Raw genomic sequence first — 57,174 nt, forward strand, 5'->3', positions numbered from 1 at the left:
CAGACCTGCGGAGGATGGCGGCAAATGAGCCTTCACGAAGGCCAGCGCCTCCTCCACCCGCTCTGTCGCCGGCAAGGCGGTGCTGGCCGGGCGCGCGATCATAACCACCGGCAAGCCAAGACGCCGGGCGGCTTCCACCTTGCCATAGGTGGAAGCCCCGCCCGAATGCTTGGTGACGAGCACCTCCACCTTCTCGCGCAGCATCAGCGCAACTTCGGCTTCGGCATCGAAAGGGCCGCGGGCATTGAGTTCGGTCAGGTGCGGCACGCGCAACACTTCACCCACCGGCTCGATGGTGCGCGCCAGATAATGATGTTGCGGGGCGCGGGCGAAGGCATGAAGACCCTGCCGACCAATGGTGAGAAACACCCGGCGCGGCGCAGGTCCCAATACCTCTACGGCCTCACCCAGCCCCGGCACGTCCAGCCAGATATCGCCAGCCTGCCGCGCCCAGCCGGCCCGGTGCAAGGTGAGAGCGGGAAGGCCCGTCTGCGCCACCGCCTGTGCGGCATTGGCCGAGATGCGGGCGGCGAAGGGATGGGTCGCATCCACCAGAGCGGTGATGGCGTTTTCACGGATGAAGGCGGCCAGCCCTTCCGCCCCGCCAAAGCCACCCACGCGCACCGGCAAGGGCAGCGCCAGCGGTACCGCCGTGCGCCCGGCCAGAGAGATAAGACAATCGGTAAGCCCGGCTGCGGCGCAGGCCCGCGCCAGCGCGGCAGCCTCGCTGGTTCCACCCAGAATGAGCACTGTCATGAGCGGGTTTTCTCCCATGCAGGATGAGATGTCGAGCGCTTCTTGCGAAGCATTGCCCATGCCTTGGCTCACCCTTGTCGGCATTGGCGAGAATGGGCGCGACGGGCTTTGCCCCGCCGCCCTTCAGGCGCTGGAAGAGGCATCACTGGTAGTAGGCGGATCACGTCATCTGGCGTTGGCGGCCCCCTTTTCCGGCAAAGCTCTGGCATGGCCAAGCCCGATGCATGAGGCTTTTCCCGATATTCTCGCCCGGCGTAGGCAGAAAGTGTGCGTGCTGGCCAGCGGAGATCCGTTCCATCACGGGGTTGGCAGCCTGCTGGCGCGTCTGGTGCCGGCAGATGAAATGCGCACCCTGCCCGCCCCCTCCGCCTTCTCGCTGGCCGCGGCGCGCATGGGCTGGGCCGTGCAGGATTGCACCACGATCAGCCTGCATGGACGCATGCTGGAGCGCATCATTCCACAGCTTGCCCCACGCCGTCGGCTTCTCGTCCTGACATGGGATGAGACCACCCCGGCAAAGCTCGCCGACCTGTTGTGCGCGCGAGGCTTCGGCCCCTCCACCCTCACGGTCCTGGAAGCCCTGGGCGGCCCACGAGAGCAGATACGCGCGGCGCAGGCGGAAGGATTTGCCCTCTCTGGCATCGACCCGCTCAACATCATCGCGCTGGAGGTCGTCGCCGGGCCGAATGCCCGCCCCCTGCCGCTCACCCCCGGCATGGTGGATGACAGCTTCGTGCATGACGGCCAGATCACCAAGGCCGAGATCCGCGCCCTCACACTGGCTGCCCTTGCCCCTCTCCCCGGTGAAACGCTGTGGGATATTGGCGCCGGTTCCGGCTCCATCTCCATCGAATGGTGCCTGCGCCATCCCTCCAACCGCGCCCTTGCGGTAGAGGCTCACCCCGAGCGAGCCGGAGGCATTGCCCGAAACCGCCTAAACTTTGGCGCGGAAGGGCTGAAGCTGGTGGTGGGCAAGGCCCCTGCCGCACTGGAGGGGCTACCTGCGCCAGATGCCATTTTCATTGGCGGCGGGCTCACCGTGCCCGGCCTGTTCGAGGCGGCATGGTCCGCCTTGCCGGAAGGCGGACGGCTGGTGGCCAATGCCGTGACGCTGGAAAGCGAGGCCCGTCTGGCGGCCCTTCATGGCCAGCATGGCGGGCAGATGCGGCGCATTTCCATTGATCGCCTTTCCCCCGTGGGCCGCCTTCATGGCTGGAGGCCGGCTATGCCGGTAACGCAATGGCGCGTGGTGAAACCCGCCCGCTCCATCGGCATTTCTCGCAAGTACAGCCTCGCAAATACCGCCCCCATTATGGCCGGCTTCGGCATGACTGAGCATGTGAGCGCGGAGATTTTGCTGGATGTGTTCGCTGCAACCGTGAAGTTGGCCGGGATCGAGCCCAGTGCTGTCACGGGCCTTGCCACCCTCGCCCGCCATGCGGAACTGCCCGCCTGCAAACAAGCCGCTGCATGCCTTGGCCTGCCCATCCACCCCGTGGATCTGGAAGATCTGCCCGTCGTGGATGCACGCGTCATCACGCGTTCGGAACGGATCATCCGCCGGTTCGGCACCGGCTCGGTGGCGGAGGCCGCCGCCCTGCTGGTGGCGGGGGAACAGGCCCGCATCATCGTGCCCCGCCAGCGGGCAAAGACCGAACGCTGCTCCGCCACATGTGCCCTCGCGGCCGTACCCACACAGGAAGAGCCCCTGCCATGAGCATACATTTCATCGGAGCCGGGCCGGGCGCGGCGGATCTCATCACCGTGCGCGGGCGTGACCTTATCGGGCGGTGTGGCATGTGCCTGTTCGCCGGCTCCGTCGTGTCGCCGGACATGCTGCGCTGGTGCCCGGATGGCGCGGAGATCATCGACACCGCCCCGCTCGATCTGGAGGCCATCATCGCCTATATGCAGCGCGCTCATGCCGCCGGCATCGAGGTGGCGCGGCTCCATTCCGGCGACATCTCCATCTGGAGCGCGGCCGGCGAGCAGATGCGGCGGCTGGATGCCCTCGCCATCCCCTACACCATCACGCCGGGTGTGCCAGCCTTTGCCGGGGCCGCGGCTGCGCTTGGGCAGGAACTGACCGTGCCGGAGCAGGCCCAGTCCCTCATTCTCACCCGCACATCCGGCCGGGCCACGCCCATGCCCGCGCGTGAAACGCTGGAGACCTTCGGGGCCAGCGGAGCCACGCTGGCCATTCACCTGTCCATTCATGTGCTGGACAAGGTGGTGGCGGATCTTGCCCCGCTTTACGGAGCCGAATGCCCTGCCGCCGTGGTGTTTCGCGCCACATGGCCGGAAGAAAGGATCATCCGCGCCCCGCTTTCGGAACTGGTGGCGGCGGTGGCGGCGCAAGGCGGGGTGGAACGCTCCGCCCTCATCTTTGTCAGCCCGGCGCTGGCACAGGGCATCTCCCGTGAGAGCGCACTCTATTCCACCGATTATGACCGCCGCTTCCGCCCCCGACATGGTGCGGAACGGCAGGATCTTGAACACCACACGCCCCCGCATGCGGGAAAGCCGACATGAAACACAGCCCTTCAGATACCACCCCCGCCCCGGCCAGCACCCAGCCTGTACGCATCACCCCCGCCTTCAACCCCGGAGAAGTCTGGCTGGCCGGTGCCGGGCCGGGTGACCCCGGCCTGCTGACCCTGCACACGCTCAACGCCATGCAGCAGGCGGATGTCATCGTGCATGATGCGTTGGTGGATGCCCGTATTCTCGCTCTGGCGGGGCGGAATGCCGTGCTGGAATTTGCCGGCAAGCGGGGCGGCAAGCCTTCCGCCACACAGGCCGATATCACCGACCGGCTCATCACCCTGGCCCGGCTGGGGCGCAAGGTGCTGCGACTGAAGGGCGGCGACCCCTTCATTTTCGGACGGGGCTGCGAGGAGGCCGAGGCGCTGGCCCAGGCCGGCATCTTCTTCCGCATCATTCCCGGTGTCTCCAGCGGGCTGGCGGGGCTGGCCGTGCATGGCGTGCCGGCCACCAGCCGGGATTCCAACCATGCCGTCATTCTGGCCACGGGCCATGCGGCAGAAGGCCAGCAACTGGATTTCCGGGCGCTGGCGCAGGCGGGCGCGCCGCTGGTGCTCTATATGGCGGTATCCCGTATGCCCGCCATTGCGCAGGAACTGATGGCCGGCGGGCTGGCGGCGCAGACCCCGGCCCTTGCCCTTCATGCTGTCACCACCGGGCGGGATGAAGTGACGGAAACCACGCTGGGCCAACTGCCACATCTGGCGCAGCAGGGCCTGATCCGCTCCCCCAGCATCGTGGCAATTGGGGCCATTGCCGGGCTGCGCACCCGCCTCGCCGCCCATATTCTGACAGATCACCGGATATCTGCCCGCCCCACATCCGGTGAAGCCTCCACTGAAGGTGCAGCATGAACCCCGCTCCTCCGGCTCTTCCCCCCGGCCTGCTCATCGCCGCGCCCCGCTCAGGCTCTGGCAAGAGCACCGTCACCCTCGGCCTGCAACGCGCGCTGACACAGCGCGGGCTGAAGGTGCAGGCTGTCAAATGCGGGCCGGATTATATTGACACCGCCTTTCACGCTGCGGCCACCGGCCGGCCCTCCATCAATCTGGACAGCTTCGCCATGCCCTCCGCCATGATGGCGGCACTGGTGGCCGGAGCGGCGAAGGGTGCGGATCTCATCATCGCCGAGGGTTCCATGGGCCTGTTTGATGGTGTGCGGGCAGACCATGGGCACACCGGCGCGTCTGCCGATATTGCGGCCGGTTTCGGCTGGCCCGTGGTGCTGGTTCTGGATGTGGCGGGCCATGCCCAATCCGCCGCCGCCGTAGCGCTGGGCTGCGCGCGCTATGATACGCGCATCACCGTGGCAGGAGTTATCCTGAACAATGTCGCCAGCGACCGGCACCAGCGGCTGGTGGAAGATGGCATGCGCACCATCGGCCTGCCGGTTCTGGGGGTCATCCGGCGCAATAGGGACCTGCTGTTGCCGGAGCGCCATCTCGGTCTCGTGCAGGCCAATGAGACCGACAATCTGGAAGCCCGGCTCGATCATCTGGCCGATGCCTGTGCGGCGGGGCTTGATCTGGATGCGCTGCGGGCGATGGCGCAGAGCTGTTCCCAGCCACCCAGCACCCACGCAGCTCCCAGCCCGCTTCGGCCGCCGGGCCAGCGCATCGCCGTGGCGCAGGATCGCGCCTTCTCCTTCCTCTACGCGCATATCGTGGAAGGCTGGAGGCAGCAGGGGGCCTCGCTTTTCCCCTTCTCGCCCCTCGCCAATGAAGCCCCCCATGAGAATTGCGACAGTTGCTGGCTGCCCGGCGGATACCCTGAACTGCATGCCGGGCAACTGGCGGCCTCAACGCATTTTCTGAACGGGTTGCGCCACTTTGCCAAAACCCGCCCTGTGCATGGGGAGTGCGGCGGATACATGGTTCTGGGCCGCGCCATAGAGGATGCGGAAGGCGTGATTCACCCCATGGCCGGCCTTCTGCCCGTGGCCACCAGCTATGCGAAACGCAAGCTGCATCTGGGCTATCGGGTGGCCCGCCTGACGCAGAACAGCGCCCTGGGTGAAGCCGGAATGCGCCTTGTGGGGCATGAATTCCACTATGCCAGCATCACCGAAGCAGATACCGCCCCAGAAACCGCCTTCGCACAGGTGAGTGATGCGGAAGGGCGTGATCTGGGCATGGCCGGGCACCGTGTGGGGGCTGTCTCCGGCAGCTTCTTCCATGTCATCAGCGCGGGATAGAACGCGCATCAACAGGGGGAAGCTGCCGATCATCGCCTTTCAGCTTTCAGGCAGCTTTCCGCCCCCCCACCCATGCCCTCATTTATGCCGATGCCTCCACCAGCCGCCCCTCCTTCAGAGCGAGAGAACGGGTGGCCATACGGGCGCGGAAGGCGGGATCATGCGACACCACCACCATGGCCAGCGGCAATGACAGCAAAATCTCGGTGAGGCGCGCCTCGTTTTCCTCATCCAGCGCATTGGTGGGCTCATCCAGCAGCAGTACATCGGGCTTCATGGCCAGCACCGTCGCCAGAGTCACCAACCGCTTTTCACCGCCGGACAGCTTGTGCGTGATGCGACTGGCCAGATGGGTGAGCGCCAGCCCCTCCAGCACCTCCTCCACGACCGCCTCGGCCTCCTGCCGGCTCTTGCCGAGATTGAGCGGGCCGAAGGCGATATCCTCCCGCACGGTGGGGCAGAAGAGCTGGTCATCCGGTTCCTGAAACACCAGCCCGGCGCGGCAGCGCACCGCGTGGAAATCATCCTCCGTCCGCCGTTCCGCGCCAAAGGCCCATACCGAGCCGGAGAACGGATGCAGCAGCCCCACCATGATGCGCAGCAAGGTGCTCTTGCCCGAGCCATTCGGCCCCTTCACGCACAGGCGTTCACCGGCCCCAAGCTCCAGCCCTGCGCCATCCAGAATGGTGCGCCCGCCGGGATAGCCGAAACAGATCTTCTCAAGACGCAACAGGGCTGTCATGCCAGACCTTTCAGGGAGAGAAGGCAAAGGCCCGCAAGGCCGCATGCAAACACGAAAGCAAAGGCGGCATCCTGCCTGGTCCAAGCCAGATCATCCAGCAGCGGAATCTGGCCCCGAAAGCCGCGGCAGCGCATGGCGTCCAGAATCCGTTCGGAACGCTCAATGGCACGCACCAGCATCATGCCCATGAGATAACCAAGGCTGCGATAGCTGTGCCAGTTGGAACGGGGGCGAAAGCCGCGCGCCTTCATGGCCTGCCGCAGGCGCTCATATTCCTCGCGCAGCACATCCACATAGCGCACGGTGAACAGCAGCAGATGCACCAGACCAGCCGGCACATGCAGGCGATGCAGAGCATGCCCCAGACGCACCGGCTCCATGGAGCCGACCAGCGACAGCAGCATCAGCACCACCGCATTGGCCTTCAGTGCAATATCCACCGCCCGCAGCAGGCCCTCCCGGCTGGCCGGATAGCCGAACAGCGAGAACATCTCCTCTCCCGGCACGGTGAAGGGCAACAGCAACAGCATGAACAGCACAAAGCCATCCATGGCGACCATGCGTTTCAGCGTGCGCGCCATGGGCAGGCGCGCCAGCAGCATCACCAGCCCGGCCGCCAGCACCGCAAGTGACAGGGCGACAAGATCATGCAACGCCACCACCACCAGAGCAAAAGCGGTGGCCGCCAGAATGCGGCTACGCGGGTCCAGCCTCTCCAGAAGAGAAACGGGGGCACGGCCGGCCATGCTGTTGGCCAGAACCGGCGCGCTTTGCCCGCTGGCTTGCAGATGCGCCATCGCCCTAGCCTCTGGCCAGCTTGCGCCGTGCCGCCAGATAGAAGCCAAGGCCGAACAGCCCCAGAATATAACCTATGCCCCCCAGAACATTCTGAAGGTTGGTTTTTTCCTGATAGGCGGCGATCTCGCGACGCAGCGGCACGATCTGCTTTTGCACCACGGTGGCGATCAGCTTTTCCTGAGCGGCCATGGTGAGCGCAGTGGGCGTTTCTTCCAGAGATGCGGCAGCGCCGGCCTGTACAGCGGGCGCAGCAGCGGGGGCTGCGCCAGAGATAGCGGGCAGTTCATCCGCCTCCATGCGCACCTCGGCCACATGCCCGCCGCCCAGATTGGCGCGGAAGATATGCGCTACGGCGCGGGTGGGGCGGAAGGTGAAGAGGCCATCCTCATCCGTCTTCACCTCACCCAGCCTGTTGCCTTGCGGATCGAAGATCTCTACCGGCACATCCTGCGCCATATCGCCATTGGAAAAGCCGATATCGCCGGAGATCACATCTCCCTCCGCGTAGACGGAGGCGATCACCTTATGGGCGAAAGCCGGGGTGGACAGCGCCAGAAGTAGCGCCACAATGCCAGAAAACAGATGCGTTTTCATCAGGATGCACTCCCCTGCGGCGCCTGCATCACGCCGAACAGCTCCGGCTTGACCTGCCGGGCAAGATAGACCGCCGCCCCGGTAATCAGCGCTTCCACCACCATCACCGGAATATGGGCGATGAAGACGAACTGCGCCGCCGGCAAGAACTCCTCGCCGCTCATGGCCAGAGACAGCGCAACGAAACAGGTGGTGAAGACAATGGCGAGCCCGCCGCCCAGCGCGCCCCACAGGGCAGATACCATGGGCGAGGCCGAAGCCACGCCGCGCCGGCACAGATAGAAGACCAGCACGGCCGGCAGGGCGATATTCACCGCATTCACCCCCAGCACAGTGATGCCGCCAAAGCCGAAGAACACCGCCTGCAACAGCAGGCCCACAAACAGCGCAGGAAACGCCGCCCAGCCCAGCACCAGCCCGGCCAGCCCATTCATGATGAGATGCACGCTGGACGGACCAATGGGGACATGAACGAGCGAGGCCACAAAGAAGGTGGCGCTGAGCACCCCCGCCGCCGGAATCTTCTCCATGGTGAGGGATCTCAGCCCCAGCGCCAGCCCACCAACCGCCACCACCGCCCCGGTCACCAGAACCGGCGTGGACAGGGCACCATCAACAATATGCATGTGCAGCCCTCCTCGAACCTTCAGAACATCCATCGCTTTGCCCGCACGGGCATGGTGCGTGGACCATGGGCCGGCCGCACCGGAAGGGCGTGGCCGGCCAGGTTCGGCCTCAGGGCTGGGGAATCTCGTCAGCGCGGACCCAGATCACCGCATCCTGGGAGAGTTCCTTGCCGTCATGGGTCTTTTTGGGGCCCGAGCCGAGCGCCGCGAAGCCCCAGTAACCGGCCTTGGGCACACCGAAGGTAAATTCGCCATTGGCATTGGTGATAGCCACCACAGCGCCACCCGGCATGGGCGCAGCCTTGGGCTCGGCCGCCTTCTTTTCACCCGGCACAGGCTCAGCGGCCATATATTCCACTTCCACCTCAACACCCGGCACGGGCTTGCCTTCAGACAGCACGCGGCCGGTAAAGGTGGAGCCGGCAATGATGTTCGTCGGCCGGTTGAGCGGCACGATCTCGGTCACCAGCCCCTGCGGCTCGGACCAGTCCGTGGGCAGCTGACGCAGATTCACGTAGCTCTTCGCGATCTGCTGGATGTAGATGTCTTCGCTGCCTTCCAGATAGGGCTCGGGCACGGCCACCAGCACATAATCGCCGGGGCGCTTCACCGGCAGCACGCCTTCCCAGGCCTGCGCCTCGCTCTCGCCCGCCCGGAAGCTGAACGCCTTGAGGGACGGCTTCAGGTCAATCTTCTTGCCGCGATGCACCGCATAAAACTCCTGCGGCTCACCCATCGCCATGACAGGCCCCAGTTCGAAGGGATGCCAGAAAATGAGCTGTACCGGCACATTGCCGGGCTTTTCCAGATTGGCATCGGTAACATAGACAAGCTGGAAATGAGCCGAAGCCATATGGGGCGCGCACACCAGAGCCGCACCCAGCGCAAAAACAGATGCGCCAGCCTTCATCATCTTGCGAAACAACACGTTCCCGTCTCCCCAATACCGGACAGCACCGCGCCTGAGGCGATGTGGCGGCACATGCGGAACGAGGGGCAAAAGCATGGGCGTGGAGCACGGGGCAGCCGGAGGCTGCACGGAGCCCAACCGCCAAACGCACACCCCGGCGTCCAATTGCGGAAAGAACGCCGCTGAGGCGACGTTCCGTGTCCAAGGCAGGTCTCCTGGCTCACGGGTCTTCGCATGGGCCTCGCCTTCCCGGGATAGTCCCAGTGGCATGGTGAGGCCGGGCTCGCCGTTCACAGTTGCGGGGGCAGCCACGGGTTTGAAGGGGCTTTGCCCCCACGCACCGTGTTCCCTCTTCGTCCCGGGCGTCACCACCCGGAAACCTTCGACACAGGCAAGAGGGGCTAAAGCGCCCCTCAAGTCAATTGCTAATATGGCAGGGCTGCACCATTCAGCGCAGCCTCGCCCCCTCCCTGCGGATCAATCCCAGGCTAATGCGCCGCCATTTTGATATTCGATGACGCGGGTCTCGAAGAAGTTCTTTTCCTTCTTCAGATCCATGGTCTCGCTCATCCAGGGGAAGGGGTTTTCCGTCTCGGGAAACACCGGGGCAAGGCCCAGCTGGGCGCAGCGCCGGTTGGCGATGAAATGCATATATTGCGCGCACAGGCCGGCATTCAGCCCAAGGAAACCGCGGGGTATGGTATCGCGCCCATAAGCGGCCTCCAGCTCTGCGCCCTCCTTCAGCATGGCTCGCACATCCTCCTGAAAGGCCGGGGTCCACAGATGCGGATTCTCCAGCTTGATCTGGTTGATGACATCAATGCCGAAATTGAGATGAATACTCTCATCACGCAGAATATACTGATACTGCTCTGCGATCCCCACCATCTTGTTACGCCGCCCCAGAGAGAGGATCTGCGCAAAGCCGGTATAGAACCACATGCCCTCGAACACGACATAGAAGGCCACCAGATCCCGCAGGAAGGCCCGCGCCCCCTCTTCCGTTTCGGTGGAAAAGGCTCCATCGGCAAGGTTTGAGGTATATTTCAGCGCCCACGCCGCCTTGTCGGTGATGGAGGGCACTTCGCGATACATGTTGAACAGCTCACCCTCATCCAGACCCAGACTTTCAACAATATACTGAAAAGTATGTGTATGCACCGCTTCCTCAAAGGCCTGTCGCAACAGATATTGCCGGCATTCAGGATTGGTGATCTGCTTGTAGATGGCGAGCACGATATTGTTCGCCACCAGGCTTTCAGAGGCCGCGAAGAAACCGAGATTGCGCTTCAGCATGCGCCGCTCATCGTCTGTCAGCCCCTCGCGGGATTTCCACAGCGCGATATCCGCCTGCATGGAGACTTCCGTCGGCATCCAGTGGTTGTTGCAGCCGGCAAGATACTTCTCCCATGCCCATTTATACTTCATGGGCAGAAGCTGGTTTACATCAGCCCGCGCATTCAACATGCGCTTTTCATCCACCGAGACGCGCCCGCCAGAGCGATCAATACCGCCCAGCCCGGTGGCGTCCCCCTCCTGTGGAAGAGACGCCGGAATGGCCGGGGCCGGCACAGGGACAGGTCGGGCGGGTTTGGCCGGGGCAAGTGGCGTATCAGACCAGTCGAGCATCACAACACTCCTTCTCTGCTCACTGGCAGGCTTCACATTCGGGATCATTGATGGAGCAGGCCGCGGGGCTGGAGGCCGGGCTCTCCACCGGAATGGGCGCAGATGCGGAAACCGCATTCAGCTTGCCATCCGTGCCCTTCAGCGTGGATTTCTCCACATGGGTGGCGGAACGCGCGCGCAGATAATAGGTGGTTTTCAACCCCTGACGCCAGGCGAAGCGATAGGCTTCATCCAGCTTCCGGCCCGAGGGTTCGGCAATATAAAGATTGAGCGACTGAGCCTGATCGATCCATTTCTGCCGCCGGGCTGCCGCACGAATAAGCCATTGCGGGGCAATCTCGAACGCCGTGGCGTAGAGCGCCTTGAGATCATCCGGCACGCGGTCGATGGCGCTGACCATGCCATCATAATATTTGAGATCGGAGATCATCACCTCATCCCACAGATTGCGGGCCTTGAGGTCATGCACCAGATGGGCGTTCACCACGGTAAAATCGCCCGACATGTTGGCCTTCACATAAAGCTGGCTATAGGCCGGCTCGATGGACTGGGACACGCCGACAATATTGGAGATGGTCGCCGTGGGGGCGATGGCCAGCACATTGGAATTGCGCATGCCGGTGGCCTGCACGCGGGCGCGCAATGTCTCCCAGTCGAGGTGCTGGGTGCGGTCCAGCTCTACATCACCTTCACGCGCGTCGGCCAGCAATTCGAGACTGTCGATCGGCAGGATGCCCTTTGACCAGAGCGAGCCCTCGAACGAGGCATAGCGCCCCCGTTCGGCCGCCAGATCCACCGAGGCGGAAATGGCGAAATAGCTGATGACCTCCATGGATTCATCGGCGAACGCCACCGCCGCTTCCGAGGCCGTAGGCAGGCGCAACTTTTCCAGCGCATCCTGATGGCCCATCAGCCCCAGCCCCACCGGGCGATGGCGCAAATTGGAGCGGCGCGCCTCGGGGATGGTGTAGAAATTGATGTCGATGACATTGTCGAGCATCCGCATGGCGGTGGAGACCGTGCGCTCCAGCCGCGCGAAATCCAGCCCGTCCCGGCCGATATGGGCCGGCAGGTTCACCGAGCCGAGATTGCACACCGCCACTTCATCGGCATTGGTGTTGAGGGTGATCTCGGTGCACAGGTTCGAGGAATGAACCACCCCGGCATGCTGCTGCGGCGAACGCAGATTGCACGGGTCCTTGAAGGTCACCCAGGGGTGGCCGGTCTCGAACAGCATGGTGAGAATGCGCCGCCACAGATCCACCGCCCGCACCGTGCGGAAGATGCGGATTTCACCGCGCGCGGCCCGAGCCTCCGCCGCCTCATAGGCCGCCTTGAAGGGCTTGCCATACAGGTCATGCAGTTCCGGCACTTCATCGGGGGAGAAAAGAGTCCACTCCGCGCCGGCTTCCACCCGCTGCATGAACAGGTCTGGTATCCAGTTCGCGGTGTTCATGTCATGGGTACGGCGACGGTCGTCGCCGGTATTCTTGCGCAGGTCGAGAAATTCCTCGATGTCGATATGCCAGCTTTCCAGATAGGCGCACACCGCGCCCTTGCGCTTGCCACCCTGATTGACCGCAATAGCGGTATCGTTCGCCACCTTCAGGAAGGGCACCACGCCCTGGCTCTCGCCATTCGTGCCCTTGATATGCGCGCCAAGGCCCCGCACCGGGGTCCAGTCATTTCCGAGGCCGCCGGAATATTTAGCCAGCAGCGCATTGTCACGCACCGCCTTGAAGATGCCGTCGAGATCATCCGACACCGTGGTGAGGAAGCAGCTTGAAAGCTGCGGGCGCAGCGTGCCGGCATTGAACAGGGTCGGCGTCGAGGCCATGAAGTCGAACGACGACAACAAATTATAAAATTCTATGGCGCGCGCTTCACGGTCAATCTCGCGCACCGCAAGGCCCATGGCCACGCGCATGAAGAAGGCCTGCGGCAGCTCGAAGCGCGTGCCGGACACATGCAGGAAATAACGATCATAAAGGGTTTGCAGGCCCAGATAATCAAACTGCAAATCCCGCTCCGGCTTCAGGGCCGCCGCAATGCGGGCGAGATCGAACCGGCCCAGTTCCGGGTCCAGCAATTCGGCCTTGATGCCGGCCTTTACATAAGCGGGAAAATAATCCGCATAGCGCGCGCCCATCTCGGTCTGCGTGGCCTCATCCGGGTGGCCGGCAATGAAACTGAGCGCCTCACGGCGGAGCCTGTCTGTCAGAAGCCGCGCGGAGACCTTGGCATAATTCGGCTCGGTCTCGATCAGCGTGCGGGCGGCCAGAATGGGGGCCAGCGCCAGTTCATCACGCGTGATACCGTCATACAGATTGCGCCTTGTCTCGGCCAGAACCGGCTCAGGCGAAACCCCATCAAGGCCGGCGCAGGCTTCGCGCACCACGGTTTCAAGGCGCGCACCATCCAGCGGCACGCGGCTGCCATCGCTCTCGCGCATATGCAGCTCGGGCACCGCCTGCGCCTTCTCCTGCTGCTCAAGAGCCGCCGCACGCTCACGGGCGCGGTCCTCGCGGTAGAGCACATAAGCGCGCGCCACCTTATGGTGTCCACCGCGCATCAGGGCCAACTCGACCTGATCCTGCACATCCTCGATATGGAATGTGCGGCCCGCATCCACCCGGCGAGTGAGGTTCGCCACCACCTGTTCCGTCAGCTCCGCCACAATGTCATGCACCCGGCGTGAGGCAGCCGCCGTACCGCCTTCCACCGCCAGAAAGGCCTTGGTGAGCGCCACCGCGATCTTGGACGGATCAAACGGCGTCACCGCCCCGTTGCGGCGGATGATCTGGTAGCCCGGCTCACCCGCGCGGGCCGTGACGGCTGGCGCGGCAGAAACCGGAGTAACCGGCGCGACCTGTTCCGACTGGACAGAAAGAGACATCTGGCATGCACCCCGTGCGCTGGAGGCAGGGGGCGAAAAAACGCAGAAGGCGCATGTCGCAAGACAGCGCCGGCCTGCGATCCTCCGGGGCACCCCGCCCGTGGTCGTTTCTTGCTGTCACGACAGAGATGTCCTGGCTCGCGGGTCGTCGCCAGCCATCCGCCTTCCCGGTTGCCGGTGGCCCGGCTTTTCCAGTGGCTGCATCCTGAAAGATGCGTGGATTTCGGCTCGTCGCTTACAGTTGCGGGGGCAGCGTCGGTGTTGCACCGAACTTCCCTCCTGCCTCCCGAAAGGAGACCGTGACCACTATATGTAGCGGCCACATGAACCCGCATGTCAATATGCTGTTAGCTGCCCGAGGCACCCCCACTTGCGAAGCAGCGGGAGAAAACGCGCATGGGCAAACCATTACAGCCAAATGGGCCAGCCGGAAATATTTTGCGACGCCACAGCGCAACACAATGCTTTTGTGGGAAACAAATGTGGACATCTGCGCGGCGGGCCGGAATCAAGCGATTATGGCGCAGATGCTCGTCTCTTCCGCCACGAATCATGGTCGCCCGGTCGTCTCAAAAGACCGACCAGCCCATACGCCGGCTCAGAAACTCCAGCGCGTCCGTGCCCAGCAGGGAATTGCCCTGCTCGCTCAGCCCCGGTGACCATACCGCAATGGAGGCCGTGCCGGGCAGAATGGCCAGAATGCCCCCGCCCACCCCGCTCTTGGAGGGCAGCCCCACCCGAAAGGCGAAGTCTCCCGAGCCATCATAATGGCCACAGGTGAGCATGATGGCATTGATACGCCGGGCCCGCTCCGGGGCCACCACGGAAAAGCCGGTGAGCGGATTGCGCCCGCCATTGGCCAGGAAGCCCCCGGCCTGCGCAAGCTGGCGACAACTCATGGCCATGGCGCACTGGTGGAAATAGACCCCCAGCACCATCTCCGGCTCATTATCCAGCGTACCGAAGGATTTCATGTAATTGGCCAACGCCACATTGCGGAAACCCGTGGCTTTTTCCGCCCGCGCGACCAGAGGATCAATCGTGATGCTGTCATCCTGCGCCAGCGCGCGAACGAAGTGCAGGATTTCGCCAATGGTCTCGCGCGGCTTGTGGCCGGCCAGCAGCACATCGGCCACCATGATGGCCCCGGCATTGATGAAGGGATTGCGCGGAATGCCCTTCTCATGCTCAAGCTGAACAATGGAGTTGAAGGCATTGCCAGAGGGCTCGCGCCCCACGCGCTTCCACAATCCATCCCCCACCTGCCCCAGCGCGAGCGTGAGCGAAAATACCTTGGAGACGCTCTGGATGGAGAAGGGCGCATCCGCATCACCCGCCACATGGACGCTACCATCATTCAGCGCTACGGCGATGCCGAACTGCTGCGGGTCCACCTCCGCCAGCGGGGGAATATAATCCGCCACCTTGCCGCGCCTGACGCGGGCCGCCATGCGCGACACCACATCATCCAGCGCCGCCTGAAGACGCTCTGGCGGACAGGAATGTGCCAGACAAACCTCACGGGCGATTTCAGCTTCCTCGGACAAGAGCGGCCCCCACCCTGCACATGGCTCGTGCAGAACCATAAACTGCTTCGGTTACAAGGCCATAGCTCTTTCTTGCCTCTTTCTGGCGCAAAGCACAGCTCAACCCAAGCCCGCGCCGTGGCGGGCGACATCATGGCAGCAGGGTGCCCCACAAACGTTTCGCCAGCTGATGAACACCTACGCCCCCATGCGCCCCGGACATGCGTCCCCGGACCTGTGCCCCCGCAACAGAAAAGGCCGCGGGCAAAAACACCCGCGGCCTGCTGATCGTATCTTCTGAAAAGGCGGGGCGGCCCGCCTTACAAAATGGTGCCAGCCAGCATGACCCACGCCACCGAGAAGTAGATGACGATACCCGTCACATCGACGAGGGTTGCGACGAACGGTGCCGAAGCGGAAGCGGGATCGAACCCGGCGCGCTTGATGATGAAGGGCAGCAACGAGCCGGTGATCGAGCCGAAAGTCACGATACCCACCAGTGCTATGCCAATGGTGATCGCCAGAATCTGCCAATGCTCACCGTAATCGAAAATGCCGGCTTCCTGCCACACGGTGATACGGATGATGCCGATGATGCCGAGAATGGCACCCAGCACCATGCCCGTAGGCAATTCTCGGACAGCCACCCGCCACCAGTCTCTCAGCGTCACTTCACGCAGCGCGAGGGCGCGGATGATGAGCGAAGTGGCCTGCGAACCGGAGTTACCGCCGGAGCTCATCACCAGCGGAATGAACAGGGCGAGAACGATGGCTTTTTCCAGCTCATCCTCAAACACCTGCATGGCAGAAGCGGTGAGCATTTCCGCCAGGAACAGCACGCACAGCCAGCCCGCGCGCTTCTTGATCATCTGAAGGAAGGAGATATCGAAATAGGGCTTGTCAATCGCTTCCATACCGCCCATGCGCTGGACGTCAGCGGTCTGCTCCTCGATCATGACGTCGATGACGTCATCCACCGTGATGATGCCCAGCACATGGTTGGTGCTGTCCACCACCGGCAGCGCCAGCACATCATATTTGGAAATGGCGCGAGCCACATCCTCACGCGGCATTGTCGGGTTGAGGGTGATGGGCGCATGGGCCAGCGCGGCCGACAGCACATTATCCTCCGGCTCAGCGGCGATCAGCCGGCGCAGGGTCACGATATTGACGAGACGCTGGGTGGAGGGGTTCAGCACATAAATGGCATAGACCGTCTCGCGGGAACGCTCGACCTTGCGGATATGGTCGATGGTTTGCTGCACGGTCCAGTTGGAGGGCACGCTGACGAACTCGGTCGTCATCATCGAGCCGGCCGTGCCTTCCGCATAGGACATGAGGTGATCGACAGCCGTGCGGGTCTCGGCATTGAGCCCGTCCTGAAGGCGCCCCCTGGCCGGCTCTTCCACCCAGCGCAACACATCCACCGCGCGGTCGGCGGACATGCCTTCCAGCAGGGCGACGGCCTTCGGCTCCGGCAGGGCCGCCAGGATTTCACTGGCATTCTGAAACTGGGGACGATCAAACACTTCAACCGCCCATTCCAGCGGCATCCGGGCGATCATCTCCACGACATCTTCATCGCTCTTTTCGTTGAGCAACTCCACAATGTCGGCCACATGCTCATGCGCCAGCTGCGCGGCAAGGGTGCTGTTGACCGGCTCCCCCGAAAGGTCCTTGCGCATATTCTCCACCGTCATCCAACGCTCCCCCTGACCTACGGATTGCGAAGCCCGCCCGCAATCGCCGGGCAAAATAATACCTGCCCGCTCCGTAGAGCGAACCTGTGTCACATATCCCTCAGAGGGATGACAGAATTACATCATTGCTGCGCAGGCGCGCGCCTGACGACCCGTTCCAAGCGCCCATTCCACATTTCCGAACAGACACCAGAGCCGAAAATCCGCAACACCTGCCATAGGCGCATATGCCTGGCACACGCCCCGCGCTGTCAATGGTAAAGCAAGCTGCAAGGGTCAGGATATCCACCCTTGCGCACAAGCTATGCCTCAAGCGTGCCCTGAAAGGCACAGTGCAGCACATGGCCTATCCTTGCGCCATCTCTCAATACACGTCCGATTGATGCAGTTTCAGCCTGTGCGCCGCAAGATGGACAGGGCTCAAGCTCCCCTTATATCCTTGACGACAATCAGAATTGGCCTCCGGATCACGAAGATCGGCAGATCAGCGACTGTGACCGGTCTCACAATAACAACAACGGGGCACCATCACATGAACACAGCAATCGCCATTCTCGGTGGGGTCGGATTGTTCCTGCTGGGCATGACGGTCATGACCGATGGCCTGAAGGCGCTGGCCGGCTCGGCCTTGCGCACCGTGCTGGGCAAGGCCGCGGCAACGCCCCTTTCCGGCGCGTTCTGGGGCGCTGGCGTGACGCTGCTCGTGCAATCCTCCAGCGCCGTCACCATGACAACGATTGGCCTTGTCAGCGCGGGCCTTCTCACATTTCCACAAGGGCTGGGGCTGGTCTTTGGCGCCAATGTCGGCACCACGGGCACAGGCTGGCTGATCGCGCTCATCGGCGTGCGCGTCTCTCTTTCCACCTATGCCCTGCCGCTCATTTTCATTGGAGCGCTCACACGGCTACTGGGCAGCGGGCGCACCGCGGCCGCCGGCGGCGCGCTGGCCGGCTTTGCCCTGGTGCTCTATGGCCTCACCACTTTGCAGCAAGGCATGGGCGGGCTGGCCGACAGCCTGCAACCCTCTGATCTGCCTGCGGTTCTGGGTACGGAAGGTGTGGGCTGGCTCAGGGGGCTTGGCGGGCTGTTCAGCCTCATCGGCATTGGCCTGGCCATGACAGCGGTGATGCAATCTTCCACCGCAGCCATCGCCGTCACGATCTCGGCCTTTTATGCCGGCGCCATCAGCGTCGAACAGGGCGCGGCACTCATTATTGGCCAGAATATCGGCACGGCAACCAGTTCCGCCCTCGCCGCCATTGGCGCCAGCACCACCGCCAAGCGGCTGGCGCTGGCCTATATTCTGTTCAAGGCCATTGCGGCCACCATCGCCATTCTGGCCTTTCCCTTTACGGCGGCCCTGCTGAAAAGTCTCTCCACCGTGGCGGAGGGCACGACACTGCTGGCGGCCTATCACACCGCCTATAACGTCATCGGCGTCTGCATTCTTTTGCCGGCGACGGCATGGTTCACCCGCGTGGTGGAACGCCTTCTTCCCTCCAGGGAATCTCCGCTTGAGCGTGCACTGGACCCCAGCGCCCTGACCAGCCCGGTCATCGCGGTGGAAGCCGCCCGGCGCGTGGTGGCGCAGGTGCTGCACACCACAACGACGGAATTGTCCTGGGCTCTGCGAAACACCTCCGGGCACTTCGCCCCGCGAAGCGCTGAAACAGCGACGGCAACTCTCACCAAGGTGCGCGACTTCCTGTCAGATCTGGACGAATCCCCGGAGACAGATGCCGAGCGGGCGCGCCTGACAAGCACACTGCATGCGCTGGATCACACCTTTCGTTTCGTAGACATTCTGGCCACGGGAATGGGGCCACAACTGCTGGATGAGGAGCAACGCGCACTGTGCCTGACCGTGCTGAACAGTGCTGCCACCATCAGCCATGACATCTCCAGGGAAAGCGCGCTCAGCGTTCAGGCCACGCCTATTGGCTGGGCCATCGCCCCGGATCAGGCAGCTTCTCTCCGCACGATGGAAAAGGCCACACACTCTCTTGGCAATGTGCAGAAAACCTATCGCACCACCATGCTGGCGGCCGTCACGCCCGGCCAGCTGACGGCAGCCGAGTCTTTCGCACGGGTCGAGGCGGCACGGCATCTCGACCGGCTCACCTATCATGCCTGGCGCGCGACCTCCCATCTTCTGGGGCACAGCACAGCGACAGATCAGGGCAATATCTGAAGGGGCGGCGGGCCCACCGCCTCCTCGCACACAAGACGCCATGCAGGCGCGCATCGCAATGCCCCTGCATGGCCTGAAGATGGCCTGAAGGCCGAAACGCCCTCTCAGATCTCGGCGGGACGGAACTCGCCGCTTTCGTCCATCACTTCGAGCCGGCCTGTCGCCACGCCGAAATAAGAGCCATGAACCTTCAGATCCCCGGCAGCAACACGCTCGGCCACCCAGGGGAAGGTCATGAGATTCTCCACGGACAATTGCACGCAGCTCAATTCGCAGAAACGCTGACGATCCGCCTGCGGCAAATCCATATCCATGGCCTTGCGGCGCGCCGGTTCGGCAATGGACATCCATTCCACCACGAAATCCTGCGCCTCGGGCGGTGCGCCCTCCAGCAAAGCGTGAACACCGCCGCATTTGGCGTGGCCCATCACCACAATATGTTTCACCTTCAGCACCCGCACCGCAAATTCAATAGCGGCGGATGTACCGTGATATTGCTCATCCGGCATATAAGGCGGCACCAGATTGGCCACGTTCCGCACGATGAACATTTCACCGGGCCCGGCATTGAAAATCATCTGCGGGTCCACGCGGCTGTCCGAACAGGCGATGACCAGGGTTTCCGGCCTTTGTCCGCGCGCAGCCAGTTGCTCAAACACCTGTTTGCGCTCGGGCCAGGCAATTTCCCGAAACCTCTTGTAGCCTGAAATCAGCTTGTCCACGCCAGTTGCTCCCTTCCGGTTTGGGCACGCGCACGCAAAGAACGCCTTGCACGCCACGTCAAGACACTTCGTACCCGGCTCGCCATTTTTTGAAGTGGCCGCTCCGCGACAACACCCGTTCTGCCGCGTTCCCGCTCATCTCTTGCCCTTCTCTCGCCCCTGATCCGGGGGATATGAGGTGCAAGAAAATGGCGGACAGATTCGAATGTCGTGGCAAGTGGAAAGAATTCTTCAACCTTGCCATGGGGTAAAGTGAAAGATGCGCTGGCCTGCCCTGTTCGTGCCGCATGGAGCGGTACCCTGCGAAACGCAGGCAGGAATCGACAGGGCACAGTGACAAACGGTTGCCATGCCAGTTACGGGTCAGCCGCAGAAGGGGAGAGGCAGGATGCGCACAGTGCGGACATGGGTCAGCCGGCAGACGGGAACCATCGCCATTCTGGGCGGCCTCGCCCTTGCCGCCGGAATTGGCCTTCTGGCCAGCGCCCCCGCCAGCGCCCAGGCTGAAAAGACCCCCATCCGCATCGGCATTCTCGAACCGCCCGCCGGGGCGCAGGGAGACGCCACCGCACTGAAAGACGTGATGCTGATGCTGATTGATGAGCAGAACCGCAAGGGCGGCCTGCTCAGCCGCAAGCTGGAGCCGGTCATCATCTCTGCGGGAGCTGATCCTCAGGCGCGCAAGGCCGCCGCCCGCGAATTGCTGACCCGCGCCAAGGTGGCTGTGGTGTTCGGCGCCTCACTGGATGAAACCCGTAAAGGGCTGGTGCCCCTCTTCACCGAACTGAACGGCATTCTCTTCGATCCCGCCCCCGGCGCAGGCAAGCCACCCGCCCGCAATGTGTTCCACACCGGGGCCGCGCCCAACCAGCTGGCGATCCCCGCCGTGGATTATCTGGCCGAGGAGCGGAACGTGAAGCGCTGGGTGCTGGCCGGCACCAATGGCGCATGGTCACGGGCCATCACACATATTCTGGAAGCCTATCTGCATGCACGGGGCGTGAAAGCTCAAGATATCATGATCGTGAATGTGCCGGATGGGCACGCCGACTGGTCCCGCATTGTGGCCGACATGCGCGCTTTCGATGAAGCCGCAGCCGGACCGGACGCCCCCCAGCCGGGCGAAGCACGGGATGCTGCGGTCATCTCCACCATCATCGGCACCGCCAATAACGGCTTTTATAAAACCCTGGCCGCACAGGGCGTAACTGCGGCGCAATTGCCTGTCCTCAGCCTCACGCTGGGGAATGCAGACCGGACCCGGCTGGACCTTGAACAGATGCAGGGCCAGCTTGCGGCACGCAATTACGTCATGTCCGTCTCCACCCCGGATAACAAGGTGTTTCTCCAGCGCTGGCGGGCTTTCACCAAAGATCCTGAGCGGCGGGCCAGCGATGGGGTGGAGGCGCATTATATCGGCTTTAACATGTGGGTGAAGGCCGTGGCCAAGGCCGGCACCACCCAGGCAGACAAGGTGATTGAGACCCTGCCCGGCATTCGTCAGCTCAATCTGACAGGCGGCATCTCTGAAATGCAGCCCAACCACCACATTTCACGCCCGGTTTTCATCGGCGAAATTGGCGGGAAGGGCACCTTGCGGGTGACCTGGAAAACGCCCGGCCTGGTCCCCGGCGTCTCATGGGATCAATATCTCAAAGGTTCAGACACGCTGTCGAGTGACTGGGACCGTTATAATTGCGAAGACTATGACAACACCGCACAACATTGCGTAGATCCGGCGCCTGAAGCACAAGGCGCGCCCCAAGGTGCACCCCAAGGCACCACCCAAGCAGCCCCCTCTGCCGCGCCCCGCACTCTGTCTTCACCGGCCAGCCAGCCCGACGCGGCAAAGCCGCTGTCGCCTGTACAAAAAGCCGGAACCATCCCGGAACAAGCTCCGGGCACGCCCCCCACTCCAGCCACAACGCCCGCAGCCCAAAAACACTGAAAGCCGCGTCCAGCTTCCCGCCACCCTCCTCACATCAGACCAACGGACTGTGGGAGATCCCCATCCATTTTTCGGCGTGACTTGAGAAGCGCCGGAGAATATTGCCTTTTGAGCGCAATTTTCAGACAGAAGCCGAAAGCCCCGTGCGGGCCAGAGACAACGCGACCGCAACAAAGGGGCTGGCACCATGGAAATGTCGCAACTGCTGCATGTGTTCTACATCATCGCCATTGTGGCGGAAGGCATGACAGCAGCTCTGGCAGCAGGCCGGCGCAACATGGATTGGGTGGGTGTATATCTGCTTGGCTGCATCACGGCACTGGGCGGAGGCTCGGTGCGCGATGTGCTCCTGGGTCGTCACCCTCTCACCTGGGTGGAGCACCCCTCCTACCTGCTCATTACCGGCGGCGCGGCGCTCGCCACCATCGCCATTGCCCGCTACATGCATCATTTGCGGCGGCTGTTTCTGTTTCTGGATGCCATCGGCCTTGTGGTCTTTACCGTCATCGGCTGCACCATCGCGATGACGATGAACATGCCGGTCATCATCGTCATCGCGTCCGGCATGATTACAGGCTGTGTGGGCGGCGTGCTGCGCGACATTCTGTGTGCGGATGTGCCCTTGCTGTTCCGCGCCGAGCTTTATGCCACGGCCTCCATTGTGACCGGCGTGCTCTATGTGCTCGGAGAATGGCTCGCCCTGCCCCATGATGGGGTCATTATCGCCGCCATGCTGGTGGGCCTTGCCCTGCGTCTTCTGGCCCTGCGCTTTGGATGGGGCATGCCCAAGTTCGTTTATACAAAAGACCTGCATTGAAGCAGAAGGACGCAAGGCGCAGTTTATACCATGCGTTCTTCGGCTGAGATCAACCCGGCCACGCTGTCTTGGGCCACGGCATGCTGATGCGCCTCAGCGCACAAACCCCTCTTTCATATGCCAGCGCCAGGCATCCGCAATCATTGTCGGCAGGTCAGAGCGACGAGCCACCCAGCCCAGCTCATCCATGGCCCGAGCACTGCCGCTGACGAGACTGGCCGCATCGCCGGCCCGACGCGCCCCTTCAACCCACGGCACCGGCTGACCTGTGGCCTCCTCAGCCGCCCGGATAACCTCCCGCACAGAAAACCCGGACCCCGTTCCCAGATTGAAGATCCGGCTCTCGCCTCCATCCAGAAGCCGCTTCAGCCCTAGAATATGGGCGTCCACCAGATCACAGACATGAATATAATCACGAATGCAGGTTCCGTCCGGCGTATGATAATCCGTGCCGTAAACCGTCAGCGCAGGACGTTTTCCCGAGATGGCATCCAGAACAATCGGGATAAGATGCGTTTCAGGAACATGCTGCTCACCGATTTCCGCCTGCGGATCGGCCCCCGCGACATTGAAATATCTGAAAATGACATGGCGCAGACCATGACTGTTGTCGAAGTCGCGCAATATGTTTTCTATGGCGCGCTTGGAGCCGCCATAGGCATTGATGGGGTTTTGCGGCGTCTCTTCGTCCAGCCGCACCCCGTCATGTTCACCATAGGTCGCGCAAGTTGACGAGAAGATGAAAGCGCGGCACTCCGCCGCCTGTGCAGCTTCTATCAGGTTCAATGCAGCATTGACATTCGTGCGCCAGTATTTCTCCGGCTTCTGCATAGACTCGCCAACCAGGGAAAGAGCCGCAAAATGCATGACCGCAACCGGGCGATATGTATCGAAAGCCGCCTTCACGGCCTCAGGGTTCAGGAGATCCCCTTCGACAAGCGGTCCATACTGAACAGCCTGCGCCCACCCCGTTGACAGATTATCAAATGCAACCGGCTGGTATCCGGCGGCTTTCAGCGCCTTGCAAGCATGTGAGCCAATATATCCCGCCCCGCCTGTGACCAGAATATTCTGCATCTTCTCCCCCTCAGCAAAATGACACATGCAGGCAACCGGCATCACAAGCTTCACGCCCACAATGGGCCCGACCGTTTGGAACCTCCGCAAAGCTCAGCGGCCAGGAATCGCCTCCCACCCCTCCAGCAAGAGGGCCTGCCATTCCGGCAGCCGGCGGGAAAGCGCAAGGTCACGCCACAAGGCGGCGCGGCCCGTATGCGCCCGTTCATTGCAGGCTGCGCGGTTTGCAATCAGCTTTTCGAGCGCGGAAAACCAGGCATCCGGGTCATTCGCCACACGCACCACAGCCTCCGCCGGCAACTCCCGATAAGCCTCGACATCCGAGAGCACCGCAAGCGCACCAATAGCCATATAATCCAGTGCCTTGATGGACGATTTGGAGCGGTTGAAATCCGTATCGGCCAGCGGCGAAATGCCCGCATCCCAGACGCCCTGCCGGGCCAGCCAACTCATGAAGGCCGGATAAGTCTGGCTGGCCGGGCGCGGCACCTTCAGCCGTCTTACACCGACAGGCAAGGTGGCCCGTGTCGTAATACCAATCAGGTCAATCTGGATTTTATCCCTGAAAACATCATGCAGACGCTTCAGGGCTGGCAGCACGATTTCCATATCGGCATCATGGGTTGCCGTGCCCATATAAAGCAGCCGGAAGGGCGCACCAGGCGACCGCACCCGTGAAGATGGTGTGCCTGAAACATCTGGCATGCCCAGCAAGCGCTCATCAATACCATTGCGGATAACATGCACCTGCGAATGGTAAGCCTGCATGACGTTCTGAAGAGAGGGAGTCGAGACCGTGACAGCATGCGCCTGCGCCAGAACCATATGAATCTGTTCTGCCTTGCGCATCAAACTGTCATGCTCAGGATGATCTGACGGAATGCCAAGCAAATTATCGTCGATATCGTAGAAGAGCTTCATGTCCTGCGTCCGGGCGTGCTCCACAAGAGCCACGACATCTGCCGGGTCCTGTGCAACATGACGCTGGCAGACCAGAATATCCGCCTGATAATCGAGAGCCGATTGCGGCGTCGCAACCGTCAGGCTGATTTTCCCCTGTTCAGCAAGGCGCTCCAGCGGCAACAAGGTGCGGATATAGCCACAGGGGGACCACTGCCCTCCTCCTATCTGGTCCGGCACCAGCACAATGCTGGGCCGCGTCTTGCCACGCAGATCCCGCACCGCCGGCAGATGCGCGGGCACCTCCGGTGCGGCCCGTTGTGCCGCCAACTGCTCCTGCACAGGGGCCAGATAGAGCTCTGGATAAAAGGCTTCCACGGCGGGACGCGGCAGAGGTTCCGGCACAACCGCCTTACTCAGCATGACTTCACGGACCTGCCTGAAAGCATAAATCCATGTCACCGCGCTCTCGGAGGGAGAAACCAGAATACTTCTCGGATGCTGGGCCAGACGCTCAGGGAAAGCTCCAAGATTGCTGGCGATAATGGGCAGACCCGTTTCGATAGCCGCAGTCAGGGTATAGCTGTATGTTTCCGGGCAAATGGCCGGAAACCAGATAATGTGGGGAGCTTTCTGGCGGATCAGCGCCTTCAGATCCCGCTCCTGGTAAGGTCCGGTTTCGGAATATCTGCTCCCCTCCGGCGCCTCCAGGGCCGGCTCGCTCGCCCCGATCAGGATAAATTCAAAAGGCTGCCCAATCGCCGCCTGAACGGCATTGCGCACTGCGGCAATCCCCTTGTGCGCCACAAGGGTTCCCAGAATGGCAATGCGCAGCGGCGCGCCGGCCTCCAGAGGCTCCACCCTCGTGGGCCAGTTCCGGTCAGTCACAGCCTGGTGGGGCACCACCACCATGTTGCCGGGAATGCCCATGCGCTGGAGGCGCACCATCACATCCCGACTGGGACACAAAATCCGCTCGGCCTCCTCGAACATCCAGCGCAAGCGCAGACGCCAGCTGACAATATCCTTCGCGCCATGCACCGGGCTGCTGGCAATACAGGCATTACAGGACGCCGCACCCGGCTCACCGCAATAATGGCCTGAAAGAGACGAGATCAGATTGATCTGCGGACAGACCGGATAATAATCATGAATAGTCAGATCGAAGGGCAACCCGATCTTCCGCACCAGATCATGCAGGAGATCATCAAACCCGAGCTGGTGGTGAATATGGAGACGCTGCACCCCGCATGAGCGCAGAAATGCCACCATCGCATCCAGGCGACGCTGTGCAAAACGCAGATTGGCAAGCCCCGGCAGCCCCGGAAAAGACAAGTCGCAGCCCCATTCATTGGGCCGCAGGATGAGGCACTCCGCCTGCCCCTTCAAAGTGGCGAGGAGATCCTGAACATGCCGCTCGGTTCCTCCCCCCAGACCATGTGTCACAAACAGGATCACCGGCAAACCACTCTGGCGCAACAACATGGCCGAAGCCGCAAAGCGCGCTGGCGCCGCCGGGTCTGCCTGCACATGCCGGCTGACAAGACGCGGATAATCTGGATAGCGTTGATGCAGAACGTCCCGCGCCATATCACGCGAGGGCGAATTCCGCCCGAAACTGACCTCCCCTTCATGAAACACATAGGTGTCGCAGGCCAGCCGATGCTCCCACTTCAAAGTGCGGGCGCGCATGCAGAACTCGTTTTCCTCCCCATAGCCGCGCCCAAAGGCCTCGGCATCGAACAGGCCCACCTCATCCAGACAATCGCGCCGGATATACATGCAGAAGCCCACAGCCGTGGGCAAGGCAACCGAACGGCCGGCATTGGCGCGGGAAAAAGCCTGATCCAGCTGTTCCAGATCACAGCCGTCCGGCAATGGGCCGCCCCCTCCCGAAGGATAACTGCAAATGGTGGCGTTGTTGGAAAAGGGGGTCACAGTGCCCACCCTCTCACCCGCCCAGGCATGGGCAGCGAGCCGGCGCAACCACCCGCGCGGCACCCGTGTGTCGCTGTTCAGCAGAACCACATCATGTGACCCCGCCTCTTCCATGCCCCGGTTCACGCTTCGCACGAACCCCAGATTGACCCTGTTGCGCAACAGGTGGATCGCGCCATCAGCCGCCTGCATGTCAAGCCAGCTCGACACCTCCGGCTCAGGCGAGCAATCATCAATGACAATAATCCGGCCGGCCGGGCGGTCAGGGTCCTCAAGAACGCTCCTGAGACAGCGCCGGGTTTCATCCAGCCCCTTATAAACCGGCAAAACAATATCCACGACCAGCTTTTCGGGCAGCTCCAACGCTCCTCCCGAAGCCGGCAGATAATCTGCAACATTGAAGGGCGGACGGGTGAGGAAGCCGCGCCGCATTCCCACCTGCATATGATAAACGAGCGGGTTGGGCTCGGCCTCAATATGCTGGGAGACATACCAGGCAGCATCAAAATCGGGATGGGGATCCCGCCCCTCTTCCGCGCCATGCTTCAGATAATGAATGATGGATGGCAGCCCGGCTTCAGAGACATCCGCATATCTGTCAAGATACCATGATGGCAGAAAGAACGCGTTTGGCGCCAAACCTTCTTGTATACCGTGACGAATAAAATGCTTGAAGGGATCATGATTGGCACGAATGACATGCGGATAGTGTACGCCGTACCATTCGGGATCAAAAATTTGGCGAATAACCTCAACCATGTCGTCAGACAACATGGGGTGACGCAATTTCTTCTTCCGCGAACCAGGAACCAAGGTGCGGAACAGGCTAGAGATGTGGCGACCAACAATCTGTTTCATCTCTGCCTTGCACAACCCTCAAAATGACCCGCCACGGATGCCCCCTCACGGAGCTGGAATCAACTGCGAGCTCATCTTAATAACAATATATATTTTCCGAACGTTCACATTTTTATAACAACCCCCAAAGCAACCGTCGGTTTTACTTGAAATAGGGTACAACCTTGAGTTGGTATCGCCCGTCTCACACAACACGAAAACTAGCCACAACTTGATTGCAACTTGCACCACCCCCATAGGGCCCTTGATGCCAGACGCACGCCTATTGATGAAACCGAGGCTCAGGACCCATTGATTTGGTATTTCACAGCTGGTTCAGGCCCTGTGGGGAGATGGGCTTTGGGCAGGCCGCATTGGCTGACGGACGGGCAGACCAACCTGCTCCGCCGTATCCTCCCCCCCCCCGAAACACAAACATGGCGTCAAGCCTGGTTCGGCCGGACGAAAGAATGAACTCGATGACCGGGAAGAGGAGGCGATATTCAGTGGATTTCAAGGCAAAGACAGCTCTGGAACCGCTCCGCGCGGAGCGGGCGGTCGCGCAGTTAGCCGTCAAGCACAGAGCCACCAGACCGTGATTAACGCCTGGAAAAAGCAGACCGTAGCGGGAATAGCCACGGCGTTCTCCGGCAGGCAGAAGTCGCCGACGTCGCCCGCGAAATCAGATTGACCAACTCCATGCCTTCGAAACCGATTCCGAAGCTCGAGCCGGGATTGGCTGGCGGGTCACTAACTTTGATCGAACAAGGCCCCACTCAGCTCTCGGCGACAGAACGCCGGGGGGGAGGTCCATACGCTCTGCGACGACATCAACATGGCGGCGCATCCGCAGCAGAACCAAGCTTAGAGAAGCCGCCAATCTGTCCGAAAAATAGAGACATCTCACTACTCAGATTCATTGGAGAGGTTGATAAACCTTCCAGCCCATGCCAAAGGCACTGCTGCGCTGCAATGGGATCATTCGAATGACTATCCACCCCTCGTCTGTTTATCACTTCGCGGACGTGGAACTCGCCATAACTAGGGCGTCAGCACGTCCGGACTTGTTTTCTGACAAGAACTTCCGCGAGTCCCTGTTTTCGCTGATTGACAGCAAGATGCCAGCCTCCGACGGCATCCTCTCTCTAGATATTTTTGACACTCTCCTACTGCGTGACTCATCCTCTGAGTTAACTCGTTTTGTAGAGATTGGCGGATACATGGCCGATATTGTGGATGGCCATAAGCTCGATTTCAGTGGCGCGCCCCGCGCACCAACCAAGCGCAGCATCGACGCGTTTCTGGCGCGCCATCTCGGCACCAAAGTGACATATAGGGCAAGAGACCGTGTGCGCGGTGCCGCCGAAGGCTCTCTAACCGAAATCCATTCGATCGCCAGCCGCATCTTATCCGGAACAGACAAGTATCAAGATGATTTCATCGCGGCGGAACTATCCTATGAGGCTACACGACTTTCCGTCAATCAGCTCCTTCTAGAATATATAGATCTGCATAACAAGCGCGGCGGAAGAACGATTTTGATTACCGATATGTACATGCACGCCGAACATGTACGTTCACTTCTTAGATTATTAAACGTCGACCTAAATCAGTTTGATCTTATAATATCAAGCGCAGATACTATAGTCTCCAAAAATTCTGGGGGCATTTTTTGTCTTGCTGAAGAACAGGCTGGCGCAGCCCGTGATCGCTACTTGCATATTGGCGATAATATCAAGGGGGACTTCCAAAGCCCTATTCAGCATGGCTGGAAAGCGATTCACCTGCCCATCCCAAGGCAGGAGGCTCTGAAGCGACGCGCCGACCATGTTTCGACCGCCGAGATGCTCAAGGCGCAGTTTTTCATCGACACAGACATCGCACTTCCGCGCGTGGATAAGTGAGCGACAGGGTTATCATGGAGCATTCTTTCGAACCGTCCAGCCGCATGAACGCCTCTGACAAGATGGTCAAAATGATCGGTCGCGATTTGCTTGGACCGGTGGTCCATCGCTGGCTTCTGGGCCTTCACCAGCACATCTCCTACTTTGATGATGGTCAAACGAGCTTCCTCTTCTGCGCCCGGGCGGGTGTGCGCATCCAAAAACTCTACGAGATTTTCCTCCGAAATTTCTCTTCTGGCGAACCTCTTCGTGGGAATATGCTTTGGGCCTCTAGGCTATCGACAGCCAAGGGTACATTTACTCGCGCCAGTGCGCCTGCCTCCCGCTTGATTGCATCCGAGTATACAAACCAACCCATACAAAACCTGATCTGCGGCGTTTTCCGGCACCACCCGGAAATACTTTCCAACATCGACTTGAATCGACCAGAATACTTAGCACATGGAAAGGTCTTTCCAGGGTGGATCCAAGCGGGCACGCCTGCCGCAGTTGCCATGCGCGACTATTTCCAGACCTGTAGCAAGGATTTTGATCAGTATATTTCCGGGCTGATCGGAAGCAACCGACGCGCCGTAATCATCGATAGTGGCTGGCGCGGAACCATTCAAACACAACTCGCCACTGCTTTTCCTGAAATCATATGGAATGGCCTGTATTTCGGGCGTTACAATCCTCCGCAGGACAGCAACATTGCGGAGCGTTCCATAGGCATATTGTTTGAGGGCGAAACCTACGTCCCGTCGAAGCCTGAGACATCCTTTGCGCGTCATCGTCACATCATAGAGACCCTTCTGGAGCCGAATGGCCCCTCGATCGAAGAGATTCCAGATGGTGAGTATGCTGCTTTGGCGGCAGCACAGATTGAAAAAAACCTCAACGAGGTTCCCGACGAGCAAGATGATGCGCTCTACCTTCATGTCATCGATTATCTTGAGGGCGAAGGCAAAACGGCTTCCGTGTCAGATATTTTCGCGCGCCACCAAGAGGCCATGCGAGAACTCTCACGCATCATCATCACACCGCGCCGCGAAGAGGCATTGTCACTCCTCTGCAAGGACAGGTCTGCGGATTTCGGCAAGGAACTTACCCTTCCTGTGCTGCTGGAACCAGGCGAAGGCGCAGAGGCTGATGAACGCATTAAGCAGTCGCTTTGGCCTGAAGGTCAGATTGCTCTTGAGTATGAGGGCGGATATGCGAAGGATCTGCAACTCCGCATCTCTGGTGGCGCGGACGCCCTGTCCTATTTTGATCCAAATACAGATGGCGCCGGGCGACAGGAAGAAACCCCAAGCGTAGCGATCATAACACGGACCAAAAACAGACCCCTGTTATTGCGCCGCGCAGCCGAAAGCGTAGCCCAGCAGACCTACCAGAATTTTATCTGGGTCATCGTCAATGATGGGGGCGATGAGACACCTGTTATTCAAGTGATTAATGAGTGTCGTGTTGACCGACGCAAGATTATGCTGGTCAGCAACAATAAAAGCCTCGGCATGGAGGCTGCCTCCAATGCGGGAATTCGCAACAGCAAGTCAGATTTGGTCGTAATCCATGATGATGACGATAGTTGGGAACCGCAGTTTCTTGCAGAAACGGCTGGTTTTCTCGCGAGCAAGCGTGGAGAGCGATACGGCGGCGTCATTTCAGGCACGACTTATGTATCTGAGGAAATCAGAGGCAACACTGTAACGATCTATGAGCGCAAGCCGTATATGAGTTGGGTCCGCAATGTCCAGCTGTCAGAAATGTCTGCCGGCAACATGTTTGCGCCTATTTCCTTTGTGTTTCGGCGCACTATATGGGAGGATATTAACGGCTATAATGAAAGCCTCCCTGTTTTGGGGGACTGGTTCTTTAATATGGAGTTTTTGCTACGGGCCGATATTGGTGTGATTGACCAGCCATTGGCCAACTACCATCATCGTGATCGTGGTGAGAGCAGCGCTTATGCAAACTCCGTCATTGGAGGCAGATCCAAGCATGAGGAATATGCCGCGATCGCCCGGAATGAGTTTGTGCGCAAGAATATGGAGCGCTTTCCGAGTTCGGTTGCCGCAGTGCTCGCCTACTTTGCCTGCGACTTTCGCTCGCAGATGCGCGAGATATCTACGCGGCTGCAACGTGTCGAGGTCGAGGGACACAGCTCCGTTCCTGCAAGAGTCGTCAGCAAGGACAACACGGCTGATAAATACTGGGCGGTTCTACATATCAACCAGAATTTGATGCGCGAACACCTCCTAACAGGCCGCGCAAATCAGCTAAACCCCCTGATATCATGGGAAGATCTGGAGCACTTCCTGCGGATAAACAGGAATATTCATGTTCCAATCCCACCGGACTTCGACGAAATAGCCTATCTGCAACTGAACCCGGATGTTGCAGCGACAGTTGGCTCGCCGGAGTTCCTGTCCGGGTACCGTCATTATTTGATGCATGGCTGTGCGGAAGGACGGGAGAGGCCGCCGAAAATCGGACAGTGACGCAAGCTAGGATCTGCCATCCAGGCTCAGGGCTCATTGATAAGAGCCCGAAGGCTACGGTTGCTGCGATGCAGATAGTGGAGAAGAAGGCGTGTGCGCATCGGTCGTAGCGTGTCGCGATGCGCCACCGTCCTTCAGCTTGGCGAACAGGTTCTCCACCTGGTGGCGCTGACGATAGGGCGTGCGGTCATAGGGGTAAGGTTGCCTGCGACTTTTCGATGAGGGAATGCATGGCATGATACCCTCAGCTTCAAGATCTTTCCTGAACCAGGCGCTGTCATAGCCCTTGTCGGCGATGAGAACCCTGACCCGTGGAAGGGCCTGGAACAGGATGCGCGCGCCCTTGTCGTCACTCATCTGGCCTTCGGTCAAAAGCATGACGACAGGACGCACCTCTCTCAATAACCGCTTCTGGGCAACCCGCGCTTCGCGCGCCTCTTGCCGGCCGATATCGGGGTACGGACCGAGGACGAGGGTTTCCTCCTTTCCCTCGATCTCATAACGCAGCCGCCATATTTTCCCGCCCGCAGGCGTCACCGCCAGGAACAATCCACCGCCATCAGTGAGTCTGTAGAGCCTGTCAGCCGGCTTGGCCTTACGGATTTGGGTATCTGTGAGCGGCATCAACCATCCTCCACAATGTGCCCGGTTGATGCCCGGAAATACGTGAGCTTAAATGAGCACGAACGGAACAAAGTGAGAACGATAACGGCGCGAAAATCCAGCGTTTTCAACGCTTTTGAGAAGTAATGTTTGTGTATGAGAAAGGCAGATGGCGGAGGGGATGGGGCTCAAATCCAACCTTCTCCACCCAGAAACCCAACAATTGCTACCCAACCGTGACGCCAAACAGCGCTCCCACCGCTGCTGTCGCAGCCATTGCGAGAGCGCCCCAGAGGGTGACCCTCGCGGCGCCCCTAACGACACCGGCGCCGCCGGCGGAGGCGCCCAGGCCGCCGAGAACCGCGAGGCCGACGATCGTCAATGCCGCCACGAACAGCGCGATCGACGTTTGGGGCGCCAATAGGACGACGATCAGCGGAACGACCGCCCCCACGGCGAATGTAAGAGCCGAGACCAGCGCCGCCTGGATCGGGCGTGCCGTCACGGTCTCTGAGATGCCGAGTTCGTCGCGGGCATGCGATCCGAGCGCGTCGCGTTCGGTCAGCTGGTGGGCAACCTTTTCCGCCAGGTCGCGATCCAGCCCTCGGTCTACGTAGATCCGGGTGAGCTCCTCGAGTTCCGCCTCAGGCGTTTCCGCCAGCTCGCGGGTCTCGCGGGCAAGATCGGCTTGTTCCGCATCAGTCTGGGAACTGACCGAGACGTATTCTCCTGCCGCCATGGACATCGCACCGGCCACGAGGCCAGCCAACCCCGCGATCAGGACCTCAGGCTTTCCGGATCCTGCCGCGGCGACGCCGACCACGAGGCTCGCGGTCGAGACGAGCCCATCGTTGGCGCCGAGAACGGCGGCCCGCAGCCAGCCGATGCGATGCACCATGTGGATTTCGGAATGCGAGAGGCGGCTCATGGCGTGGCTCCTTGCGTGATGTCATCCTGCGCGGAGGAGACAGCCTTTGGTTTCGGAGTGGTGGGTTCGTGGGGCGCGATGCGCAGCGCGCGGAGGGCGTTCAGGATCACTGCAACGTCGATGACCTCCTGCAGGAGCGCCCCCTGCACCGGAGTGAGATAGCCGAAAGCCGCCGCGATCATGCCCATGACCGACAGGCCGATCCCGGCGACAACGCTTTCGACAGCGATGCGGCGCGCGCCGCGCGCGATCTCGATCCCCGGCCCGAGCCGGTCGATACGGTCGACAAGCAGCACGACGTCCGCCGCCTCCGCCGATGCTGCGGCCCCGCGTGCGCCCATCGCGACACCCACATCGGCCGCAGCGAGAGCCGGCGCGTCGTTGACGCCGTCGCCCACCATCATGACCGGCCCGTGCTTGCGCTCGGAGAGAACCAGCAGCACCTTCTGGTCGGGCGTGAGCCCGGCGCGCAGCCCGTCGAGGCCAAGCCCCTCGGTCACGCGCTCAGCCACGTCCGCGCGGTCGCCGGTGGCGAGCAGGATGCGAACGATCCCCTCCCGCCGCAGCCCGTGGAGCATCACGCCCGCGCCCTCGCGCAGGGGATCGGACATGACCAGATGCCCCGCCATGTGACCGTCGACCGCCACAGCGACGAGGACCGAACCGGCGGCAATGGCGGAATGATCGCCCGGCTGGCGCCCCACGCGCGAGGCCACGAAGCCGTCGCCACCGACGATCACCTTGCGACCCTCGACATGGCCCACGACGCCTTCGCCCGGAATTTCTGCGACATCTGACGGAACGGGCAGCGTGAAGCCCCGTGCCTTTGCGGCGACGACGATGGCTTGCGCCACGGGATGCTTGGACGCCTGATCGAGCGCAGCAGCCAGACGCAGGATATCGCCCTCGGCCATGCCGTCATGGCTGTCGATCGAGACGATCTGCGGCCGACCGTCCGTCAGCGTGCCGGTCTTGTCGAGGATCAGCGTTCGGATACGCGCCATCGTCTCGAGCGGTCCCGCGCCCTTAATCAGCACCCCGAAATGCGCCGCGCGGGACAGGCCCGCGACTAGTGCGACCGGCACGGCGAGGATCAACGGACAGGGCGTGGCGACGACCAGCACGGCAACCGCTCGGATCGGATCGCCAGTGAACCACCAGGCCGCGAATGCGATGCTGACCGTGACCGCGAGAAACCCCAGTGACCAGCGGTCCGCCAGCCGAGACATCGGCGCCTTCGACGCCTGCGCCTCCTCCACCAGCCTGACGATCCCGGCATAGGTGCTGTCCTTCGCTTCGCGTATCGCCATCAGGTCGAAGGCCTCGCCTGCGTTGGTGGAGCCGCTCATGGCGTCGGCACCGAGCGCGAGTCGCACCGGAAGGGATTCGCCGGTCAGCGCCGAGGTATCGACGAAGGCCGTCTCCGAGGCCACCGTGCCGTCCACCGGCACCACGTCGCCCAGCCGGATCAGCAGGCGATCGCCGGGCGCGATGTCATCGAGCGGGACCTCCTCCAGCCCGCCATTGCGGTGCCGGGTCGCCGTTCGGGGCACGCGGGAGAGAAGGTCATGCATCTCGCGCCGGGCGCGGCCTTCGGCGAAGGCTTCGAGGAAGGTGCCGCCTGAGTACATGATCGCGACGACCGACGCGGCGAGGGTCTCGCCGAAGACGAGCGCCGCCGACATCGACAGCGCCGCGACGATATCGAGGCCCACCTCGCCGGAGCGCAGGCTGCGAAGGATCTCGACCACGAGCGCGGCGAGCGCGGGAACGACGCCGGCGATCCAGATCAGGTTCGCAGCGTTGGGTCGGCCGGAAAAGTAGAACGCAAGTCCCGCAATCAGGCCGGTCGCGGCAATGAGCAGGATAGCGGTCTTGAAGCGGTCAGTCCGTGTCGTCTCCATGCGGCCTATCTCTCCTCTGCAGGGGTAATCGCCGCTGGCTCTTCGGAAAAAAGTCGTCCGACTCCCACGCCCCTCACGCTCCCGCAATCTTCGCGCAGGAGGAACAGGGCGTCGAGCCCTTCTTTTCTTGCGAGTTCGGCTCCTTTCTCGAGACCGAGCACCATGAGCGCCGTCGCCCAGGCATCGGCCTCGGCACAGCTGCGGGCAACGACGGTGACGGAGGCCGGCGATGCGATCAGCGGCGCACCGCGCCTCGGGTCCATTGTGTGCGACAGGCGGCGTCCCTGAACCTCGACCCAGTGGCGATAATCGCCGGAGGTGGCGACGGCGGCATCCTGCAGCGCGAGGATCGAATGCGGCGTCCGGCGTTCCGCGTCCGGCGCCTCGACCGCAATACTCCAGGCCTCGCCGTCAGGCCGGAGACCCATCGCGCGCATCTCGCCATCGATCCCGACGAGGGCGTCGGCGATCCCGTGATCGCGCAGGGTTTCGACCAGACGGTCCACGCCGTAGCCCTTGGCTATGCCGTTCAGATCCAGCGCTATGGGAGCGATCTTGCAGATGCGGTCGCCTTCGAACTCCAGAGCCTGATCCGCCGGGCGGCGCGGGGCTTTCATCGCGGCGCGGATGCCCTCGGGCGCGGCCGCCTTCGGCCCGAAACCCCAAGCCGTCACTGCGTCACCCATGCCGATGTCGAACGCGCCTCCGGATATGCGCCCGATCTTTAGGCCGAGGCGCAGTACCTCGGCGAGCCGCGCGGGAAGCGCGATCCATTCGCCCACCAGCGCCGCGTTGAGCCGCATCAGGTCGCTGTCGGGCTTCCAGGTCGACATCTGTCCGTCCACTTCGTCCACGGCCGCCTGTAGCGCCGTGCGGATCGGCGCCGGGTCGAGAGCGGGCCCTGCGAAGAACAGCGCCGACCAGCGCGTGCCCATGGTCGGCCCGTTCAGGGCGATCCGCGCGCTCTCAGTAGACATCTTCGACATACCGTCCCTCCGCCTTCAGTACCGCCGGTGTCAGCCCGGTCGGTGCGAGGATCTCGGCCAGCGCATCGGCCACGCCGGCCGCCATGTCGCGCCCGCCGCACACCATCACGCGCGCGCCGTTGCGGATGAGCTCTGCGACCTGAGTGGCCTCGCACCGCAGCGCGTCCTGCACGTAGTGGGGACGCGCCCCGCGTGAGACTGACGTGACAAGGCGGCTCAAACGCCCCTCGTCCTGCCATGTCGCCAGCTCCTCGCCGTAGAAGAAGTCGCTGTCGGGATGGCGCATGCCGAAGAACAGGTGGACGGGCCTACGGCGTGCGTTGCCGCGGACAATGCCCGCGAGCGGCCCGACGCCGGTCCCTGCGCCGATCAGGATCAGCGGCGCACGGCTCCGGCCCGGACGGAAACCGGGGTTGGGGCGCAGGAAAGCGCTCACCGTCTCGCCCGGCTCCAGCGCCGTGAGCTGGCCCGAGCAGAGGCCGCCTGGGTGCCTCTTGACCACGATTTCGATGAAGCCGTCGCGGCGCCCAGAGGCGAGCGAATAGAGCCGCGGGACGGACCCGCCTTCGGGCAGAATGCCGATCAGGTCTCCCGCTTGGAACCGTGCGAACCCGCCCCCGAGCAGCCGTTGCCAGAGCGAGACGCGGGGAAGCGCGAAGCGGAGGATCGCCGTCGGGGCCTGCACCTCGGCGCCGTAGTCGCGGCGCGAGACAAGGGTCAGCGTCTCGCTGGTGGGCAGGACGGGCTGGTGCGACAATTCCAGTGCAATGCCGAGCACGTCTCCAAGCGCACGACCCCAGCGGGCGAAATCCTGCGGCGATTGCCGGTCGATGGTGTCGAGAGCCAGCAGTTCGGGCCAGCCCTTCGCCTGCGCCGCTGCCGCGACGTCCCTGGCGAAGGCGCAATAGGCCGGAAAGCTCCGGTCGCCGAAGCCGAGTACCGCGAGAGGGATGTTCGGCGCGCGGTCGGAAGCGTTCAGCCGGTCGAGAAAGCCTTTCGCCGACGCGGACGCCGCCCCGTCGCCATAGGTCGCGGCGAGCAGGATGATCCGCTGGGCGCTAGTGTAGCGCTCCGGCGTGAAGGCCGACATCGGGCCGACATGGACGCTCTGCCCGGCTTCTGTCAGTGCGGCCTGCAAGGTCGCGGCGAAGCCCCAGGTGCTGCCGCCCTCGCTGCCGACGAGCAGGATCGTCTCGGCGCGACCGGCGGGCTGATTGCCCCGGATGCGCGGCCGACCGCGTCGCCCGGCGAGCCAGACCAGGACGCCGGTCGCGCCCATCGCGGGCACGCCGAGCGCCATGAGCCCGAGCACGAGGCCGAGCGTCGCCGCGCCCTGTCCGGTGTGCAGCATGTAGATCGTTTCCGAGACGCGTTCCCACCCCGTGAGGTCGGCCCAGGCCAGCAACGCCCCGTCGCCCTGATCGAGGTATCCGGTTCCCCGGTCCGTCTTGAGCGTGAACACGTCCGTCGCATCGCCGGGATAGGGAAAGCTCAGCTCGCGCAGTTCGGCGACGGGCGTCTGCTGCAGCGTGGGCATCCGGTCCAGCGCGAACCCCGTCTCTCCACTGACTTCGGTCGGGGCGGCCGCTATGGCGCCTCCATCCGGCAGGAGATCGAAGGTAGACGCAGTCATCCAGAGGGCGGTCGTGGAGGACAGAACAAGGCCGACGACGGCGATCCGGGCGATCTCGACGTGCAGCCTGCCCGCGAGCGGACCACGCAAGCGCGCGAACCAGTGCCGCCAGCCGCCCGCCCGCCGCACGACAAGCGCGGCGCCGGAGAGCGAGAGGACGAGCATGGCGGCAGCCCCTGCAGCCATTGCGATGCGGCCGCCATCCCCGAGGAACAGCGACCGGTGCAGGTTGGTGAGCCAGCGTTCGGCCTGGTTCGGGTCGGCCGAGGCCACGCCTTCACCCGTCGCCGGGTCGATCACGGCGGCGCCCGGCGCGCCCTGATCGAACCAGTAGGCGGTGATCCGGCCCGAGGGCGCGCGCCGGATCTGCTCGACGCCCGGATAGACGGCCTGGATGCGGTCCGCGAGAGCGGCGACGGTCAGTCCGGCTTCCGCCTGCGGCGCGGCGATGCGCTCGGCCGCAGGGAAGACCGACAGAGCCGCGCCGCTCAGGCTCAGGATGGTGACGAGCGCGAGGGCCAGAAGACCCGGCCAGCGATGGAGTGCACGGATCATGGCCCCGCTCCTCACATGTCGTAGGCGAAGCTGGCGATGTACCGGCGCCCGGTCACCGGCGTGCCCGCGCCATCGGTCGTGAGCGGGACGGCCACCTCGTTCGGGCTGTCGCGCATGTCCTCGACGGCCGCGTCGATGTGGAGCGTGTAGCCCGCGTCGAACAGCGCGTCGGCGAGGTCGAGCGTGATCTCGAGCGTGCGGCCCGCGCCGACGCTGGCGCCGGTGATGCCGTTTACCTGCGCGGTGTCGCCGCCGGTGGCGCGGTACCAGTCGCTCAGGTGCTCGTAGTACTTGGATTTGCCGCCGGCCATCCACAAGCTGCCGACATAGGCGCCGGAGGTGTCGGTGACGTAGAGCGCGAGATAGGCCCCGTCGCCGCCGTAATTGTTGAGGGTCGTGGTCAGGGTCACCGGCCGCGCCATGGCGAGGCCAGGAAGCGTCAGCGCCGTGGTCAGCGCGAGCGTTGCGAGAAGCGATTTCATCGTGATGATCCTAGTTCGGAGGGGGCTTCGGAGCGGTTCAGTTCACCTGAACCTGCGGAGGTGCGCCGTTCCCGAAGAGACCGTTCTGCGGCGGGGCGACCGTGCCGGCGGGCGCGGGATTGCGAGCGGCACCGCTGCAATCGTCGTCGTCGTCATCGTCGTCGCAGTCGTCGTCATCGTCATCGTCGTGGCCGCGACGCGAGCCGTCCCGCCAGCGGTCGTCGTCGTCGTCATCGTCGCTTGCGAGAACGAGCGGCATGGCTTGCGATGAGTCATCGAAGAGCGCGGCAATGGGCCGAAGGACGCTATCGGCCGGGGCTTGCATCGCACTCCAGGCGGGGACGCCGATTGCGGCGGTCAGCGCCGTGGACGCGACCAGAAGTGTCAGGGTCTTTTTCATGGCAGGGTCTCCTTTCGTCTGCTGAGGACAATCTGGAGACGCGACCTGAGGGCTTCCTGACGCGGCAGCGATTCCCGCTTCAGCTTGCCGTCAGGAAGAGAGCGGCTTCGGACGGAAAAAGGCCCCGCCCGTGAGAGCGAGGCCAGGCGGGGCCGAAGGGACCGTCGGCCTTGAGTATGGGTGCCGTTAGGCGATGTCGCCGGGACCGGGTCCGCGCTTGTCGCCCGTCACCATGGCGCGCGCCAGGTTCTCGTGGTGCCGGAAGGAGGCCAGCACGACGCCGCCCACATGCAGCGCGGCCAGCAGCAGCATCAGGTTGGCAAGCGTCTCATGGACCTCCTTCAGCGGTCCCTCGACCTCGCCCCGCGCGCCATACTCCCGCTCGTCGCCGTCGTCGTCGGCCCAGGCGGGCGCCACGATGGCGGGCATGGACGGAAGCATCGCCAGACGGGCTTCGTCCTCCATGAGCCAGCCGGTGAAAGCCGTCCCCGACAGCGTGACCAGCAGCGCCACGACCATCGCCGCGCCCGCCGGGTTGTGGCCGAGGTAGCGCCGCTCGCGTCCGCGGGTCATGTCCCCGAGATAGGCCAGCGTTTCGCCGGGGCCTTTCAGGAACTGGGCGAAGCGCGCGTAGCGACTGCCGACGAGGCCCCAGACCAGCCGGAAGGCGACAAGTCCGGCGACGGTGTAGCCTGCGAACTCGTGGACAGGTTGCAGCTCGTCCGCAGTCAGCCATGCGGTCGCGAAGGCCGCGACCAGACCCCAATGGAAGACCCGGACCAGCGGATCCCAGACACGGACCTTGCTGCTCGGCCCCGTGCTCATCTCTGGCGCTTGGTGTGAGATTGCGTCAGTCATCGTCGCCTCCTTCGCGATCCCGGCGGGGGCGATCGTCGTCGTCCTCGTCCTCGTATTCGAACTCGATCACCTGGAGCGTCGCCGGATGAACGGTCACCTCGATCCGGCGCCCCTCGGCGTCGCGGCCGTCGATCTCGTAGCAGCCGTCGTCGATCTTGATCCGGCGCACCGTCCAGCCGTTTTCCTCGGCCAATCGGGCGACGGCGTCGCGCGGCTGCCAGTCGGCCATCGGCACGAAGCAGTCGTCGTCCGCCAGCGCGACTCCGGCCGGGAAGACCGCGAGAAAGCCGAGAATTGTCAATGTCTTCTTCATGGGCCAAACTCCTCGATGCGGCCATCTTGACGAAATTCATGCGCGGCGAAGCTGACGGCAGCCTGAAGGGACGCGACCACCCGCTTCAGCTTCGTGTCAGCCAGACGGATCATAGAGGGTCATCGGAAGAGGACGGGGACGAAGATGCGCATCCTGCTGATCGAGGACGACACGGTGCTTGGCGCGGCGGTGCGCGACCAGATCGCGGCCGATGGGCAGTCGGTCGATTGGGTGATGCGCCTCGATGCGGCCGGCGACGCTGTGAAATCCGCGTCCTATGACCTGATCCTGCTCGACCTGATGCTGCCGGACGGTCGCGGGATCGGCTTCCTGAAGAGCCTGCGCGCGCGCGGAGACGTGACCCCGGTCATCATCCTGACCGCACTCGACCAGGTGTCGGATCGGATCGAGGGGCTGAACGCGGGCGCCGACGACTATCTCGTGAAGCCCTTCGATCTCGCTGAGTTGTCCGCGCGGATCGGGTCTGTCGCTCGACGCTACAGCGGAAACCCTAATCCGATCGTCATCCACGGGCCGCTGGAAATCGATCTCGCCGCCCGCAGCGTTCATCGCGAGGGCAAGCCGGTGCAATTGACTGCAAGGGAATGGGCGCTGTTCGAAGCCTTCCTCGCACGTCCCGGTCAGCTGCTGTCCAAGGCACAGCTGGAGGAGAAGCTCTACCCCTTCGACGCCGACGTGGAGAGCAACACCATCGAGGTCCATGTAAGCCGCCTGCGCAAGAAGCTGGGGACGTCGGTCATCGAGACCGAGCGCGGCATGGGCTACAGGTTGGGCCGTGCATGAGATGGCCCGCGAGCCTTCAGGGCCGACTCGGCCTGTCGCTCGGCCTGGCGCTGACGGTGCTGTGGCTGCTCGCTGCGACGGTGACGGCCGTGATCGTCCGGGGCGAGCTGGACGAGGTCTTTGACAGCGCCCTGCAGGAGACTGCGGAACGCATCCTCCCGCTGGCGGTGACCGATATCGTGGGCCGCGAAGATCAGGGGATCACGCAGCGGCTCGCGCCGATCCGGGAGCATGACGAGTTCTTCACTTACCTCGTGCGGGATGCCGAGGGGCGCATTCTGCTGCAATCCCACGCGGCCGACGCGGCGGTATTCCCGCCTTGGGACGGACCCGGGTTTCGGCAAACCGCCACCCACCGGTTCTACAGCGACGCGGCGGTTCAGGACACGATCCGGATCACCGTGGCCGAGCCGCTGGCCCACCGCGCGTCGGTCGCGCGTGAGATCCAGATGGGCCTTGGCCTGCCGCTGCTCATCGTGCTGCCAATCGCGCTGGCGGCGATCATTCTTGCCGTTCGCTTCAGCCTCGATCCGCTGCGCCGGTTCCGTGCTCGGCTGGAGGCGCGCGGCGCCCGCGACCTGTCGGAGGTTCCCGCGAGCGATCTGCCGACGGAGATTGGTCCGCTGGCCGCGACACTCAACGGCCTTCTGGCCCGGCTGCGCGATGCGTTCGAGGCCGAGCGCAGCTTTGCCGCGAACGCGGCACACGAGTTGAGAACGCCGTTGGCCGGCGCAATCGCCCAGGCGCAGCGGCTGAAAACGGAGACGCACGAGCCGGCGACCGAAGCTCGTGCCACTGAGATCGAGGCGACACTCAAACGTCTGACCCGACTCTCCGAACGTCTCATGCAGCTCGCGCGGGCGGAAGGCGGGAGGCTGCGGATGGACCGGAGCGCAGACCTGAGGGCGGTCGCACGCGTCGTGGTAGACGATATCGGACGCGCGGGCGCTTCTGGTCGCATCGTCCTGAACCTTCCCGACGCAGCCGTCATGTCGGACCTTGAGCCCGACGCCTTCGCCATCTTGTGCCGAAACCTTGTGGAAAACGCTCTCCGTCACGGAGCGGAAAATTTGGCAGTCGAGGTGACGCTGACGGCGGACGGCCACCTCGTTGTCGCGAACGATGGTCCCGTGGTGCCGCGCGAGATGCTCGACCGCCTGACGGCACGCTTCGAACGGGCGAACGCAAGCACCGATGGCAGCGGACTTGGCCTTGCCATCGTCGCGGCCATCACGAACCGGATCGGAAGCTCGCTCGTTCTGAAATCGCCGCGACCTGGTGGATCTTCCGGCTTCGAGGCATCACTCATTTTGCCGACCGATAGCCCCGGGTTCGGCGCCGGGCGCGACGCGTAATCCGCGACAAGTGCCGGAGGATCAGCGCACCCGCGCCTGTTCCCGCATCACCGCGTAGTCGCTCATCATCTCCGCGATCGCCGAGCCCTCTGGCAGGAGCTCCAGCTCCTCTGCCGCGCGCGCCTGGAACTCCCTGCTGTACTCGACGACCGGCGGACACGCCCCTGGCCCGCTACCGTCAGAACCGACCGTCGCGCAGCCGCTCAGCCAGATCGTCGCGAGAACGAGGACGGCGAGCCGCCGCTTCCAGCATCCGTCTTTGGGCGTCATAGGTTTTCTCCATGGTCTCGAGCCGCTCGGTGAGTCGGCCGGCGCGCTCGCCGGAGCGGCGCAGGGAAAGCAGGAACAGAAAGATCGCCAGCGCGATGGCGCCGTAGCGCAGCGCCGCCCGCACCCACGGGCTGGCCGCGATCCCGGTGAGGAGCCCGCCGATCACCGCCGCCCCTGCTTCCAGTCATCGAGCCGAGCGTAGATGGTGACCGCGATCCCGATGAGAGCCACGGCGATTAACACCCAACGGAGCGTGTCGAGATACGGCACGAGTGGCAGGATAGCGGTCTGAGTCTCCGCCAGGACGCTCTGCGCCACCTCGACCCCGGCTGCGCCCAGCGTGGCCACACCGGCAGCTCCGCCACCTTTCATGGTGCGGCTCTCGGCCAGCGCCTCGCGCGCGGGCGGCGTCTCCGCCGCGAAGGCAGTCGCCCGGACCGGGAACCGCTCGCCCCACTGACGCGCGGGCCCGAGATCGACATGGATGAACCCCGAGCGCGGGTAGAAGCCGAAGCCGAGGAACCCGACCTCCCGCGCCGCCGCCTCGAAGGCCACCGGGTCGTGGTTCGCCATGGCAATGTCGAAGGCGGCGCCGTCGAGGTGCTTGGAGCGGGTCGCGCCGCCGACGGTGCGGTTGTGCTCGGGGCTTCGATAGGCGGAGCGGACGATCAGCGGCTTTCCCAGCCGGTCGCGCAGCGCCTGCAGCCTGTCGAGCGCGGGTTCGTTGAGCAGCAGCTTGCCGGTGCCCCGACATGCGATCTCGGCGGGGGAGAAGTTGGGCCAGCGCCAGGCGCTTTCCCGCACGTCTCGCCAATGGCGGTGGAAGGTCGTGGTCATGGGGTCCTCCAAAACAAAAAACCTGCCTCAAGGGCGGGTGCGGTTGGACTGATGAATGGTGATGGAGCGCGGCTACGGGCTGCCGCCGAAGATCTTCAGCTTGATCGCGATGCCCGCGAGCAGCGCCAGCATGACGCCGGTGGTGATCATGCGGACGGCGGTCTGCATCGCGGTGCGGCGCACGAGCCGGATGCAGTCGACAAGCGAGCGCAGATCGCGGATGTCGAGTGCGGCCTCGTCGCCGTCGAGCCCGACATCGGCGAGCGCGCGCTTGGCGCCTTCCTCGGCCGCCCGGGTCAGGATCGCCTCGAACTCGGCATCGGGCATGCGCACGAAGCCCTCGGATCGGGGTGGGTTCATCGGATCCTCCTTCCGCCGCTCAGCCGACCTTGCAGCCCCAGAAGGACGTGTGGTCGGCGGCGAAGTAGCCGTCCGCGACCCGGAAATATCCCTGCAGCTCCACGGTATCGCCCGCGGTGAGCGGCACCATGGTCTGAAGCCAGATCGCGGTGGCGAGCGAGACATGGGTGGCGGAGATTTCGCCGAGGGAGCCGCGGATTTCCGTCGTGCCGTTCAGCACGAGCCGCCCGCGCATCCTCGCCGTAGCGCTGGCGTTGATCTTGTAGAGCAGCGTCGCGCCGAAGAGGTAGGTGCCGGCGACCGGGGCGACGAAGCGGTTGTTGGCGGCATCAAACGCCCCTTGATCGTTGGTGTCGGTGTTGTTGAGGCCGATCTTCGTCCAGGTCCCCACGCCCACGTAGTTGTCGTAGTTCGTCCAGGCCTTGAACCGCGGCAGCCGGGGCTGGTCGACGATGCCGGTGGCGTTGTCGACGCTCAGCCCGTCGAAGAAGGTGCTGCCGTCGGCGGAGACCGCGAGGCGGAACCTGTCCGACCCGAAGAGGCCGACGAGGGCCTTGGTCACGAAGCCGGTCTGCAGCGTCAGGCCGAGATCGTCGCCCGACGCCTCCTTGTTCATCGTGTAGAACAGATCGCCGGTCCCACCCTCGGCCACGGTCTTCGCCGTCCAGAGCGCGGCGTTCAGCTTGGCCGAGAACGGGTTCGACGCATCCGCCGTGGTTCCAAGTCCGAGCAGCGCCATGTTCTGCAGCGCGACTGGTGTGGTCCCGATCCAGCCCGCGCCATTGTAGACGAGCAGCAGGCCCTCGTCCTCGACCCACGCGCGCCAGCCAACGCGCGGCGGAAGTCGCAGCCAGGCGCCGTCGGTCCAGAGCGCGACGTTTAGGTCCCAGCCCGCCCAGTCGCCCGTCGCGCCCGAGCCGACGATGTATCGGTCGCCGTCGGCGGGGCTCGCAGGGGGTGCTGCCAGGCCCCGATCGATAACAGAGAGCTGCACGAGCCCGTCGAGGATCCGCAGCGCCTCGTTGTGGGTGACGTGCTTCTGGGCCTGCGCCGCCAGGATGTAGGGCAGCAGGAGATGGGTCGTGGCGTCGGACATGGGATGGCCTTCAGAGTATCAGCGTGAGGGTCTTGGGCGCGCCCCGCCCCACGAGGGCGGAGAGCTGGAAGATGCGGATGTCGAGCGTGTCGCCGGGGCCGAGCGGCGCGCCCCAGTCGGCGGTCTGCTGGGCGGTGGTGTAGACCGCGCTGGTCGTGGTCGTGCTCAGCACCCGCTTCACGGCAGCGCCGTCGAGGATCTCCACCTCGTAGGCTTCCAGTTCCTCGGTGAGAGGCACCTCAAGCCCGCCCCAGCTGTCGGCCGCGAGGGCTCGGGACCGGCGTGTCCAGCGGATCGTCAGGTCGCCGGGCGCACGCGGCATGCGCCACGGCTGTTCGACATGGACGACAGAAAACGGCCGCAGCCCGACGCCCTCGGGCGCGAAGGTCTGCGCCACATAGGTCTCGTCGCTGACCGGGCGGCTTGCGGGACCGATGCGCCAGTTCCACGGAAGCCCGAGATCGGCCTCGGCAATCGGCAATGACGCCAGCGCGGTATCCAGCACGACGACCCGCGCACCTGCCGGAGCCGGGGTGCCCATGGCGCCCTCGGTGCCGCGCTGGCCGCGCAGGAGCCGGGTCAAGCGATACCGGCCGGGCGCGAGCAGGTCCGCCGCGCCTGCCTGCACGATCTCCCACTGGCCAGTGGCACTTTCCACTGCCAGCGCGTTGGCGCCGCCGAACAGCGTCAGGTCGGTCACGCTCTCCAGCGTTCCGGTCAGCAGATCGACCACCAGCGCATTGCCGAGGTCGAAGCGCGACGTCGGCCCCGCGTAAAAGTCCGAGACCAGAGCCCCGATCCGGGCGCGGCTGCCGAACGTGGTCAGCAGCTCAAAGCCATCGGTCGAGGGGCTGCGGAACACCGCCATCTCACCCGGCCAGGGAACCGCGTGCGCGGCGACCAGCGGCCGATGCGCGGGCTGGTCCTCGGTCAGCTGCGGCAGGTCCATCAGCACCGCGTCTGGCGCGCCGAACACCACGGCCCGCGTCAGCGAGGCCGCGCGGGGATCGCCGGGCGGCAGGTCGTAGGTCGCCCGGTCCTGGCACACCGCCTCGATCCCGCGCGCCTCGGCGTCGGCGATGGAGACGAGCCGCAGATCGACCAGCCGCCCGTCATGCGCCAGCCGGATCGCATCGGTCGGATCGAGCGCCAAGCGCGACGGCGGCAGACGGAACGCCGCCGTCTCGCGGCCGACCCACGCCTCCATCAGCGCGCGGCGGCAACGCCGCTCGGCTTCCTCGGGCGGCACCGCCATCGGGAAGCTCTCCGAGGCGATCCGGGTCGTGTCGACCGTGATCCGCCGCGCCTCGACGAGGGCCGCGTCGTAATCCTCGTCGGCGCGGGCGACCTGCCACTTCAGCGCCTGCGGCAGCTCCGTCTCCTGGCCGCGTGTCAGTTCCAGCACGTCGCCCTCGCGCGCGGCGACCAGATCGTCGGGCTCCAGGGTGGCGACGGAGGCCCGGCCGCGCATGATGAAGCGGATCACGCCCTCGGTCTCGACGGCATCGAAGCCGAAGTGGCGCGCCAGCGTGGTGATCGAGGCCCGAGGGCTTTCCAGCGCGCCAATGGCATAGCCCTCGACCGCGCCCCAGAGGCCGGTGACGTCGATGCGATCCTCGGGCAGACCGGCGCGCAGGCAGAGGTGCCGCACGAGGGCCGCCAGCGACACCGCGCCAAGGCGGCCGGTCAGCCAGTGGCCGAGCCGCCAGTTTGGTCCATCGGTCCAGACATCGGTCAGTTCAGGGAAGAACGGATACGGCCGCGCGTCCCAAGTCCAGGCCGCGCATTCCGGCACATGGACCATCCGGTCGCCATAGACCGAGGATACCGGGTTGTTCGCCGCGTCGTCCCACCAGAGATAGGTCGCCTCGAGATAGGCGCGCTGGATGGCGTCATCGCGCCAGCCCCGCGAGAAATGCGGCGTGAAGCTCTCGGACGACTTCGGGTCGAAGAAGACGTTCGGCTGGTTTGTCCCCCGGTCGATGGCGGGGCAGCCCAGTTCGGTGAACCAGATCGGCTTCGACTGCGGCGCCCACGCCGTCGGCGTCCCGCTCTCCACCCCGCCCGGGCGGTCGTAATGCGCGTTCGACCACCAGGCCCGCAGATCCTTGTAGCGGAAGACCCACGGCTTGCCGGCAGCGCCATCGGTGATCGGGGTCCGCACCTGCGCGGATCGGTCGGCCGCGCTGGCGTAGAACCAGTCGTAGCCTTCGCCGCCCGCGATGTTCGCCTGCAGGTAGGCCCGGTCGTAGATCGCGGGCCAGCCGTCCTGCGCGTCGAGATGCTCGAACCCGTCGCGCCAGTCGGAAAGCGGCATGTAATTGTCGATGCCGATGAAATCGATCTGCGGGTCGGCCCAGAGTGGGTCGAGGTGGAAGTAGACGTCGCCCGATCCGTCGCCCGGCTGGTGCCCGAAGTATTCCGACCAGTCAGCGGCGTATCCGATCTTGGTCCCAGACCCGAGAATTGAGCGCACATCGCCGAGGAGGTCCCGAAAGGCCTGCACCGCCGGATAGCTGCTGGCGCCCGAGCGGATCGTCGTCAGCCCCGGCATCTCGGTGCCGATCAGGAACGCATCTACCCCGCCCGCCGCCGCGCAGAGATGGGCGTAGTGCAGCACCAGGCGACGCAGGCCCCAGTCGCTGGGCGATCCGACCCAGCGAACGCTGTCGCCGGAGACCAGGAAATCGGACGGGCTGGCGTTGCCGAAGAAATCAGCCACCTGCGTTGCGGCAACAGCTGATTTGTCCACGCTCCCGGCATAACCCGCCGACGGCGAACAGGTGATCCTCCCACGCCATGGAAACACGGGCTGACCCGCCTCGGCGGCGTTGTCGGAATAGGGGTTCGGCAGCGTGTTGCCGGGCGGCACGTCCATCAGGATGAAGGGATAGAAGGTGACGCGCAGCCCGCGGGCCTTCATCTCCTGGATCGCCTGAACCACCGCGAAATCGGACGGCGTGCCGCCATAGACCGGGCGGTCCTGGTCGTCGCGGCTGACGAGGAATGCATTGGCCCGGGTCACGCCGTTGACCGACCAGCTGGCGGGCGTCGTCGATTTGGCCGATACCTCAACACCAGGCCGCACCTTGCAGGATCCCGCACGCAGATCGTCGCCGAACCAGGCCACGACGAGGCTGACGCTCTCGACCGCCGGGGCCATCGCCTGCAGCCGGTCGAGCGCTTCGACCATGTCGGTGGAGTCGGCCAGCGCATTCAGGTTCTCGGGCACCGTCGCGCCGCCATCGGTCTTGCGGATCGCCTGCGTCGCATAGGTGAACTCGCCCGAGGCCGGGATCATCGTCACCGCCTTGACCAACCCTTCGGCGGTATCGGGATCCGCGAGCGGCCGGAAGACCTCGAAGCTGAGCTGCGGCAGGCGGTTGCCATAGACGGAAAGCGCCAGTTCCTCGAAGACGACATAGGCGGTGCCGCGATAGGCGGGCGTGTTGGCGGCCCCCATCTTCGCCGAGATGAACGGGTCGGCGGTCTGGGTCTCGTTTCCGGGATACCAGCGCCAGGTGATCCCCGTCATGTCGAGCGGCTTGCCGTCGGCCCAGATGCGGCCGATGCCGGTGATCGGCCCCTCACAAAGCGCCACAGCGAAGCTGGCGTAGTACAGATACTCGGTGGTCTGGACCCGGCCACCGCCACCGCCCTTGCCGCCGCCTTGGGTGGTGGTCTTCGTCTCCTCGCGGAAGTCTGTCGCCCAGATGATGTTGCCGCCGATGCGCATGCGGCCGTAAAGACGCGGGATGATCGCCCCCTCGGTCGCGGACGTGATGCGCAGACTGTCGAGGCGCTGGCCCTCGATCTTCTGCGCGGGCGCCAGCGAGGAGACGATCCAGCTGTCGACCACCGAACCGATGCTGGAGCCGATGAAGCCGCCGATGGTCGCGGCGCTGACGCCGAGGATCGCGCCGCCGATGGAACCTCCAATGGCGGCGCCGGCCGCGCCGAGAACGAGGGTGGCCATGGGTGGGTCTCAGGTTTGCGGAAACAGGAAGGCGAAGGCGATGCGCCGCCGCCAGGGTTGCGTGAGCGGTTCCTCGATCACGCCGAGCCGCTCATAGGCATGCAGAAAGGTGTCGGGACCGGTCAGGATCCCGACATGCTTGGCGATGGCTCGGGGCTTCATCCGGAAGAGCACCAGCGCGCCGGGACCAGCCTCGGCGGGCGACACCTCGATCATCATCCGCCGCGCGCCGTCCGCCAGAACCTCGCGCGGGCCGGTCTCGCCCCAGTCGCGGCTGTAGGGCGGGATCGGGAATGGCTCTGGGCCGACGACCTCGCGCCAGATGCCCCGGGCCAGCCCGAGGCAGTCGCAACCGACGCCCCGAAGGCTGGCCTGGTCGTGGTACGGCGTGCCGAGCCAGGACCGCGCGATGGCGATGACGCGGGTGGGATCGGCGGAGGTCACAACACCGATCCCTCGTGCCCGCCATCCTTCGTGGCGTAGCGCAGCACGGCATCCTGACCGGGGATGTGCGGGAAGCCGCGGAAGTTGGCGGTGTTGGCGAACTTCGCGCCACAGGTCTCGATCCGCTTGTCGCAGCCCGCGCGGATGGTGAAGGCATCGTCTTCGGCGATCGCGCGCACCGGCGCCTCGAGCAGGGTCAGCACGGCGATGCCGTCCGCGACGTCATGGCCCAGCACCTCGGTGCGCCGCCCCGCGTTCGCGCCGCTCGTCCATTCGATGGTGCCGAAGGTGAACCAGCCGGAAGCGAACCCGCCGAGCCCCGAAGCGGTGAAGGCCCTGTCGCGCAGGAGATCGATGACGGTGCCCGTGCCCTTGTAGGCGGAATCCTCCAGGTCGACGCCGCAGCGGGCGTCCCCGAGCGCGGCATCGCAGGTCGCCTGGAAGGTCCGCCCGACTGTCTGGCCCAGCACATGCGCGAGCGAGCGGACCTCCGCGACGAAGGCGAGCCGCCCACGCCGGATCTGGCCTATCGCCCCGCGCCGCATCAGCACGCGCTGGCCGGTGTTGGTCCAGTTCACGCGCCAGACCTCGACCTCGGCGTTGTCCCAGCGGCCGTCGAGGATGTCGGTCTCGGTGATCCGGTCCGAGGTCAGCACGCCCTCGGCGTCCTGCGCATCGACCGACAGGTCCGAGCCCGACCGCACCTCGGACGCCGTGAGCCCGCTCTCGGGCTCGAAATCCGTGCCATCGAAGCTGAGCGTCCGGTCATGGTCGGTGAAGCCGAAACTCGTGCCGTCGGCGCGCGCGATCCGCCAGCACCAGGCCAGCGTCGTCGTGCCGTCGTCGAGATGGGCCTGCAGGACGGGGTCAAAGGTCTTCATCGGCGCAGTTCCAGCAACGGAATGGAGGTGATCGAGCCGAGCCGCTCGAGATCGAGCGTCACGTCGAGCACGTCGGTGTCGAAACGGACCGGCACGTCGAACTCGAAGCCCGCGGTGATCGCGAGGCCGGAGCCCGGCGCCGCGGTGAAGGTGACGACGCCGGTCGTGGTGTCGACCGACCAGCCGGAGGGCTGCTCAGCCCCGGCGAGCGCGATGCGCACACTGCCCGCCACCGGCTTGGCGATGGCGCGCGTCCAGGATTGCGCGCCCGAGGAGTAGCGCTTCACGAGTTGGAACGCGGTCGTCGCGCCGTCGCCGGTGCCGATCGCCTGGTCGGTGGGCGATGCCGTGCCCGAGGGTAGACAGGACTTGTGGTCGCCCCAGTCCTTGAAGCGGAAGCCATGGAGGCGGCCATTCCGCGCCTCGAAGAAGGCAACCACCGCCGCCAGATCGTCAGCGCGGCGGATGCCGTAGGCGACATCGTAGCGGCGGCGCGAGTTGGCCCAGCTGGCGTTGCGCTCCTCGTCCCCGGAGGCGAGCTCGACGATTTGCGTGCGCCGCTCGGGCCCGCCGCGCGCGCCCCGGCTGATGTTGTCCGGGAACCGCACCTCATGGAACGCCATCACATGCCCCTCCGCCCGAGCGAGACCGCGCGGGCGATATCCGCCGCGACCTGCGTGCGCGATTGCCGGAAGCTCTCGGCGTCGCGCGCCACGATTGTGACGTTGATCCCGCCGCCCGTGCCGTAGCCTTGCGCATCGCGGCGCGAGAGCACCCGCTCGCCCCTTTGCAGGATTGCAGGCACCTCGTCGTGCCGAAGCCCCACCGCGCCGCCCGAATGCATCCGGGGCGCGGCTGCGAAGGCCATAGCCGGGACCATGCGCGAGGGGCCGGACGATCCGACCATGCCGCCCGCGTGCAGGATGTTGGCGAAAATCCCGCCCGCGCCGCCGAGCGCGCCCGAGAGCGCGTTGGCGATGGGGCCAAGGATGAAGCGCCGCGCCGCCAGCTTCGCCAGATCGGCGATGAGTGAGGTCACCAGATCGCGGAAGTTCAGCTTGCCGGTCTTCACGAACTCACCGACCGCGTCCTCCGCCGACTGAAACGCGCTGACGAGGCTCTGGCCGATATCGCCGCCGATCTCCCGGGCCCGGCTTGCATAATCCGAGAGCGCCGCTGTCACGGCCTGCCATCCGGTCAGCGCGCGCTCCGCCCCTTCGCCAGCGGCGGTTCCGGCGTCGCGGGCAGCACTTCCGGCGCCATTGGCGGCGGCTGCGGTATCGCCGAGCCCGGCCGCCAGTGCATCCGCGGAGGTCGCAGCGTCCGTCAGCGCGGCCTCGGCCTCCGCGCCGGAGCCAGTCACGGCATCCTTCAGCGCCAGCCAAGCAGAAAGCGGCCGGGTCGCGGCATCGGTCAACATGCCAGCGGCCTCGCGATAGGCATCGGCACGCGCGCGCGCGTCATCCGCCATCGCGCCGAGACCTAGATCCGGCGGTGCGATATAGGTCCGGGCGAGCGCGGCCGAAAACGCATCGGCTGCTGCGGTGCCCGCCGCCGTCGCAGCCCCTTCGAACGGGTTGTCGATCCGGCTTAGGTCCACCGCGTCGAGCGTGCCGATCCGCACGCCGCCTTCGCCGGTGGCCCATTCCGGCAACAAGGCCAGCGCGGCGTTCAGGGTTTCGATGAAGCTGTTGATGCGGGTTACGACGCCGTTCAGCATCGCCTCCACCCCGCCGATCAGCCCGTTCGCGGCCTGGTAGGCGAAATCGCCGATGGCGCCTGGCAGGCTGCCCCAGATCGCCACCGCGCCGCCATAGGCGCCCTGGAAGATTGCGACAGTGCGGTCCCCGAACCCCACGACGCCCGCCACGGTACCGTCGAGCGCCGAAAGCGCGGCGGCCTTCAGCCCCTCCCAACCGGCCGCCATACGGGCCAGCGCGGCATCGAGCGCGAGCCCGATGCGCGACCAGACCTCGGAGGCCAGATCGGAGAGCAGCCGGAAGGCTTCGCCGACGCCACCCACCCGGGCGACGAATTGGGACAGCTGGTAGATCAGTTCGCCCACGCCGACGATCAGCGCGCCGATGCCGGTGCGGATCAGCGCCCCGCGCAGCACGACGAGTGCGGTGGCGAACCCACGGACCGAGAGCGCGGCAGCGGCCAGCCCGGCGACCCAGCGGCCCGCGAGGAAGGTCGCGAAGGTTACGGCATAGGTGGTCAGGCGGCCGATATTGTCGAAAAGGCCGCGAATGGCGATGCCGAGTGGCCCGGTGCGGCTGGCAATGGCGGCCATGGCATTGGCGACCGCCTCGAGGGCCGGGGCGGCAGCAACGGCCAGCTGGTTCGACAGCCCGCGCCAGATCAGCCCCAGCCTTGAGACGGCGTCGTTCGTCCGCTCGATCTGATCGGCATCCTGTTCGGAGACCACGACACCGAAGGCAAGCACGTCCTCCGTCGCCTGGCGCAGCGTCGCGGTGTCGATCCGTGACATCGCGATGGAGCCTTCCTCGCCGAAGAGCTGCCCGGCGACAGCTGCGCGCTCGGCGGCAGGCACGAAGTCCTCGATGGCGGCGTTGATCGCGCCGACCCGCTGATCCAGCGGCAGCGCAATCAGGTCGGTGGCGGAAAGGCCAAGCCGGTCCAGCGCATCAGCGGCAGGGCCAGTCCCGGCGGCCGCCTGGCTGAGACGGCGCGTCAGATCCTTCGTCGCCTGCTCGATGCCGGACATGGAGACGCCCGCCAGTTCGCCCGCACGCTCCAGCGTCTGGATCGAGGCGACGGTGGTGCCGAGGGACTGCGCGAGCTTGGCCTGCGCATCGACCGTCTGCAGCCCGGAGCGGATCATCGCCACGCTAGCAGCCGCGGCAGCCGCCACGGCGGCGGCCGCCGCAACCCGGACCCGGCGTGAGAAAGCCGCGAGCCGGGCGTTCGCAGCCTCCATCTCCCGGCTCAGCCTTCCGAAGCCACGCGACCCGGCCTCGCCCACGCCTTCCAGCTCGGCGCGAACCTGTCGCCCGCCCACGGCCGCGAGGCGGACGCTGACCCTCTTCTCAGCCATGGGAGTGATCCATCTGTTCGTTGAGTTTTGCGACCATCACCGCTTCGATGACGGGCAACAGTTCGGCCATGGCGAGCGGCGGCACGCCGAGCGCGTCGCCAAGGGCGAGCGCGGCGGTCAGGTCCCAGCCGACGATGGCGCCGGGCAGCACGCGCAACTGACCGCCGAGGCGGCCGACGAGGTCCCAGACCTGCCAGCCTTCATGGGTCAGCGGCCGGTTCGCGCGGCCTGGGCAGTCTTCGCACGCCGTTTGGCAGGCGTCGCAATATCGGTCGCCCCCGCCGAAGGACCATTCGGCGAGAGCGCGGAGGCGTTTTTTTCCTGTTCCAGCAGCAGACCCTTCGAGACGTAGGTCAGCTGGAAGGTCTCGAAGATCGGCCAGACATCGATCAGCGCGTCGATGGCGTCGGGGCTCGGGTCGATGGACTTGCCGTCCGCGTCCCCGATGCCCTCCCAGGCGAGCACCGCCCTGCGAGCGAGCGCCTTGGCGAAGGCGACAGCGCGCTCTTCGTCGGAGGCGTCCTCAGGCACCGCCTCGACGGCCGGATCGCTGCGGGTTGCCACCATCAGGGCGGTGGTCAGCGGGCGCAGCTGCACCCGGACGCCAGGGGCAAGGTCATGCCAGCGCGGGGCATTGGTCAGGTCGAGCGTCAGCATCAATACGTCTCCACATCGTTCACGAGGGTGGCGGTGCACATCCGGCCGACGGTGCTGTCGCGCGCGGCCTGCCAGTCGAAGGTCGCCTGCACGCCCTGCGGTCCCGAAATCTCGATCCGGGGGCGCGGCAGGTAGACGGCGTGCACGGTGAAGGTGAAGCTCTCGCCGGACGGCAGGACGTAGGCGAATTCCATCTCGCAGGCCTCGCCGTTAATCGCCTGCGTCACCAGCGTCTGGTCGGCGAAGCGCACCTCGATCCGGCCGGTCAGCGCGGCGATGGAGGGGTCCGCGCCGTCGATACGGCCGTCCGACCGGATGGTCTCGATCCGGTCGAGGTTGTTGGCATAGGTGATGTCGGCCGAGACCACGTTGCCGAGGGCCGAGCCGTTCCGCGTGATCGACCCGTTGAAGTGGCCGAACCGCTTCAACTCCAGCGCAGCCGGAGTTCCGGCGCTGGTCGTCGTTCCCACCGTCTCGCCCTGTGCCACCAGCCGCGCGGTGGCCGTAAGCAGCCCCGAGCGCTGCATTTGCCAGGTGATCTGGTCGAGCACGCAGCCGGAATACATCGCGTAGCGTGGCACCTCCGGCATGCCGGTCTCGATGGAGAGGCTCGGTAGGGTCCAGGCGCCGGACTGGAACTCGTGCGTCCAAGGGCCAGTGCCGGTCGTCGTCGGCGCGCCGAAAGCTGCCTTCAGCCAGAACCCGAAGGCCTCGGCATCGAGCGGCACGACGACATCGCCGTCGGCCGTCACCGCGTCCTTGATCGGCGCCAGCGGATCGCGGCCGTAGCCGAGAAGCTCGGAGTTCAAGAGCGGCTGCTCGGCGCCGAGCGACGTGCTGGCGAAAGGCATGCGGGTGAAGCCGCCAGCGGGCGGCGTGCCAAACGTGGTCTCGAACGCAAGCGCCATCTGCGCCCGCGCCCCTTGGGCTCGTGCCATGTCTCAACTCCTGTTGTCGATTGAATCAGCCGAGCGGGTCGGCCGTGGAATAGTGCAGCACCACCGGGAGTGAGGCGAATCAGACGACAGTCCAGTGGACTGTCGTCCCGCCGAACGCGGCCTTCAGGCTGGCCGCAGGTTCACCCAAGCGGGTCGTCAGTTGAGTAATGCAAGACGATCGAGATCACCGCCGCCTTCAGGCTGGCCGCGCCCTCGACCGGCAGATCGACGGGCCGCGGTGCTTCCGCCTCGACCCAGTCGCAGAGCCCGCCCAGCGTCCGGTCGGCGGCGAGCGCCGTGCCGATGCTGGCGGTCAGCGTGTCGAAGGCGGCATCACTGGCGGCGCCCTGAACGACCGCCTCGACTTCGGCGCGGTGTTGGTAGTGGTAGCGCAAGGGCGACAGTGTGACTTCCGGCTCCCCCGGCTCGCCGTCGCGCAGGATCAGCAAGCCCTCGGCCGGGACGCGCTCGGGCAGCACGTCCCCCCGCAGCGCGGTGGCGGGCAACGCCGAAAGCCGCGCGTGCAGCGCGGTGAGGATGGTTTCTCGGGGAGTGGGCATGTGGGGTGCGCTTCGGACCGTTATTGCAAAATTAGTGCTTCGAGGCTATATAGCTTCCAAGACATGAGGACCGTATGCCGTGGACCGTTTCGTTTTCAGAGGAGTTCGAGCCGGAGTTCGACGAACTTTCGCCCGAGGTGCAGGATGCAATCCTCGCCCGCGCCCTTCTTCTGGAGCGCGAGGGGCCATCGCTCGGTCGCCCGCATGCCGACACCCTGACCGGGTCGAAACATGCGAACATGAAGGAGTTGCGATGCAACGCCGCTGATGGCGTGTGGCGCGTCGCTTTTGCATTCGATCCCGACCGGCAGGCGATCCTGCTCGTCGGCGGGGACAAGTCAGGTGGCAGCGAGAAGCGCTTCTACAAGCAGCTGATCGCGCGGGCCGATGAGCGGTTCGACCGCCATCTCTTGAGCCGGAAAGGATGAGGACCATGGCACGGACCCTGAAGGACAAGCTGGCCGCACTCGAACCGGCCCGTCGCGCGGGCGTCGAGGCCGAGGCCGACCGCCTCCACACCGAATATCTGACGCTTCAGGAGCTTAGGAAGGCCAAGGATCTGACGCAGGTCCAACTGGCCCAAACCCTCGGCATTCAGCAGGCGACGGTCGCGAAATACGAGCGCCAGAGCGATCTGCTGCTCTCGACGCTTTCAAGCTATGTGCAGGCCATGGGGGGCAGCCTGAAGCTCATGGTCGAGTTTCCCGGCAAGGCGCCGGTGGCGCTCGAGGGTCTTGGTGAGATCGAGGAACCCCGCCGCCGCCGTTCGGCACGCGGCAATGAACAGGCCGCCGCGCGTGCCTGACTATCTCGCTTCCACCCAGTTCGCCACGATCAGCCCTGGCACACCATCCAACGCCCGGTCCGCGTCCCGTGCGAGATCCAGCCGCTTCGGCAGCTTGACCTGCGGCACCAGCAGGAAGATCGGCGCGGTGACCTTGCCGCGGCCGGTCTTCGAGCGGGATACCACCGCCTGGCCCTTCGTGTTCAGCCGTCCCTCCGCGACCAGCAGGCTCGGACCCGTCCGGCGATAGATGAACCGCAGGCGCAGCCCGCGACGGCGTTCCCATTCGCCGGGCGTGATCCGGCCGCCGCGGAGGGACTTGCCCGCCGCAGGCAGCGGGATCGCCAGCCAGAACCCGTTCTTGGAGCGGATCAGCGGTCCGGTGTCATGTGCGCCCACGATGACCGGGGCCTTCGACCAGACCAGCGCTGCGGCGTCCAGGCTTTCGCCCGACCTAGGGAAGTTCTGGCTCCGGATCGAGTTGGCGAGCCGTGTGCCGAGCCCCGCGCCGGTGATCTGCAGCCTCCACGCGGTCTTCAGCCCGTTCCCGGCCTCGCGCATGGCGGCGGTGACGGCGCGCTCCCCGGCCGCCACCTCCGCCGCCATCATCGCGACGATGTCGGGATCGATGTCGAGCTTCAGTTTCATGGCCATCACGCGGGCCTCAGATCGACGGTCCAGACCAGCCGCTCGCGGTCACGGACCGGCTCGCCCTGAATGAGGAAGGCGTCGCCGTCGATCTCGATCCTGTCGCCGGGGCGCG

The 57,174-nt window shown here is 64.4% G+C and carries 51 protein-coding genes, 1 pseudogene and 2 riboswitches (3 of these 54 cut by a window edge); of the genes and pseudogenes, 15 read left to right on the forward strand and 37 right to left on the reverse strand.

The features are described from left to right. Positions 1-28, forward strand: partial view of a precorrin-3B C(17)-methyltransferase gene (cobJ, locus tag ACT6QH_RS11990; RefSeq protein WP_444975054.1) — the 3' portion only. Its footprint begins 782 nt before the window's first position; only the last 28 of its 810 coding nucleotides appear in the window; its start codon lies off the left edge, out of view; it ends in the stop codon at positions 26-28. On the opposite strand, the gene ACT6QH_RS11995 is transcribed toward cobJ, so the two are convergent. Beyond that, positions 1-756, reverse strand: partial view of a cobalt-precorrin-6A reductase gene (locus tag ACT6QH_RS11995; protein WP_444975055.1) — the 5' portion only. The gene continues 18 nt to the left of window position 1, outside the view; the window shows 756 of its 774 coding nt (coding positions 1-756); the start codon lies at positions 754-756; the stop codon falls past the left edge of the window. The two genes, cobJ and ACT6QH_RS11995, sit on opposite strands and share 46 nt — an antisense overlap. Between ACT6QH_RS11995 and cbiE the strand changes: the two genes are divergently transcribed. Genes cbiE through ACT6QH_RS12015 form a run of 4 tightly spaced genes read left to right on the forward strand, consistent with a single transcriptional unit; the run spans position 755 to position 5,494 of the window. Then, positions 755-2,473, forward strand: a complete 1,719-nt coding sequence (gene cbiE / locus ACT6QH_RS12000; RefSeq protein ID WP_444975056.1) for a precorrin-6y C5,15-methyltransferase (decarboxylating) subunit CbiE — start codon at positions 755-757, stop codon at positions 2,471-2,473. The genes ACT6QH_RS11995 and cbiE overlap by 2 nt on opposite strands. Continuing rightward, positions 2,470-3,288, forward strand: a complete 819-nt coding sequence (gene cobM / locus ACT6QH_RS12005; protein ID WP_444975057.1) for a precorrin-4 C(11)-methyltransferase — start codon at positions 2,470-2,472, stop codon at positions 3,286-3,288. Before cbiE ends, cobM begins: the two co-directional genes overlap by 4 nt. After that, positions 3,285-4,154: a uroporphyrinogen-III C-methyltransferase gene (gene cobA, locus ACT6QH_RS12010; protein ID WP_444975058.1), complete on the forward strand. Its 870-nt coding sequence runs from the start codon at positions 3,285-3,287 to the stop codon at positions 4,152-4,154. Before cobM ends, cobA begins: the two co-directional genes overlap by 4 nt. Then, a complete protein-coding gene (locus tag ACT6QH_RS12015; protein WP_444975059.1) occupies positions 4,151-5,494 on the forward strand; it encodes a cobyrinic acid a,c-diamide synthase CobB in 1,344 nt (447 codons plus the stop codon). The genes cobA and ACT6QH_RS12015 overlap by 4 nt, the downstream gene beginning before the upstream one ends. A gap of 82 nt (positions 5,495-5,576) precedes the next feature. On the opposite strand, the gene ACT6QH_RS12020 is transcribed toward ACT6QH_RS12015, so the two are convergent. The 9 genes from ACT6QH_RS12020 to mgtE all read right to left on the reverse strand — a co-directional run bounded on the left by ACT6QH_RS12020 (position 5,577) and on the right by mgtE (position 16,900). Beyond that, entirely contained in the window at positions 5,577-6,236 is a 660-nt protein-coding gene (locus ACT6QH_RS12020) for an energy-coupling factor ABC transporter ATP-binding protein (RefSeq protein WP_444975060.1), read from the reverse strand. Next, positions 6,233-7,033: a cobalt ECF transporter T component CbiQ gene (gene cbiQ / locus ACT6QH_RS12025; protein WP_444975061.1), complete on the reverse strand. Its 801-nt coding sequence runs from the start codon at positions 7,031-7,033 to the stop codon at positions 6,233-6,235. Before cbiQ ends, ACT6QH_RS12020 begins: the two co-directional genes overlap by 4 nt. Positions 7,034-7,037: 4 nt before the next feature. Then, positions 7,038-7,628 carry a NikL family nickel/cobalt ECF transporter subunit gene (locus tag ACT6QH_RS12030; RefSeq protein WP_444975062.1) on the reverse strand — a complete coding sequence of 197 codons (591 nt, stop codon included), beginning with the start codon at positions 7,626-7,628 and terminating at the stop codon, positions 7,038-7,040. Next, positions 7,628-8,254 carry a cobalt transporter CbiM gene (gene cbiM, locus ACT6QH_RS12035; protein WP_444975063.1) on the reverse strand — a complete coding sequence of 209 codons (627 nt, stop codon included), beginning with the start codon at positions 8,252-8,254 and terminating at the stop codon, positions 7,628-7,630. The genes ACT6QH_RS12030 and cbiM overlap by 1 nt, the downstream gene beginning before the upstream one ends. Positions 8,255-8,363: 109 nt before the next feature. Next, complete coding sequence (locus ACT6QH_RS12040) at positions 8,364-9,182, reverse strand: DUF4198 domain-containing protein (protein ID WP_444975064.1); 819 nt, start codon at positions 9,180-9,182, stop codon at positions 8,364-8,366. A gap of 170 nt (positions 9,183-9,352) precedes the next feature. Continuing rightward, positions 9,353-9,563, reverse strand: a riboswitch (cobalamin riboswitch). Between the two features lie 78 nt (positions 9,564-9,641). Beyond that, a complete protein-coding gene (locus ACT6QH_RS12045) occupies positions 9,642-10,793 on the reverse strand; it encodes a ribonucleotide-diphosphate reductase subunit beta (protein WP_444975065.1) in 1,152 nt (383 codons plus the stop codon). A gap of 19 nt (positions 10,794-10,812) precedes the next feature. Continuing rightward, a complete protein-coding gene (locus ACT6QH_RS12050) occupies positions 10,813-13,689 on the reverse strand; it encodes a ribonucleoside-diphosphate reductase subunit alpha (RefSeq protein WP_444975066.1) in 2,877 nt (958 codons plus the stop codon). Positions 13,690-13,793: 104 nt separating this feature from the next. Continuing rightward, positions 13,794-14,006, reverse strand: a riboswitch (cobalamin riboswitch). 252 nt (positions 14,007-14,258) lie between these two features. Then, entirely contained in the window at positions 14,259-15,200 is a 942-nt protein-coding gene (locus ACT6QH_RS12055; RefSeq protein WP_444975157.1) for a glutaminase, read from the reverse strand. Between the two features lie 335 nt (positions 15,201-15,535). After that, complete coding sequence (mgtE, locus tag ACT6QH_RS12060) at positions 15,536-16,900, reverse strand: magnesium transporter (protein WP_444975158.1); 1,365 nt, start codon at positions 16,898-16,900, stop codon at positions 15,536-15,538. Between the two features lie 547 nt (positions 16,901-17,447). Between mgtE and ACT6QH_RS12065 the strand changes: the two genes are divergently transcribed. Then, positions 17,448-19,106 carry a Na/Pi cotransporter family protein gene (locus ACT6QH_RS12065; protein WP_444975067.1) on the forward strand — a complete coding sequence of 553 codons (1,659 nt, stop codon included), beginning with the start codon at positions 17,448-17,450 and terminating at the stop codon, positions 19,104-19,106. A gap of 104 nt (positions 19,107-19,210) precedes the next feature. On the opposite strand, the gene ACT6QH_RS12070 is transcribed toward ACT6QH_RS12065, so the two are convergent. Next, positions 19,211-19,828, reverse strand: coding sequence for a carbonic anhydrase (locus ACT6QH_RS12070; protein ID WP_444975068.1), 618 nt, complete (start codon positions 19,826-19,828; stop codon positions 19,211-19,213). Between the two features lie 388 nt (positions 19,829-20,216). On the opposite strand from ACT6QH_RS12070, the gene ACT6QH_RS12075 reads away from it, so the two are divergent. Beyond that, positions 20,217-21,776, forward strand: a complete 1,560-nt coding sequence (locus tag ACT6QH_RS12075; RefSeq protein WP_444975069.1) for a transporter substrate-binding protein — start codon at positions 20,217-20,219, stop codon at positions 21,774-21,776. Between the two features lie 187 nt (positions 21,777-21,963). Further along, positions 21,964-22,593 carry a trimeric intracellular cation channel family protein gene (locus tag ACT6QH_RS12080; protein ID WP_444975070.1) on the forward strand — a complete coding sequence of 210 codons (630 nt, stop codon included), beginning with the start codon at positions 21,964-21,966 and terminating at the stop codon, positions 22,591-22,593. Between the two features lie 93 nt (positions 22,594-22,686). Here ACT6QH_RS12080 and galE read toward each other — a convergent pair whose 3' ends face one another. Together galE and ACT6QH_RS12090 are read right to left on the reverse strand one after the other, a co-directional pair. After that, entirely contained in the window at positions 22,687-23,670 is a 984-nt protein-coding gene (gene galE / locus ACT6QH_RS12085) for a UDP-glucose 4-epimerase GalE (RefSeq protein ID WP_444975071.1), read from the reverse strand. 93 nt (positions 23,671-23,763) lie between these two features. Further along, positions 23,764-27,282 (reverse strand): glycosyltransferase, encoded by a 3,519-nt coding sequence (locus ACT6QH_RS12090; protein ID WP_444975072.1) that lies wholly within the window; start codon positions 27,280-27,282, stop codon positions 23,764-23,766. Positions 27,283-28,025: 743 nt separating this feature from the next. On the opposite strand from ACT6QH_RS12090, the pseudogene ACT6QH_RS12095 reads away from it, so the two are divergent. The 3 genes and pseudogenes from ACT6QH_RS12095 to ACT6QH_RS12105 all read left to right on the forward strand — a co-directional run. Continuing rightward, positions 28,026-28,241 (forward strand): annotated as a pseudogene (locus ACT6QH_RS12095) (integrase core domain-containing protein); the annotation flags it as partial. A 90-nt stretch (positions 28,242-28,331) separates the two neighbouring features. Next, positions 28,332-29,249 carry a hypothetical protein gene (locus ACT6QH_RS12100; protein ID WP_444975073.1) on the forward strand — a complete coding sequence of 306 codons (918 nt, stop codon included), beginning with the start codon at positions 28,332-28,334 and terminating at the stop codon, positions 29,247-29,249. A gap of 14 nt (positions 29,250-29,263) precedes the next feature. Then, on the forward strand, positions 29,264-31,729 hold the full coding sequence (locus ACT6QH_RS12105) for a glycosyltransferase family 2 protein (protein ID WP_444975074.1): 2,466 nt from the start codon (positions 29,264-29,266) through the stop codon (positions 31,727-31,729). Between the two features lie 54 nt (positions 31,730-31,783). On the opposite strand, the gene ACT6QH_RS12110 is transcribed toward ACT6QH_RS12105, so the two are convergent. The 9 genes from ACT6QH_RS12110 to ACT6QH_RS12150 all read right to left on the reverse strand — a co-directional run bounded on the left by ACT6QH_RS12110 (position 31,784) and on the right by ACT6QH_RS12150 (position 40,391). Continuing rightward, on the reverse strand, positions 31,784-32,353 hold the full coding sequence (locus ACT6QH_RS12110; protein ID WP_444975075.1) for an Arm DNA-binding domain-containing protein: 570 nt from the start codon (positions 32,351-32,353) through the stop codon (positions 31,784-31,786). A 205-nt stretch (positions 32,354-32,558) separates the two neighbouring features. Continuing rightward, positions 32,559-33,260 carry a VIT1/CCC1 transporter family protein gene (locus ACT6QH_RS12115; protein ID WP_152367695.1) on the reverse strand — a complete coding sequence of 234 codons (702 nt, stop codon included), beginning with the start codon at positions 33,258-33,260 and terminating at the stop codon, positions 32,559-32,561. Further along, positions 33,257-35,164: a heavy metal translocating P-type ATPase gene (locus ACT6QH_RS12120; RefSeq protein ID WP_152367696.1), complete on the reverse strand. Its 1,908-nt coding sequence runs from the start codon at positions 35,162-35,164 to the stop codon at positions 33,257-33,259. Before ACT6QH_RS12120 ends, ACT6QH_RS12115 begins: the two co-directional genes overlap by 4 nt. Before the next feature lie 5 nt (positions 35,165-35,169). Continuing rightward, positions 35,170-36,150, reverse strand: a complete 981-nt coding sequence (locus tag ACT6QH_RS12125; protein WP_152367697.1) for an FAD:protein FMN transferase — start codon at positions 36,148-36,150, stop codon at positions 35,170-35,172. Then, positions 36,131-38,338: a PepSY domain-containing protein gene (locus ACT6QH_RS12130; RefSeq protein WP_444975076.1), complete on the reverse strand. Its 2,208-nt coding sequence runs from the start codon at positions 38,336-38,338 to the stop codon at positions 36,131-36,133. Before ACT6QH_RS12130 ends, ACT6QH_RS12125 begins: the two co-directional genes overlap by 20 nt. 11 nt (positions 38,339-38,349) lie before the next feature. Next, positions 38,350-38,820: a DUF2271 domain-containing protein gene (locus ACT6QH_RS12135; RefSeq protein ID WP_152367699.1), complete on the reverse strand. Its 471-nt coding sequence runs from the start codon at positions 38,818-38,820 to the stop codon at positions 38,350-38,352. A gap of 37 nt (positions 38,821-38,857) precedes the next feature. Then, complete coding sequence (locus ACT6QH_RS12140; RefSeq protein ID WP_444975077.1) at positions 38,858-39,220, reverse strand: hypothetical protein; 363 nt, start codon at positions 39,218-39,220, stop codon at positions 38,858-38,860. Between the two features lie 186 nt (positions 39,221-39,406). Then, positions 39,407-40,078: a cytochrome b/b6 domain-containing protein gene (locus ACT6QH_RS12145; protein WP_152367700.1), complete on the reverse strand. Its 672-nt coding sequence runs from the start codon at positions 40,076-40,078 to the stop codon at positions 39,407-39,409. Continuing rightward, entirely contained in the window at positions 40,071-40,391 is a 321-nt protein-coding gene (locus ACT6QH_RS12150) for a PepSY domain-containing protein (protein ID WP_349361208.1), read from the reverse strand. Before ACT6QH_RS12150 ends, ACT6QH_RS12145 begins: the two co-directional genes overlap by 8 nt. 144 nt (positions 40,392-40,535) lie before the next feature. On the opposite strand from ACT6QH_RS12150, the gene ACT6QH_RS12155 reads away from it, so the two are divergent. Then, positions 40,536-41,195, forward strand: a complete 660-nt coding sequence (locus ACT6QH_RS12155; RefSeq protein WP_444975078.1) for a response regulator transcription factor — start codon at positions 40,536-40,538, stop codon at positions 41,193-41,195. Further along, a complete protein-coding gene (locus tag ACT6QH_RS12160) occupies positions 41,192-42,550 on the forward strand; it encodes an ATP-binding protein (protein ID WP_444975079.1) in 1,359 nt (452 codons plus the stop codon). The genes ACT6QH_RS12155 and ACT6QH_RS12160 overlap by 4 nt, the downstream gene beginning before the upstream one ends. A gap of 178 nt (positions 42,551-42,728) precedes the next feature. Here the strand turns inward: ACT6QH_RS12160 and ACT6QH_RS12165 are convergent, their stop codons facing one another. The 13 genes from ACT6QH_RS12165 to ACT6QH_RS12225 form a co-directional block, all read right to left on the reverse strand. After that, positions 42,729-42,986: a hypothetical protein gene (locus ACT6QH_RS12165; RefSeq protein WP_444975080.1), complete on the reverse strand. Its 258-nt coding sequence runs from the start codon at positions 42,984-42,986 to the stop codon at positions 42,729-42,731. Next, positions 42,983-43,657, reverse strand: coding sequence for a YcbK family protein (locus tag ACT6QH_RS12170; protein ID WP_444975081.1), 675 nt, complete (start codon positions 43,655-43,657; stop codon positions 42,983-42,985). Before ACT6QH_RS12170 ends, ACT6QH_RS12165 begins: the two co-directional genes overlap by 4 nt. Positions 43,658-43,729: 72 nt before the next feature. Continuing rightward, complete coding sequence (locus ACT6QH_RS12175; RefSeq protein ID WP_036708271.1) at positions 43,730-44,017, reverse strand: DUF6127 family protein; 288 nt, start codon at positions 44,015-44,017, stop codon at positions 43,730-43,732. A gap of 19 nt (positions 44,018-44,036) precedes the next feature. Further along, positions 44,037-45,113 (reverse strand): DUF2793 domain-containing protein, encoded by a 1,077-nt coding sequence (locus ACT6QH_RS12180; RefSeq protein WP_444975082.1) that lies wholly within the window; start codon positions 45,111-45,113, stop codon positions 44,037-44,039. A gap of 10 nt (positions 45,114-45,123) precedes the next feature. Continuing rightward, positions 45,124-49,089 (reverse strand): baseplate multidomain protein megatron, encoded by a 3,966-nt coding sequence (locus tag ACT6QH_RS12185; protein ID WP_444975083.1) that lies wholly within the window; start codon positions 49,087-49,089, stop codon positions 45,124-45,126. 9 nt (positions 49,090-49,098) lie between these two features. After that, a complete protein-coding gene (locus ACT6QH_RS12190; RefSeq protein WP_444975084.1) occupies positions 49,099-49,533 on the reverse strand; it encodes an NlpC/P60 family protein in 435 nt (144 codons plus the stop codon). After that, on the reverse strand, positions 49,530-50,414 hold the full coding sequence (locus ACT6QH_RS12195; protein WP_444975085.1) for a phage/gene transfer agent baseplate hub protein: 885 nt from the start codon (positions 50,412-50,414) through the stop codon (positions 49,530-49,532). The genes ACT6QH_RS12190 and ACT6QH_RS12195 overlap by 4 nt, the downstream gene beginning before the upstream one ends. After that, entirely contained in the window at positions 50,411-51,037 is a 627-nt protein-coding gene (locus ACT6QH_RS12200) for a phage distal tail protein, Rcc01695 family (RefSeq protein ID WP_444975086.1), read from the reverse strand. Before ACT6QH_RS12200 ends, ACT6QH_RS12195 begins: the two co-directional genes overlap by 4 nt. Continuing rightward, positions 51,037-53,472 carry a phage tail tape measure C-terminal domain-containing protein gene (locus tag ACT6QH_RS12205; RefSeq protein ID WP_444975087.1) on the reverse strand — a complete coding sequence of 812 codons (2,436 nt, stop codon included), beginning with the start codon at positions 53,470-53,472 and terminating at the stop codon, positions 51,037-51,039. The genes ACT6QH_RS12200 and ACT6QH_RS12205 overlap by 1 nt, the downstream gene beginning before the upstream one ends. Continuing rightward, positions 53,465-53,623, reverse strand: a complete 159-nt coding sequence (locus tag ACT6QH_RS12210) for a DUF7697 family protein (protein ID WP_444975159.1) — start codon at positions 53,621-53,623, stop codon at positions 53,465-53,467. The genes ACT6QH_RS12205 and ACT6QH_RS12210 overlap by 8 nt, the downstream gene beginning before the upstream one ends. A 56-nt stretch (positions 53,624-53,679) precedes the next feature. Further along, a complete protein-coding gene (locus ACT6QH_RS12215; protein ID WP_444975088.1) occupies positions 53,680-54,129 on the reverse strand; it encodes a hypothetical protein in 450 nt (149 codons plus the stop codon). Continuing rightward, the gene (locus ACT6QH_RS12220; protein ID WP_444975089.1) at positions 54,129-55,067 is read right to left on the reverse strand and encodes a phage tail tube protein; all 939 of its coding nucleotides are present in this window, start codon (positions 55,065-55,067) and stop codon (positions 54,129-54,131) included. The genes ACT6QH_RS12215 and ACT6QH_RS12220 overlap by 1 nt, the downstream gene beginning before the upstream one ends. Positions 55,068-55,207: 140 nt before the next feature. Next, positions 55,208-55,627 carry an acyl-CoA transferase gene (locus ACT6QH_RS12225; RefSeq protein ID WP_199257456.1) on the reverse strand — a complete coding sequence of 140 codons (420 nt, stop codon included), beginning with the start codon at positions 55,625-55,627 and terminating at the stop codon, positions 55,208-55,210. A 74-nt stretch (positions 55,628-55,701) separates the two neighbouring features. On the opposite strand from ACT6QH_RS12225, the gene ACT6QH_RS12230 reads away from it, so the two are divergent. Both ACT6QH_RS12230 and ACT6QH_RS12235 read left to right on the forward strand, forming a co-directional pair. Next, positions 55,702-56,055 (forward strand): type II toxin-antitoxin system RelE/ParE family toxin, encoded by a 354-nt coding sequence (locus ACT6QH_RS12230; protein ID WP_199257457.1) that lies wholly within the window; start codon positions 55,702-55,704, stop codon positions 56,053-56,055. A 5-nt stretch (positions 56,056-56,060) separates the two neighbouring features. After that, complete coding sequence (locus ACT6QH_RS12235) at positions 56,061-56,432, forward strand: helix-turn-helix domain-containing protein (RefSeq protein ID WP_444975090.1); 372 nt, start codon at positions 56,061-56,063, stop codon at positions 56,430-56,432. On the opposite strand, the gene ACT6QH_RS12240 is transcribed toward ACT6QH_RS12235, so the two are convergent. After that, positions 56,433-57,065: a DUF6441 family protein gene (locus tag ACT6QH_RS12240; protein WP_444975091.1), complete on the reverse strand. Its 633-nt coding sequence runs from the start codon at positions 57,063-57,065 to the stop codon at positions 56,433-56,435. Beyond that, positions 57,065-57,174, reverse strand: partial view of a head-tail joining protein gene (locus tag ACT6QH_RS12245; protein WP_199257459.1) — the 3' portion only. The gene runs 202 nt beyond the window's last position; the window shows 110 of its 312 coding nt (coding positions 203-312); the start codon falls outside the window, past its right edge — the gene reads right to left on this strand; it ends in the stop codon at positions 57,065-57,067. Before ACT6QH_RS12245 ends, ACT6QH_RS12240 begins: the two co-directional genes overlap by 1 nt.

It is taken from the genome of Haloleucobacter albus, assembly GCF_052492075.1.

Coding starts and splice junctions, on each gene's coding strand:
- cbiE (WP_444975056.1), top strand. CDS start 755: ATGAGCGGGTTTTCTCCCATGCAGGATGAGATGTCGAGCGCTTCTTGC.
- cobM (WP_444975057.1), top strand. CDS start 2,470: ATGAGCATACATTTCATCGGAGCCGGGCCGGGCGCGGCGGATCTCATC.
- cobA (WP_444975058.1), top strand. CDS start 3,285: ATGAAACACAGCCCTTCAGATACCACCCCCGCCCCGGCCAGCACCCAG.
- ACT6QH_RS12015 (WP_444975059.1), top strand. CDS start 4,151: ATGAACCCCGCTCCTCCGGCTCTTCCCCCCGGCCTGCTCATCGCCGCG.
- ACT6QH_RS12020 (WP_444975060.1), bottom strand. CDS start 6,236: ATGACAGCCCTGTTGCGTCTTGAGAAGATCTGTTTCGGCTATCCCGGC.
- cbiQ (WP_444975061.1), bottom strand. CDS start 7,033: ATGGCGCATCTGCAAGCCAGCGGGCAAAGCGCGCCGGTTCTGGCCAAC.
- ACT6QH_RS12030 (WP_444975062.1), bottom strand. CDS start 7,628: ATGAAAACGCATCTGTTTTCTGGCATTGTGGCGCTACTTCTGGCGCTG.
- cbiM (WP_444975063.1), bottom strand. CDS start 8,254: ATGCATATTGTTGATGGTGCCCTGTCCACGCCGGTTCTGGTGACCGGG.
- ACT6QH_RS12045 (WP_444975065.1), bottom strand. CDS start 10,793: ATGCTCGACTGGTCTGATACGCCACTTGCCCCGGCCAAACCCGCCCGA.
- ACT6QH_RS12050 (WP_444975066.1), bottom strand. CDS start 13,689: ATGTCTCTTTCTGTCCAGTCGGAACAGGTCGCGCCGGTTACTCCGGTT.
- mgtE (WP_444975158.1), bottom strand. CDS start 16,900: ATGCGCAAGGACCTTTCGGGGGAGCCGGTCAACAGCACCCTTGCCGCG.
- ACT6QH_RS12065 (WP_444975067.1), top strand. CDS start 17,448: ATGAACACAGCAATCGCCATTCTCGGTGGGGTCGGATTGTTCCTGCTG.
- ACT6QH_RS12075 (WP_444975069.1), top strand. CDS start 20,217: ATGCGCACAGTGCGGACATGGGTCAGCCGGCAGACGGGAACCATCGCC.
- ACT6QH_RS12080 (WP_444975070.1), top strand. CDS start 21,964: ATGGAAATGTCGCAACTGCTGCATGTGTTCTACATCATCGCCATTGTG.
- galE (WP_444975071.1), bottom strand. CDS start 23,670: ATGCAGAATATTCTGGTCACAGGCGGGGCGGGATATATTGGCTCACAT.
- ACT6QH_RS12090 (WP_444975072.1), bottom strand. CDS start 27,282: ATGTTGTCTGACGACATGGTTGAGGTTATTCGCCAAATTTTTGATCCC.
- ACT6QH_RS12100 (WP_444975073.1), top strand. CDS start 28,332: ATGACTATCCACCCCTCGTCTGTTTATCACTTCGCGGACGTGGAACTC.
- ACT6QH_RS12105 (WP_444975074.1), top strand. CDS start 29,264: ATGGAGCATTCTTTCGAACCGTCCAGCCGCATGAACGCCTCTGACAAG.
- ACT6QH_RS12110 (WP_444975075.1), bottom strand. CDS start 32,353: ATGCCGCTCACAGATACCCAAATCCGTAAGGCCAAGCCGGCTGACAGG.
- ACT6QH_RS12115 (WP_152367695.1), bottom strand. CDS start 33,260: ATGAGCCGCCTCTCGCATTCCGAAATCCACATGGTGCATCGCATCGGC.
- ACT6QH_RS12120 (WP_152367696.1), bottom strand. CDS start 35,164: ATGGAGACGACACGGACTGACCGCTTCAAGACCGCTATCCTGCTCATT.
- ACT6QH_RS12125 (WP_152367697.1), bottom strand. CDS start 36,150: ATGTCGAAGATGTCTACTGAGAGCGCGCGGATCGCCCTGAACGGGCCG.
- ACT6QH_RS12130 (WP_444975076.1), bottom strand. CDS start 38,338: ATGATCCGTGCACTCCATCGCTGGCCGGGTCTTCTGGCCCTCGCGCTC.
- ACT6QH_RS12135 (WP_152367699.1), bottom strand. CDS start 38,820: ATGAAATCGCTTCTCGCAACGCTCGCGCTGACCACGGCGCTGACGCTT.
- ACT6QH_RS12140 (WP_444975077.1), bottom strand. CDS start 39,220: ATGAAAAAGACCCTGACACTTCTGGTCGCGTCCACGGCGCTGACCGCC.
- ACT6QH_RS12145 (WP_152367700.1), bottom strand. CDS start 40,078: ATGACTGACGCAATCTCACACCAAGCGCCAGAGATGAGCACGGGGCCG.
- ACT6QH_RS12150 (WP_349361208.1), bottom strand. CDS start 40,391: ATGAAGAAGACATTGACAATTCTCGGCTTTCTCGCGGTCTTCCCGGCC.
- ACT6QH_RS12155 (WP_444975078.1), top strand. CDS start 40,536: ATGCGCATCCTGCTGATCGAGGACGACACGGTGCTTGGCGCGGCGGTG.
- ACT6QH_RS12160 (WP_444975079.1), top strand. CDS start 41,192: ATGAGATGGCCCGCGAGCCTTCAGGGCCGACTCGGCCTGTCGCTCGGC.
- ACT6QH_RS12170 (WP_444975081.1), bottom strand. CDS start 43,657: ATGACCACGACCTTCCACCGCCATTGGCGAGACGTGCGGGAAAGCGCC.
- ACT6QH_RS12175 (WP_036708271.1), bottom strand. CDS start 44,017: ATGAACCCACCCCGATCCGAGGGCTTCGTGCGCATGCCCGATGCCGAG.
- ACT6QH_RS12180 (WP_444975082.1), bottom strand. CDS start 45,113: ATGTCCGACGCCACGACCCATCTCCTGCTGCCCTACATCCTGGCGGCG.
- ACT6QH_RS12185 (WP_444975083.1), bottom strand. CDS start 49,089: ATGGCCACCCTCGTTCTCGGCGCGGCCGGCGCCGCCATTGGAGGTTCC.
- ACT6QH_RS12195 (WP_444975085.1), bottom strand. CDS start 50,414: ATGAAGACCTTTGACCCCGTCCTGCAGGCCCATCTCGACGACGGCACG.
- ACT6QH_RS12200 (WP_444975086.1), bottom strand. CDS start 51,037: ATGGCGTTCCATGAGGTGCGGTTCCCGGACAACATCAGCCGGGGCGCG.
- ACT6QH_RS12205 (WP_444975087.1), bottom strand. CDS start 53,472: ATGGCTGAGAAGAGGGTCAGCGTCCGCCTCGCGGCCGTGGGCGGGCGA.
- ACT6QH_RS12215 (WP_444975088.1), bottom strand. CDS start 54,129: ATGCTGACGCTCGACCTGACCAATGCCCCGCGCTGGCATGACCTTGCC.
- ACT6QH_RS12220 (WP_444975089.1), bottom strand. CDS start 55,067: ATGGCACGAGCCCAAGGGGCGCGGGCGCAGATGGCGCTTGCGTTCGAG.
- ACT6QH_RS12225 (WP_199257456.1), bottom strand. CDS start 55,627: ATGCCCACTCCCCGAGAAACCATCCTCACCGCGCTGCACGCGCGGCTT.
- ACT6QH_RS12230 (WP_199257457.1), top strand. CDS start 55,702: ATGCCGTGGACCGTTTCGTTTTCAGAGGAGTTCGAGCCGGAGTTCGAC.
- ACT6QH_RS12235 (WP_444975090.1), top strand. CDS start 56,061: ATGGCACGGACCCTGAAGGACAAGCTGGCCGCACTCGAACCGGCCCGT.
- ACT6QH_RS12240 (WP_444975091.1), bottom strand. CDS start 57,065: ATGGCCATGAAACTGAAGCTCGACATCGATCCCGACATCGTCGCGATG.